The sequence below is a fragment of the Streptomyces sp. 1114.5 genome (genome assembly GCF_003635085.1).
In the GTDB taxonomy this organism is placed as follows: domain Bacteria; phylum Actinomycetota; class Actinomycetes; order Streptomycetales; family Streptomycetaceae; genus Kitasatospora.
Genome location: NZ_RBXE01000001.1, coordinates 2230734 through 2288404, shown reverse-complemented (window position 1 = coordinate 2288404; position 57671 = coordinate 2230734). Strand labels below are relative to the sequence as shown.

Genomic DNA, 57671 nt, shown 5'->3' with positions numbered 1-57671 from the left:
CCGATGCCCTCGGCCCGCTCGGCGGTGCGCGCCCGCGGGCACGACCCGACGCTGCGGCTGGCCGGGGCTGCCGCCCGCTCGCTGCGCCGGGCCGGTCTGGACGTCCGGGCCGCGTCGCTGCTGCGGCACGCCCGCCCGGTCGCCGACCAGACCGGGCTGAACGCGGCGGAGCGGCGCCGCAACCTGCACGGCGCGCTCACCGTACTGCCGCGCGCGGGAGCCGGTCTGGCTGGCCGTCAACCCGTTCTGGTGGACGACCTGGTGACGACCGGGGCCAGCCTGTCCGAGGCCGCCCGGGCGCTGGCCGACGCCGGCCTGCCGGCCCGGGCCGGTGCCTCGGTCGCGGCCACCACGGTGCAGCCCGCCGACTGACCGCCCGCCACCGGGGCCCCGCGCCCCGAAACGGTCCGTCAGCCCGCGTAGAAGAACAGCCGCGGCTTGTCGATCAACGGAGCTTCCCGCCACTGGTTGTTGACCAGGCGGTAGGCCTTGAACTCGCTGGGCTTGCCGTCCGGCTGCTTGACCTCCGCCATCGCGAGCACCGGCGGCGCCTGGGTCAGGCTGTCCCCCCGGGACTCGGAAGCCGCGACGGTGGTCATGCTCTCGGCGCTCTGCAGCTGGGTGTCCGTGCTCTGCGAGCCGTCGGTGCTGATGAAGTAGAGCTGCTGGGTCCGGTCGGCCTCCTTGCCGAGCACCAGCAGTTGGTCGGTCTCCCCCCAGGACACCGAGGCGACGTCGGTGAGCGTGGGGGCCGCCCGGCGCAGCCCGGTGATCTTGACGGTCGGGGCCTGCGGGGTGCCGCCGTGGACCACCAGGCCGAACATCAGCGAGCGGATGGCCAGGCCCGGGGTCTTGACCACCAGGGCGACCCGGACGCCGTCCGAGGAGATCTTCAGCGCCTGCACGGTCTGTCCGGTCAGCCCCTCGACCGGCACGGTGTACGTCTTGTTGCCGCGCACCATGACCACCCGCTGGCCCTGCTGGTTGCGGTCGACCACCCAGAGGTCGCCGTGGCCGTCCCAGCTGGGCGAGGCGAAGCCGTCCTCCTTGTCGCCGGGCTTCGCCGGGGAGGTGAGCACCGGGTCGCCCAGGGTCACCGCGCCGCCCGACAGCGGCACCGAGTAGACCTGGTGGCCGTCGTCGCTGATCGCGGCGGCCTGGGAGCCGTCCCGGCTGACCGCGATGGTGCCCAGTGGCGGCTTGCTGTTGGACTGGGGCTTGCCGAGGATGCCGCGGACCGGGTCGCCGGGGCGCCCCTCGTCGGTCGCCACCAGGGAGCCGTCGGCGCGCTGGTAGTACTGCGTCGCGGGCGTGGGCCCGGCCAGGGCGCCGGGGCCGGTGGCCGGCACGTCGGTGCGGCTGGCGGTGCAGGCCCCGCGCAGTCCCTTCAGCTCCAGCCGCTCGACCTGGCCCTTGCCCTGGTCGGCGAGGGTGTAGAAGAGCTGGCTCGCCATCCGGCGGCAGGCCATCGGCTCGCTGACGTCCGCCCCGCCGAGCTGGACGTGGGCGACCCGGCTGTCGTCGATGGTCACCTTGTCGACCTTGGCGCCGCTCGGGAAGGCCGTCCGGACCACCGGCGAGAGCCAGGTCGACGGCCCGTCGACGAGCGCGCGGGCGGCTGAGGTCAGCGGGTCTATCCGGCGTCGCAGGTAGATCGGGTCGGCGACCAGCACCTCCTGGCCGGCGCTGCCGGAGACCACCCCGGACGGGTCGGGCGCGGTGTAGAAGAATCGTTCCACCTGCCGGAAGCTGTTCCGGAAGTTGGTCTCGTTCATGATCACGCCGGACGGCAGCTTGTCGATCCGCCACTCGCCGCCCTTCTCCCGGACGAAGGTGAACTCGGACGAGACGTTGTTGGCCTGCCCGGCCACCAGTTGGTACGAGTGCTTCTCGTCGACGTTGGCGACCAGCTGCCCGCGCACCGTCGTCGAGACCACGGTGTCCGCGTCGGTGATCTCCGGGCCGGGCAGGATGGTCGTGGACGAGAGCACCTGGATCCCGGCCTCCGGCTTCCAGCCCGCGGCGGCCGTCTCGGTCAGGTACTTGCGCGCGGTCTCGTACCCCTCGTCAGCCGTCACCGCGTCCAGGAACCCGGTCAGCAGCTCGCGCGGCTTGGCGCCCTTGCCGGGCGCCACCGGGTAGATCCTGGCCTGCAGGTTCTTGTCCGCCGAGCCCTGCGACAGCTCCACCTTGGTGATGCCGCCGGAGTCGGGCATGGCCGCGCAGCCGCTCGCCACCAGCGCGCCCAGCAGCGTGCCGGCCACCGCGAGCAGCCGCGGTTCAGTCCTGTTGCTGGTCCTTCGCACGCTGCGACCCCTCCAGGTCCGTCCCACCCGTCACGTCCGGCTCCGCCGTCCGCTGCGCCACCGACGGCCGTCCGGGCGTCGGGTCCACCATGACCTGGGCACCGGTCACCGCGTAACCGGCCCCCGCCGTCCGCACGTCCGAGGGGTCCGAACGCGGCCCCACGGGCATCCGGTTGCGACCGAGGCCGGGGCCGATGTTCAGCACCCCGCCGAGCCCGCTGCCGAGGCCGCTGCCCGCCGCCTCCGGCGTCTCCGCCTGGTCCTCGGCGGCGGTCAGCGCCGTCGAGCCGGTCGGGCTGATCGCCCGCCGGTACGGCGTGCCGTACGTGCCCAGGCCGCGGTTGTTGCGGGAGTCCTCCGGTTCCAGCCGGAACGGCGCCCGGGAGATCTCGCCGCCGCGGGTGCGCGGCAGGGTGAGCCGGAAGTGCGAGCCGCCGCCGGGCTCGCCCCAGGCCTGGAGCCAGCCGCCGTGCAGGTGGGCGTCCTCGACCGCGATGGACAGGCCCAGGCCGGTGCCGCCGGTGGTCCGCACCCGGGACGGGTCGGCCCGCCAGAAGCGGTGGAACACCCGGGACGCCTCGCCCGGCTTGAGGCCGATGCCGTAGTCGCGCACGCCGACCGCGACCGCGCCGTCCGCCGAGCCCAGCCGGACCACCACGTCGCGGCCCTCGCCGTGCTCCAGCGCGTTGACCACCAGGTTGCGCAGGATGCGCTCGATCCGGCGGGAGTCCACCTCGGCCAGCACCGGCTCGCCGTCACCGCGGATCACGATCGCGCTGCCCTTGGCCTCGGCCAGCGGCTCGGCGGCCTCCACCACCCGGCCGACGATCTCCCGCAGGTCGACCGGCTCGGCGTCCAGGATCGCGGCGCCGGCGTCGAAGCGGCTGATCTCCAGCAGGTCGGCGAGCAGCGACTCGAAGCGGTCCAGCTGGCCCTGCAGCAGCTCCGCCGAGCGGGCCGCCATCGGGTCCAGGTCCTCGCGGCTGTCGTAGATCAGGTCGGCGGCCATCCGGACCGTGGTCAGCGGGGTGCGCAGCTCGTGCGAGACGTCCGAGACGAAGCGCCGCTGCACCCGGGACAGCTCCTCCAGCTGGCGGATCTGCGCCTGCAGGGCGTTGGCCATCCGGTTGAACGACTCCCCGAGGCGGGCGATGTCGTCCGTCCCGGTCACCTTCATCCGCTCTTCCAGGTGCCCGTCGGCGAGCCGCTCGGAGATCCCGGCGGCCATCCGGACCGGGGTGACCACCTGGCGCACCACGACCCAGGCGATGCCGCCCATCAGGATCACCACGAACACGCCGGCGGTCGCCAGGGTGCCGGTGATCAGGTTGAGGGTGTCGGTCTCCTGGCCGAAGGAGAACACGTAGAACATCTGGTAGCTGTTCCCGGCCGGGCCGATGAACTGCATGCCGAGGGCCAGCCCGGGCTCGGACTTCCCGCCGCTCTCGGGCGAACGGTGGATCCGGGTGGGCTGGTCGAACATCTGGCCGGGCTCGGCGATGAGCTTGGCCCGCAGGGTGTCCGGGATGCTGCTGGGCTGGATGTCGCCGGAGTAGCGCGGCGCGAAGCCGGCGGTGTCCGGGACGACGGCGCCGGTGCCGGGGGCCATCGCGATCACCGAGTAGACGGTCTGCCCGCTCCCGGCCAGGTCGTTGACCTGCCGCAGCAGCCAGGTGCCGGGCTCGTCGACGGTCGGGTCGGCCGTGCCGCGCAGCTTCTGGTCCCGGGCCTCGTCGATCTTCTTCTGCTCGACCTGGAAACCGATCCTGGCCTGGGCGCGGGCGCCGTCCATCTTGGTGCCGAGCAGGCCGGTGCGCACCTGCGCCACCACGACCACGCCCAGCACCAGGACCACCACGACGGACGCCAGCAGCGACACCGCGACCACGCGCAGCTGGATCGACCGGCGGTACAGCGTGGCCACCCGGTGCGTGGGGCGGCGCAGCTGACGCTTCACCAGCGCGACCAGGCCGGAGGACACGCGCCGACGGCGGGTGGTCGAACTCAGCACGTCCCCGCGCACGGCCCCGGCCCCGTCGGTCGAGGAACCCGACGGGGTGTCGTCAGCCCGCTCCGTCACGTCAGCTGGGTCCGGCCTTGTAGCCGACGCCGCGGACGGTCACCACGATCTCGGGGCGCTCCGGGTCCTTCTCGATCTTGGAGCGGAGACGCTGCACGTGGACGTTGACCAGACGGGTGTCCGCCGCGTGCCGGTAGCCCCAGACCTGCTCCAGCAGCACCTCGCGGGTGAACACCTGCCAGGGCTTGCGGGCCAGCGCGACCAGCAGGTCGAACTCCAGCGGGGTCAGCGGGATGCCCCGGCCGTCCCGCTTCACCGAGTGGCCGGCCACGTCGATCACCAGGTCGCCGATGGTCAGCTGCTCGGGCGTCGGCTCCTCGGCGCGGCGCAGCCGGGCGCGCACCCGGGCCACCAGCTCCTTGGGCTTGAACGGCTTGGTGACGTAGTCGTCCGCACCCGACTCCAGGCCCACCACGACGTCGACCGTGTCGGTCTTCGCGGTCAGCATGACGATCGGGATGCCGGACTCCGCCCGGATCTGCCGACACACGTCGATGCCGTCCCGCCCGGGCAGCATCAGGTCGAGCAGGACCAGGTCCGGCTTGGTCTCCCGGAAGGCGGCTAGTGCCTTGTCCCCATCCGCGACGAAAAACGGCTCAAAACCCTCACCACGCAGCACGATGCCGAGCATCTCGGCCAGTGCGGAGTCGTCATCAACGACGAGGACGCGTCCCTTCATGCGTCCATCCTCTCATTACCGGATTGTGACCTGCCGCACAGCAGTGCCAATGCTCCAGAACGGCCAACTCCCTCCACCGCTCAATTCCGGCCATACCGGGCGAATGAACCCCGCCGAAGCGCCGCCGAACCGTCCGGAAGCCGCCGCCCGACCCTCCGTGACCCCGCGTTGTCGATCAACGACCGGATCGCCATGGGGCCTCCTCCTGCCCCATGGCACGATGGGCGCTGCGCGCGGGCGGAAGATCCGCCCGGAGCCGCGCCCATGCCGCCCCTCCGAGGAGCAGTGATGACCGACACTCCGGGCTGGGCCTCGCCCGGCTCGTCCGAGCAGCCCCGCGACGGCGTCCGGCCCCCGGCCGACGCGCCCGCCGCCGTGCCCGGGCCGTCGGCACCACCGCAGACCACTCCCGGCTGGGACGGCCAGTACGGACAGTCCCAGCACGGCAAGCCCCAGTGGGGGCAGCAGCCCCCCGGCGGCCACCGCCCGTACGGCTGGGGCGCCCCGCAGAGCCCCAGGCCCGGCGTCATCCCGCTGCGCCCGCTCGGCATCGGCGAGCTGCTCGACGGTGCCGTCACCACCGTCCGCCGGCACTGGCGGACGGTGCTGGCGCTCTCCCTCGGCATCGCCGTGGTCGCCCAGGCCGGGACCGTCCTGGTGGACCTCCTGGTCAGGGGCAGGACCGGCGCCGCCACCCAGACCCTGCGGCTGCTGGCCGCCATGCCGCTGCAACTGCTGCTCGACGTGCTCGCCGCCGCCCTGCTCACCATCGTGGTCAGCCGCGCCGTGCTCGGCCGGTCCGCGAGCGCCGGCGAGGCCTGGCGCGACGCCCGGCCCCGACTGCTGCAGCTGCTCGGGCTCACCGTGCTCACCGTCCTGATGGGCCCCGGGGTGGCCCTGCTCGGCTTCGCCCCGCTCGTCGGCTACCGCTTCGGCGGCGCCAACGAGCCCGCGACCGCGGGGCTGCTGTTCCTCGTCGGCCTGCTGACCCTGCCGGTCGCCGCCTGGCTGTGGATCCGCTACAGCCTGGCCGCCCCCGCCCTGATGCTGGAGAAGCAAGGCGTGACGACGGCCCTGTCGCGCTCCCGGCGCCTGGTGCGCGGTTCCTGGTGGCGGGTCTTCGGCATCGTGCTGCTGGGCAAGCTGCTGTCGGTGGTCGTCGCCGTGGTCATCGCGGTCCCGTTCCGCTTCGTCGGCCTGCTGCTGGGCTTCGACAGCCTGAACCGCCAGGGCTTCGCCGACACGACCCAGCAGACCGCCGCAATGGTGGTCGTCATGGCGATCGCCGGGATCATCGCCGGCACCCTGACCACCCCCTTCATGGCCGCCGTCGGCGTGCTGGTCTACGTCGACCAGCGGATCCGCCGCGAGGCCCTGGACATCGAGCTGGCCCGCGCCGCCGGCCTGCCCGAGTACGGTGACGCCGGCTGGGGCGAACAGAGCGACCAGACCCCGGCGAGGCGCTGAACCGGATGCCTACCTGGGGGGACAGGCTCCTCGCCGCGGGCGGCGCCCCGGTCACCGTCCCGCGTGATCCGGCGCGCGACGCCGCCCGCGACGAGCTGCTCAACGCCGAGTACCACAAGCACGACCCGTCGATCGTGCAGCGGGTCACGGACTGGTTCTACGACCGCATCTCCGACGCCCTCGGCAGCATCTCCGGCGAGGGCACCGACGGCACCACCGGCCTGGTGCTCTTCCTGGTCGTCGCGGTGCTGATCGGCGCCGCCCTCTGGTGGCGCCTCGGCGCACCCGCACGCGCGGCCCGCACCACCCTGGACGTGTACGGGACCGACGGCGTGCGCAGCGCCGCGCAGTACCGGGCCGACGCCACCGGGCACGCCGCCGCCGGGCGCTGGGCCGAGGCCGTCCGCGAGCAGATGCGCGCCCTGATCCGGGGCCTGGAGGAGCGCACCCTGCTCGACTCCCGCCCCGGCCGCACCGCCGACGAGGCCGCCGCCGAGGCCGGCCGGGCGCTGCCCGGGCACGCCGCCGCGCTGTCCGCGGCCGCCCGTACCTTCGACGACATCGCGTTCGGCGAGCGCACCGCGGACGAGGCCTCGTACCGGCTGCTGCACGAGCTCGACCGGACGCTGGAGCGGACCCGCCCGGTCCTCGCCGCGGCCCCGACTTCGGCTCCGGCTCCGGCTCCCGGGGCCGGTCCCGCCTCCGGTTCGGCGTCCGGCCCTGCCTCCGGTCCGGCTTCGGGAGGAGCGGCATGACCAGCACCGTCCCCGTACCACCGCCCGTGGCCGAGGCGCCCTCCTCCGCCGCCGGCCCGACCAGCCTCGCCCCCACCGGCCGCGGCTTGTGGCGCCGCGCCCGCTGGTACCTGGCCTTCCTCGCCGCCCTCCTGGTCGCCGCCACCGCCGTGGCCGCCCTCGGCCAGGACCACACCTACCCGCCGCTCGACCCCCGCTCCTACGACCGCGACGGGGCCCACGCCGTCGTCGCCCTGCTCGAAAAGCAGGGCGTCAAGGCCGAGTTCACCACCGACCCGGCCCGGAGCCCGGCCGCCCCCGACACCCTCGTGCTGCCCGAGCCCGACCTGCTCGGCCCCGCCCAGCTGCGCGCCGTCGTGGCCGCCCGGCACCGGCGGCTGATCCTGATCGCCCCCGGCCCGGACGCCCTCAGCGCGCTGGCCCCCGGCATCCGGCTGTCCGAGGACGACGGCGGCCTGCCGTACGCCACCGTCCGCAGCACTCCGGCGGACTGCGCCGTCGCCGAGGCCGTCCGGGCCGGCAGCGCCCACCTGGGCGGCACGCTCTACACCAGCGGCAGCCGCGGCGACGGCTGCTACCCGCGCGGCCACGGCTACCCCCTGGTCCGCACCCCCGTCGGCGACGGCGACGTCATCGTGCTCGGCAGCGGCGCCTTCCTCCGGAACGAGCAGCTCGCCCAGGACGGCGACGCCGCGCTCGCGCTCGGCCTGCTCGGCTCGCAGCCCCGCCTCACCTGGCACCTGCCCGACTACTCCGCCCCGCTCGCCGAGGCCGTCCGTCCCAAGACCTTCACCGACTTCATCCCGAGCGGCTGGCACTGGGCCGGCTACCAACTCGCCGTCGCCGCCGTCCTCGCCGCCCTCTGGCGGGGCCGCCGGCTCGGCCCGGTGGTGGGCGAGGACCTGCCCGTGGTGGTCCGCGCCTCCGAGACCACCGAGGGCCGCGCCCGCCTCTACCGGCGCGCCAAGGCCCGCGGCCGGGCCGCCGAAGCCCTGCGCCGCGCCGCCGCCCACCGGCTCGCCCCCGCCCTCGGCGTCCCGCTCAGGGCCGGCGCGCCCGACCCCGAAGCCCTGTGCGCGGCCGCGGCCGCCCGCCTCCCCGAACAGCCCGCAGGGGACGTCCGGGCCCTGCTGTACGGCCCGCCCCCGACCGACGACGCCGCGCTGCTGCGGCTCGCCGACGACCTCGACGCCCTCGAAAGGCAGGTACGGAACCCGTGACCGACCAGGCAACCGCCCAGCTCCGCTCCGTCCCCGGCACGGCACCCGCTACCCCCGGCACCACCGACCCGCGGGCGGCGCTGACCGCCCTGCGCGCCGAGATCGGCAAGGCCGTGGTCGGCCAGGACGCCGCCGTCACCGGCCTGGTGGTCGCACTCCTCTGCGGCGGCCACGTCCTGCTGGAGGGCGTCCCCGGCGTCGCCAAGACCCTGCTGATCCGCACCCTCTCCACCGCGCTCAGCCTGGAGACCAAGCGCATCCAGTTCACTCCCGACCTGATGCCCGGTGACGTCACCGGCTCGCTCGTCTACGACGCCCGCACCGCCGAGTTCTCCTTCCAGCCCGGCCCGGTCTTCACCAACCTGCTGCTCGCGGACGAGATCAACCGCACCCCGCCGAAGACCCAGGCCGCCCTCCTGGAGGCCATGGAGGAGCACCAGGTCACGGTGGACGGCGAGCCGCGCGCCCTGCCCGTGCCGTTCCTGGTCGCCGCGACGCAGAACCCGGTCGAGTACGAGGGCACCTACCCGCTGCCCGAGGCCCAGCTGGACCGCTTCCTGCTCAAGCTGATCCTGCCGCTGCCCGACCGCGACCAGGAGTTCCAGGTCCTCTCCCGGCACGCCGCCGGCTTCGACCCCCGCGACCTCGCCGCGGCCGGCGTCCGCCCGGTCGCCGGGCCCGAGCACCTCGCCGCCGCCCGCGCGCAGATCGCCAAGCTGACCGTCTCCCCCGAGGTGCTCGCGTACATCGTCGACCTCTGCCGGGCCACCCGGCAGTCCCCGTCGCTGTCCATCGGCGTCTCCCCGCGCGGTGCCACCGCCCTGCTCGCCGCCTCGCGCGCCTGGGCCTGGCTGGCCGGCCGCGACTACGTCACCCCGGACGACGTCAAGGCGCTCGCCCTGCCCACCCTGCGGCACCGGGTCGCGCTGCGCGCCGAGGCCGAGATGGAGGGCGTCACCGCCGACTCCGTCATCCAGGCCGTCCTGGCCCAGACGCCCGCCCCCCGCTGACCCACCGTCCGTCGGCCCCTCATCCGTTCCGGTCGACGAGCCTCCGAAGGAGCGCACCGCATGGCCCTCACCGGGCGAACCGCCCTGCTCGCCGCAATCGGCGCGCTCGTCGTGGGCCTGCTGCTGCCGTCGGCGGCCGGGATCCTGCTGGTCACCGGCGCGGTCCTGCTCGCCGCTGCGGTCGACCTGGCGCTCGCCGCTCCCGTCCGAAGCCTGCGCTTCGGGCGGGGTGGTGACACCACCGTCCGGCTCGGCGAGCCCGCCACCGTCGAACTCACCGTCACCAACCCGTCCGGGCGGCCCCTCCGGGCGCTCATCCGTGACGCCTGGGCCCCGTCCGCCTGGCGCCCCGGCACCGCCGAGGCCGCCTCCCGGCACACCCTGGCCGTCCCCGGCGGCGAACGACGCCGGGCGGTCACCGTGCTCACCCCGACCCGCCGCGGCGACCACCGGTCCCACCGGGTGACGGTCCGTTCGCTCGGCCCGCTCGGCCTGGCCGCCCGCCAGGGCTCCCACCTGGTCCCGTGGACGGTCCGCGCGCTGCCCCCGTTCGCCAGCCGCAAGCACCTGCCCTCCCGGCTCGCCCGACTGCGCGAACTCGACGGCCGCACCTCGGTGTTGACCCGCGGGCAGGGCACCGAGTTCGACTCGCTGCGCGAGTACCTGCCCGGTGACGACGTCCGCTCCATCGACTGGCGCGCCAGCGCCCGCCGCAACACCGTGGCCATCCGTACCTGGCGCCCCGAACGCGACCGGCACATCCTCCTCGTCCTCGACACCGGCCGCACCTCGGCCGGCCGCGTCGGTGACGCCCCCCGCCTGGACGCCTCCCTCGACGCCGCCCTGCTGCTGACCGCCCTGGCCACCCGGGCCGGCGACCGCGTCGACCTGCTCGCCCACGACGCCCGCCAGCGCACCGCCGTGGCCGGCTGCTCGGCCCACGAGGTACTGCCCGCCTTCACCGACGCGATGGCCGACCTGGAGCCCGCGCTGCACGAGACCGACATGCGCTCGCTGGTCTCCACGGCCCTCAGGATGGCGCCGCACCGCTCGCTGATCGTCCTGCTCACCGGCCTCGACGCCGCACCCGTCGAGGACGGCCTGCGCCCGCTGCTGCCGCTGCTCACCAAGCGCCACGAGGTCGTCCTCGCCTCCGTCGCGGACCCGCGGCTGGACGCCCTCGCCGCCGGCCGCGGCACCCTGGACGCCGTCTACGGCGCCGCAGCCGCCGAGCAGACCCGCGCCGACCGCCGCGCCACCGCTGAGCGCCTCACCCGCCACGGCGTCACCGTTCTCGACGCCCCGCCCGCGCAGATCGCGCCGGCCCTGGCCGACACCTACCTCGCCCTGAAGGCAGCCGGCCGCCTCTGACCGGGCGCGCCCCTCGGCGCCGCCAACCGTCAGAACCGCCGACGGGCCTTCAACTCGGCGTTGAGCCGGGCCGCCTGACGCGTCAGATAGTCGCGCTCGGCGAGGTTGGGCGCCCGGTGCGCCGCCTCGGAATACAGCCGCGCCGCCGTCTCCGGGTCGCCGTCACGCTCGTGCAGGTACGCCGCCACCGCGGTACGACGGGGCAGCGCCTCGTCCACTTCGGCGAGCGCCGCCAGCCCGGCGCGCGGCCCGTCCGCCTCCCCGACGGCCACCGCGCGGTTCAGTCGGACGACCGGACTGCCGGTCAGGCGCACGAGTTCGTCGTACCACTCGGCGATCTGCACCCAGTCCGTCTCCTCGGCCGTCGGAGCGTCGGCGTGCAGCGCCGCGATCGCGGCCTGGGCCTGGAACTCGCCCAGCCGGTCCCGGGCGAGGGCAGCCTGCAGGATCTCGACGCCCTCGGCGATCAGCCCGGTGTCCCACGTCCTGCGATCCTGCTCGGCGAGCGGCACCAGGCTGCCGTCGACAGCGGTCCTGCCCGCCCGTCGGGCGTGGTGCAGCAGCATGAGCGCGAGTAGCCCCGCCACCTCGGGGTGGTCGATCACGGCCGCCAGCTGCCGGGTGAGCCGGATGGCCTCGGCGGCGAGGTCGACGTCCCCGGAGTACCCCTCGTTGAAGACCAGGTAGAGGACGCGCAGCACGGTCGCGATGTCGCCCGGCTGGTCGAACCGCACACCGGAGACGGTGCGCTTGGCCCGGCTGATCCGCTGGGCCATGGTCGCCTCGGGGACCAGGTACGCCTCGGCGATCTGGCGGGTGGTCAGCCCTCCCACCGCCCGCAGGGTGAGCGCGACCGCCGACGACGGGGTCAACGACGGGTGGGCACACAGGAAGTAGAGCTGGAGGGTGTCGTCCACCCCGACCGCGGGCCCCGTCACCGGTTCCTGGTCGACGACCTCCTCACGCCGACGGCGGGCGGTGTCCGCCCTGGCCGCGTCGAGGAACTTGCGCCACGCCACGGTGACCAGCCAGCCCTTCGCGTCCCGCGGAGGGTCGGCCGGCCAAACGCGAACCGCCTCCACCAGAGCGTCCTGTACGGCGTCCTCGGCCGCCGCGAAGTCTGCTCCGCGGCGGACGAGGATCCCGAGCACGCCCGGTGTGAGGCTCCGGAGAAGAGCCTCGTTCATCGGGGAGCTCACTCCGTGATGGTGGGCGGCGCGGCCAGGAACGGACGCACCTCCAGCCACTCGTGGATCGGCTTCCCGCCCGCCCCGGGAGCGGCCGACAACTCCCCGGCCAGCTCAAGGGCGCGCTCGCGACTGTCGACGTCGATCACCATCCAGCCGGCGATCAGGTCCTTGGTCTCGGCGAACGGACCGTCGGTGACCGGCGGACGTCCCTCGCCGTCGTAACGCACCCACATCCCCTCGGGGGCCAGCGCCTGGGCGTCGACGAACTCGCCGGTCTTCTCCAGTCGGGCCGCGAAGTCCTGCATGTAGCGGATGTGCGCGGAGATCTCCTCCGGCGTCCACTGGTCCATCGGCACGCAGTTGACCGCGTCCGGGGCGCCTCGGTAGTGCTTGAGCAGCAGGTACTTGGCCATCGTGCTTCTCCCTCGATGCTGGTGCGACCCATTGTGGCCGCGTTCCACCCCGGGGACGGAGCCGGCCACGGGTTCTCGACACCCATCGACCAAGATTTTTTGGAAGACTTCGACCTGGACATACGGCCCCGAAATGCGAAGAACCCCCATCCGGGATCCGGATGGGGGTTCTTCAGAAGAATTGTTCGGCGGCGTCCTACTCTCCCACAGGGTCCCCCCTGCAGTACCATCGGCGCTGTGAGGCTTAGCTTCCGGGTTCGGAATGTAACCGGGCGTTTCCCTCACGCTATGACCACCGAAACACTATGAAACTGTCCGACCCGCCGGCAGGGCGGTCGTTGTTTCAGAACAACACAGTGGACGCGAGCAACTGAGGACAAGCCCTCGGCCTATTAGTACCGGTCAACTCCACCCCTCACAGGGCTTCCATATCCGGCCTATCAACCCAGTCGTCTACTGGGAGCCTTACCCTCTCAAGGAGGTGGGAGTGCTCATCTCGAAGCAGGCTTCCCGCTTAGATGCTTTCAGCGGTTATCCCTCCCGAACGTAGCCAACCAGCCATGCCCTTGGCAGGACAACTGGCACACCAGAGGTTCGTCCGTCCCGGTCCTCTCGTACTAGGGACAGCCCTTCTCAACACTCCTACGCGCACAGCGGATAGGGACCGAACTGTCTCACGACGTTCTAAACCCAGCTCGCGTACCGCTTTAATGGGCGAACAGCCCAACCCTTGGGACCTACTCCAGCCCCAGGATGCGACGAGCCGACATCGAGGTGCCAAACCATCCCGTCGATATGGACTCTTGGGGAAGATCAGCCTGTTATCCCCGGGGTACCTTTTATCCGTTGAGCGACGGCGCTTCCACAAGCCACCGCCGGATCACTAGTCCCTACTTTCGTACCTGCTCGACCCGTCAGTCTCACAGTCAAGCTCCCTTGTGCACTTACACTCAACACCTGATTGCCAACCAGGCTGAGGGAACCTTTGGGCGCCTCCGTTACCCTTTAGGAGGCAACCGCCCCAGTTAAACTACCCACCAGACACTGTCCCTGATCCGGATCACGGACCCAGGTTAGACATCCAGCACGACCAGAGTGGTATTTCAACGACGACTCCACAACAACTGGCGTTGCCGCTTCAAAGTCTCCCACCTATCCTACACAAGCCGAACCGAACACCAATATCAAGCTATAGTAAAGGTCCCGGGGTCTTTCCGTCCTGCTGCGCGAAACGAGCATCTTTACTCGTAATGCAATTTCACCGGGCCTATGGTTGAGACAGTCGAGAAGTCGTTACGCCATTCGTGCAGGTCGGAACTTACCCGACAAGGAATTTCGCTACCTTAGGATGGTTATAGTTACCACCGCCGTTTACTGGCGCTTAAGTTCTCAGCTTCGCCCCACCGAAATGGAGCTAACCGGTCCCCTTAACGTTCCAGCACCGGGCAGGCGTCAGTCCGTATACATCGCCTTACGGCTTCGCACGGACCTGTGTTTTTAGTAAACAGTCGCTTCTCGCTGGTCTCTGCGGCCACCCCCAGCTCAAGGCGCAAGGCCCGTCACCAGGAATGGCCCCCCTTCTCCCGAAGTTACGGGGGCATTTTGCCGAGTTCCTTAACCATAGTTCACCCGAACGCCTCGGTATTCTCTACCTGACCACCTGAGTCGGTTTGGGGTACGGGCCGCCATGAAACTCGCTAGAGGCTTTTCTCGACAGCATAGGATCATCCACTTCACCACAATCGGCTCGGCATCAGGTCTCAGACTATGTGAACGGCGGATTTGCCTACCGTTCGTCCTACACCCTTACCCCGGGACAACCACCGCCCGGGCTGGACTACCTTCCTGCGTCACCCCATCGCTCACCTACTACCCCGTTGGGTCACCGGCTCCACCACGTCCCATTGTCCGAAGACTCCGGGCCGGCTTCACGGGCTTAGCATCAAGAGGTTCAGCGTTGGCGCTTCAAAGCGGGTACGGGAATATCAACCCGTTGTCCATCGACTACGCCTGTCGGCCTCGCCTTAGGTCCCGACTTACCCTGGGCAGATCAGCTTGACCCAGGAACCCTTGGTCAATCGGCGCAAGAGTTTCCCACTCTTGTATCGCTACTCATGCCTGCATTCTCACTCGTATACCGTCCACGACTGGTTTCCACCGCCGCTTCACCCGGCACACGACGCTCCCCTACCCATCACAGCCTCCGTTGGGAGTATTGCTGCAATGACACGACTTCGGTGATGTGCTTGAGCCCCGCTACATTGTCGGCGCGGAATCACTTGACCAGTGAGCTATTACGCACTCTTTCAAGGGTGGCTGCTTCTAAGCCAACCTCCTGGTTGTCTCTGCGACTCCACATCCTTTCCCACTTAGCACACGCTTAGGGACCTTAGTCGGTGTTCTGGGCTGTTTCCCTCTCGACCATGGAGCTTATCCCCCACAGTCTCACTGCCACGCTCTCACTTACCGGCATTCGGAGTTTGGCTAAGGTCAGTAACCCGGTAAGGCCCATCGCCTATCCAGTGCTCTACCTCCGGCAAGAAACACGTGACGCTGCACCTAAATGCATTTCGGGGAGAACCAGCTATCACGGAGTTTGATTGGCCTTTCACCCCTAACCACAGGTCATCCCCCAGGTTTTCAACCCTGGTGGGTTCGGTCCTCCACACGGTCTTACCCGCGCTTCAACCTGCCCATGGCTAGATCACTCCGCTTCGGGTCTTGGGCATGCAACTGGGTCGCCCTATTCGGACTCGCTTTCGCTACGGCTACCCCACACGGGTTAACCTCGCTACACACCGCAAACTCGCAGGCTCATTCTTCAAAAGGCACGCAGTCACGGCCCACCAGCAAGCTGATGAACGACGCTCCCACGGCTTGTAGGCACACGGTTTCAGGTACTATTTCACTCCGCTCCCGCGGTACTTTTCACCATTCCCTCACGGTACTATCCGCTATCGGTCACCAGGGAATATTTAGGCTTAGCGGGTGGTCCCGCCAGATTCACACGGGATTTCTCGGGCCCCGTGCTACTTGGGAGATGAGCAAGCAAGCCGTACAGATTTCGTCTACGGGGGTCTTACCCTCTACGCCGGACCTTTCGCATGTCCTTCGACTACCCATACGGTTTCTGACTCGCCCAGCCGCCGGCAGACGACTGAAGCTCATTCCCACAACCCCGCAATGGCAACCCCTGCCGGGTCTCACACCAAAACGGTTTAGCCTCATCCAGTTTCGCTCGCCACTACTCCCGGAATCACGGTTGTTTTCTCTTCCTGCGGGTACTGAGATGTTTCACTTCCCCGCGTTCCCTCCACACTGCCTATGTGTTCAGCAGCGGGTGACAGCCCATGACGACTGCCGGGTTTCCCCATTCGGAAACCCCCGGATCAAAGCCTGGTTGACGGCTCCCCGGGGACTATCGTGGCCTCCCACGTCCTTCATCGGTTCCTGGTGCCAAGGCATCCACCGTGCGCCCTTAAAAACTTGGCCACAGATGCTCGCGTCCACTGTGCAGTTCTCAAACAACGACCAGTCACACACCCTCAACAACCCGAACCGGGCTGCCTCAAGTGAGGCCGGCAACCACTGAGACAACGGTTACCCGTTCCCTCAGGACCCAACAACGTGCCCGACACAGTCAATCCCGGAAGCGTTCCACGCCGAAGCAGTACTAGCAGTCCGATCTCTTCCTGTGCCGAATAGTCAACGTTCCACCCATGAGCGAGCACTCCGGGACATTCGCCCGAAGCTGCTATGTGCTCCTTAGAAAGGAGGTGATCCAGCCGCACCTTCCGGTACGGCTACCTTGTTACGACTTCGTCCCAATCGCTGGTCCCACCTTCGACGGCTCCTCCCCTTACGGGTTAGGCCACCGGCTTCGGGTGTTACCGACTTTCGTGACGTGACGGGCGGTGTGTACAAGGCCCGGGAACGTATTCACCGCAGCATGCTGATCTGCGATTACTAGCAACTCCAACTTCATGGGGTCGAGTTGCAGACCCCAATCCGAACTGAGGCCGGCTTTTTGGGATTCGCTCCGCCTCACGGCATCGCAGCCCTTTGTACCGACCATTGTAGCACGTGTGCAGCCCAAGACATAAGGGGCATGATGATTTGACGTCGTCCCCACCTTCCTCCGAGTTGACCCCGGCAGTCTCCTGTGAGTCCCCATCACCCCGAAAGGCATGCTGGCAACACAGAACAAGGGTTGCGCTCGTTGCGGGACTTAACCCAACATCTCACGACACGAGCTGACGACAACCATGCACCACCTGTATACCGACCACAAGGGGGCGACTATCTCTAGCCGTTTCCGATATATGTCAAGCCTTGGTAAGGTTCTTCGCGTTGCGTCGAATTAAGCCACATGCTCCGCTGCTTGTGCGGGCCCCCGTCAATTCCTTTGAGTTTTAGCCTTGCGGCCGTACTCCCCAGGCGGGGAACTTAATGCGTTAGCTGCGGCACCGACGACGTGGAATGTCGCCAACACCTAGTTCCCAACGTTTACGGCGTGGACTACCAGGGTATCTAATCCTGTTCGCTCCCCACGCTTTCGCTCCTCAGCGTCAGTAATGGCCCAGAGATCCGCCTTCGCCACCGGTGTTCCTCCTGATATCTGCGCATTTCACCGCTACACCAGGAATTCCGATCTCCCCTACCACACTCTAGCCTGCCCGTATCGAATGCAGACCCGGGGTTAAGCCCCGGGCTTTCACATCCGACGCGACAGGCCGCCTACGAGCTCTTTACGCCCAATAATTCCGGACAACGCTCGCACCCTACGTATTACCGCGGCTGCTGGCACGTAGTTAGCCGGTGCTTCTTCTGCAGGTACCGTCACTTGCGCTTCTTCCCTGCTGAAAGAGGTTTACAACCCGAAGGCCGTCATCCCTCACGCGGCGTCGCTGCATCAGGCTTGCGCCCATTGTGCAATATTCCCCACTGCTGCCTCCCGTAGGAGTCTGGGCCGTGTCTCAGTCCCAGTGTGGCCGGTCGCCCTCTCAGGCCGGCTACCCGTCGTCGCCTTGGTAGGCCATTACCCCACCAACAAGCTGATAGGCCGCGGGCTCATCCTGCACCGCCGGAGCTTTCCACCAACCCCCATGCGGAGGAAGGTCATATCCGGTATTAGACCCCGTTTCCAGGGCTTGTCCCAGAGTGCAGGGCAGATTGCCCACGTGTTACTCACCCGTTCGCCACTGATCCACCCCGAAGGGCTTCACCGTTCGACTTGCATGTGTTAAGCACGCCGCCAGCGTTCGTCCTGAGCCAGGATCAAACTCTCCGTGAATGTCTACCCGTAATCGGGCGGCACTCGCGTTGAGCGGCACGGCAACCACCGGAATAGGGTGATCCCGCGCACTGCGTCCTCGCTAGTGTTATTTCAAAAGGAATCTCCAACCCCAGGAAACCTGAGGCCGGGGATGTCAACATATCTGGCGTTGACTTTTGGCACGCTGTTGAGTTCTCAAGGAACGGACGCTTCCTTCGGACCGCCTTCCAGCGGACCCTCCGGGCTTCGTTCTTTCGTGTTCCCAGCTTATCAGATCTTCTCGGCCGTTCTTACCGGCTTCGTTTTTCCGAATTCCCGCTGGGGGGATTTCCTGCAAACTTCGCTCCGAAGCTTATCAAAGCTTTCGGTGTGCTCAGTTCGCGGGATTTGCTTCGTCGGAGGGCACGCATTTCGTGAAACGCGCTCGCCTCGATTTCGGCGGTGCCGTAGACACTAACGCCCGGGCCCGACCGTTGTCCAGTCAGTCCCAACCGTTCAAACCTACTAGCCCACCCCCACCAAGTCAATGGTTCGGCTGGGATGAGGGAAGACTAGCAGGTCAGAGGGCTGTTGATCTCATCGGCTCAGGCCGCGACGGGCTGCAGGTCCGCCTGGTCGGCCGCGTCCACATCGCCGAACTCGCCGCCCTCCGCGGCCTTTCGGCCCAACACCAGGGCGTAAAGAAGGAAGGCGACCTCCGCCAACACGCCGATGGCGATGCGGGCCCAGGTCGGCAGGCCGGACGGGGTCACGAAGGCTTCGAGGACGCCGGAGACCGCCAGCACCGTCGTCAGCCCGATGGACATGCCGATGATCGAGCGGCCCTGTTCCGCCAGGGCCACCGCGCGGGTGCGCGGCCCCGGGTCGATGACGGTCCAGCCGAGGCGCAGGCCGAAGCCGCCGGCCACGAAGACCGCGGTCAGCTCCAGCAGGCCGTGCGGGATGAGCAGGCCGAGGAAGGTGTCGAGGCGCCCGGCGGAGGCCATCAGCCCGACGCCGATGCCGAGGTTCACCACGTTGGTCCACATCACGTAGAGCACCGGGATGCCGAGCGCGATCCCGAACAGCAGGCACTGCACGGCGATCCACGCGTTGTTCGTCCAGACCTGCGCGGCGAAGGAGCTGGCCGGCCGGTCCGAGTAGTACGCCTCGTACTGTCCGCCGGGGCGGGTCAGCTCCCGCAGGCGGTCGGGGGCGACGAGGCTGTTGCGGACCTCCGGGTGGCTGACCATCCACCACGCGAGCAGCGCGGTGGCGAGCAGCGAGACGATCGCGACCGGCAGCCACCAGCGGCGCGCGCGGTACAGCGCGGCCGGGAAGCTCACCGTGTAGTAGCGGGCGACGTCCTGCCAGCCGTTGGTCCGGGCGCCGGTCACCGCGCTGCGCGAGCGCGACACCAGGCTGGTCAGCCGGCTCAGCAGGCCCGGGTCCGGAGCCGCGGCCTGGACCTTGGCGAGATGGCCGGTGGCGCGCTGGTAGAGGGTGACGAGTTCGTCCGCCTCTTCTCCGTTGAGCCGGCGCCTGCGGGCGAGGGCGTCCAGCCGGGCCCACTCCCCCTGGTGGGTGGCGACGAAGACGTCCAGGTCCATTCGGCGGCTCCATGATCAGCGGTGGTCGCGGACGTGCGTGCGCGGGTGGGCGGGCAGGTACGGACGGACAGACGTACAGACGGACGGACACGTGCGGACGGACACGTGCGGCCCAGCATGCCAGCAGCCGTCACCGCCCCGACCTCCGGGGATCTCACTTCCCGTGTGCCCACCGGGAGTCGTATGTTGGCGGCTGCGGATCAGACTGCGGAGAGCGGATCCTGGGGGCCGATCCGAACCGGATCCCTCCCCCCGGCGCTGCCGCTCTCGATGGTCCCGGATCTCCATGGGCGAGCCGTACGGGCTCCAAGAGCGTGAACGGACAGGTGTCTTGAGCGACCTGGTGACGGGTGAGGCGGTCGTCCTCGGCCTGCAGACGGCGAAGCTTCCGAGCCGGGCGCTGGCGATCGTGCTCGACCTGCTCGTGGAGTTCGCCGCCATGCTGGTGTTCACGCTGCTGCTGAGCGTCGCCCTGGTCGACGTCGACGGCGCGGCGCTGGCGGCCACCATGATCGGCCTGATGGTGTTCTTCCTGGTCGCCGTCCCGGTGATGGTGGAGACCCTCAGCCACGGACGCTCCCTCGGCAAGGCCGCGCTCGGCCTGCGCGTGGTGCGCGTCGACGGCGGCCCGGTGCGGTTCCGGCACTCGCTGGTGCGCGGGCTGGTCGGCTTCTTCGAACTGATCGCCCTGACCGGCTCCCCCGCCGTGATCACCTCGGCGGTGCACGCCGAGGGCAAGCGGCTCGGCGACATCTTCGCCGGGACGGTGGTCGTCCGCGAGCGCACCCCGGGTGGCTCCGGCGCCCCGTTGCCGCCGGTGCACCCGCACCTGCTGCAGGTGATGGGGCACGAGCTGGTCGCGATGGACCTGTCTGCCGTGCCGGAGCCACTCTGGCTCGCCGTCCGCCAACTGCTCGGCCGGATCGGCCAGTTGGACCCGTCGGTGATGAACCGGATGACTGCCCGGCTGGCCGAGGACCTGTCCGCACGGATCGGCCGTCCGGTCGCACCGGGGCTGCACCCGGCGGCATACCTGGGCGCGGTGCTGACCGAGCGCCAGCGGCGGGAGTGGGAGCGCGCCCAGCAGCAGCTGCGAGCGGCCGGGCCGATACCCGTGCAGATGCCGGTACCCGTACCACCCACCCCCGCCCCGGTGGCCCCCGCGGTCCCTGTCCCCACGGCTCCTGCCCGCGCAACGCCGTCCCTCGACAAGCCCGCCCCCGGCGCCGGCTTCGCCCCGCCCTCCTGAGCCCGCCCCCGCAGCACCCGCCCCGCAGCACCCGGCCCTCAGTCCCCGGTCCCCGCTACTCCTCGCCCCCTACCCGCCAGGCGTTCGGCGGCGACTCCAGCTCCTCCAGCTCTATCCCCTCCGCCGCCAGCACCACGTCCCCCGCCAGGTGCACGACCTGCTGCTCCCCCGTCTCCAGGTCCGCGACCTGGTACCGCTCGACCAGCAGCGGCCCCGAATCGGTCTGGTGCGTGTCGACGCCCTCCAGCAGCCACCCCTGGTCGAGGGTGCGCGGCGCGAGCACCGGCTCGGCGAACGCCACCAGCCGCACCCGCGCGCTCGCCCCCTCCCGCAGCCGCAGCAGCCGGGCGGTGGCGACCAGGAAGCCCGGCGAGCGGCCGGTGAAGGCGTGCGCCCGGTCGTGGCCCTCCGTCGTGTGCTCGCCGCCGGGGTCGGCCGCGTCGGTCCGGACCCAGGCCACCCCGTCCACCGCCCCGCCACGCACCTGCCAGCCCCCGGCCCGCAGTTCCATCCGCAGCGGCCGGGCGCGCGAGTCCAGGGTGAGGTCGACGCTGCCGAGCACCCGGCCGTCCGGCGCGTAGGTCTTGGAGACGTACCGCCACCCGGCCGCCCCGGGGGCGCAGCTGAAGCGCTCCTCCCCGAGCAGGACGTGGTCGTGGGTGTCGTGGAGCGAGTACCGGCCGTTGGGCATGCCCGAAGCCTACGTGCGCCCGCCCGTGCAACGTTCCCGGGTGGTCCGCGCATTAGGGGGGTGGACGGCGCCGGGACCGGTGCCGCCACCATGACGAGAGGGGGTGCAGATGGCGAAGCAGACGCGCGACGAGGGGTTCACGGACTACGTGGCCTCCAGGAGCGGCTGGCTGCGGAAGGTCGCCTATCTGCTGTGCGGGGACTGGCACCGGGCCGACGACCTGGTCCAGGAGACGATCACCAAGCTGTACGTGAACTGGGCGAGGGCCCGGCGGGTGGAGAACCTGGACGGCTACGCCCGCCGGGTGCTGGTCAACACCTTCCTGGGCGAGCAGCGCACCGCGTGGTGGCGCCGCACCGTACGGACCGACGGCGAACCGGAGACCGTCGCCGTGGCGCTCGACCTGGACACCTCCCTGGACCTGCGCCGGGCGCTGGCCGCCCTGCCGCCCCGCCAGCGGGCCACGGTGGTCCTGCGGTACTACTGCGACCTGTCGATCGATCAGGCCGCCGAGGCCATGGCTTGTTCGCCGGGCAACGTGAAGAGCCAGAGCTCCCGCGCGCTGGAGGCCCTGCGCAGGGCCCTCGTTCCCCTCCCCTCCGTCCCAGAGAGGACGTCATGACCATCGGACCGGACGAGCTGACCGACCGCCTGACGGCTCTGGCCGAGGAACCGGCCCCGCCGCCCACCTTCGACCCGGCCGCGTCCATCGCCCGCGGGCGGTCCCGGCTGCGCCGGCGCCGTGCAGCCCTGCTCGGCGCGGTGGCCGCGGTCACCGCCGCCGTGGTCACCACCACCCTGCTGCTGCCCTCCGGCGGCGGCGCACCGGCCACCACCCGCCTGGTACCGGCGGGCCGGGGCGAGGCCGGCACGCCGGCGCCGCCCGCCGCGCCCGCGGTGCCGGTCGGCAGCGCGACCGACCCCCTGGTCGTCCGGGCCACCTTCGGCTGGCTCCCCGAGTGGCTGGACCCCGTGACCGGCATCAGCCACACCGCGACCGGCACCGACGTCGTCACCTCCGCCGCCCAGCCCGGCCCCTCCGGCCGCCGGATCGAGCTGCTCGTCTTCCAGGACGCGGCCGAGCCCTCGCTCAGCCAGTCGGCGACGCAGAAGCAGGAGAAGCAGCCGGCCCCCCAGGTGAACGGCCGGACCGCGTACTGGGTCGTCGACCCGACGCATCCGACGTACGACGGGCGGCGCCTGCTGCGCTGGCAGACCTCCTCCGGCCGGTGGGCGCAGCTCCTGTCGAACCGCAGCAGCACCGAGGTCCCCGACGAGGTGCTGCTGCGGGTCGCGGCCGACGTCAAGGTGGGTGAGAAGCCGGTCCCGCTCCCGTTCTGGCTGTCCGGACTGCCCGAGGGCGTCCGCCCGACCGAGGCCGTGCTGAGCCGTCCCGGCAACGGGCAGCCCTGGTCCGCCGGCCTCGCGTTCTCCGGCGGCGGCATGACCGCAGGAATCATCGTGGCCCCGGCGGGCCCGCTGTCCTACGGGAAGTACGCGACGAAGTGCCGGGAGGAGCAGGGCCTTCAGGTCTGTGCGACGGCCGAGTCCGACAGCGTGCCGCTGGTCGAGCGGTTCGGGGGCCTGGAGGCCATGACCGGGCTGGTGCACCTCACGGGTGCCGCCGAGAGCACCTGGACCACGAACGTCCTGCGCTGACCCGAGGGCCCGACGGCCCGCTGACCCGGCTGACCCGGCTGACCCGGACACGCCGGTGGCCGGCACCCCCGCCCAGGGGTGCCGGCCACCGGCCGTACGGGCGTCACCGCATCAGTAGCGGTACTGCTCCGCCTTGTACGGGCCCTCGACCGGAACGCCGATGTAGTCGGCCTGCTCCTGGGTCAGGGTGGTCAGCTTCACGCCCAGCGCGTCGAGGTGCAGGCGGGCGACCTTCTCGTCCAGGTGCTTCGGCAGCACGTAGACGCCGATCGGGTACTGCTCGGTCTTCGTGAACAGCTCGATCTGGGCGATCGTCTGGTTGGCGAAGGAGTTGGACATCACGAAGGACGGGTGGCCGGTCGCGTTGCCCAGGTTCAGCAGGCGGCCCTCGGAGAGGACGATGATGGTGCGGCCGTCGGCCTTGCGCCACTCGTGGACCTGCGGCTTGACCTCGGTCTTCACGATGCCGGGCAGCTGCGCCAGGCCGGCCATGTCGATCTCGTTGTCGAAGTGGCCGATGTTGCCGACGATGGCCTGGTGCTTCATCCGGGCCATGTGCGAGGCCATGATGATGTCCTTGTTGCCCGTGGTCGTGATGAAGATGTCGGCGGTCTCGACGACGTCATCGAGGGTGGCGACCTGGTAGCCGTCCATCGCCGCCTGGAGCGCGCAGATCGGGTCGATCTCGGTGACGATGACGCGGGCGCCCTGGCCGCGCAGCGACTCGGCGCAGCCCTTGCCGACGTCGCCGTAGCCGCAGACGACCGCGACCTTGCCGCCGATCAGGACGTCGGTGGCGCGGTTGATGCCGTCGATGAGCGAGTGGCGGCAGCCGTACTTGTTGTCGAACTTCGACTTGGTGACCGAGTCGTTGACGTTGATGGCCGGGAACAGCAGCTGGCCGTCACGGTGCATCTCGTACAGGCGGTGGACACCGGTGGTGGTCTCCTCGGTCACGCCCTTGATGGTGGCGGCGACCTCGGTCCACTTGTTCGGGGTGTCCTTGAGGGTGCGGTTGAGCAGCTCCAGGATGATCCGGAACTCGTCGTTGTCCGCGGTGGACGGGTCCGGCGCGGCGCCGGCCTTCTCGAACTCGACGCCCTTGTGGATCAGCAGGGTGGCGTCGCCGCCGTCGTCCAGGATCATGTTCGGGGTCTTGCCGTCAGGCCAGGTCAGGGCCTGCTCGGTGCACCACCAGTACTCCTCCAGCGTCTCGCCCTTCCAGGCGAAGACCGGCACGCCCTGCGGGTTCTCCGGGGTGCCCTCCGGGCCGACGGCGATGGCGGCGGCCGCGTGGTCCTGGGTGGAGAAGATGTTGCAGGAGCACCAGCGGACCTCGGCGCCGAGGGCGGTGAGGGTCTCGATCAGCACGGCGGTCTGGACCGTCATGTGCAGCGAGCCGGTGATGCGGGCGCCGGCCAGCGGCTGCGAGGCGGCGTACTCGGCGCGGATGGACATCAGACCGGGCATCTCGTGCTCGGCCAGCTGGATCTCCTTGCGGCCGAACGGCGCCAGGGAAAGGTCGGCGACCTTGAAGTCACCGGTGATGTCGGTCGACATGCGTCTGCTCCTCGCTGATGGGGGTGGGGCCGAAGGTCCGGGTGTTGTGTCGCGCTCGACGGACCGTACGGGTGTACGGCCGCGCCCGGGCGGCCGGATCCCCGCGGTGGCGGACCGGCTCCCTGCGCAGCACAAACCGTCGGAGGACCTCTCTCCCTCGACCGGCGCACACCCTACGGGTGCGGGCCGCCGATCGACCGCCATCAGCAGCGACGTTCTGGCTCTGGGGACGAATCTACACCGATGGCCCCATCGGCCGTCTGCCGATGACCGATTTCGACCGCCGCCGGGGAGCGGGCCCGCTCCGCGGAGTCACGCGCCCGCGGGCCCCGGGCCGCCCGGCGTGGCGGCCGGGTCCTCGCCCGCCGCGGCCTTCTCGGCGCTGTAGACGTCGGGCTCCAGGTAGATCGCCCGGGCGATCGGGACGGCCGACCGGACCCGCTCCTCGGCCGCGTCGATGGCCGCAGCCACCCGCGCCGCGCTGTCCTCCGCGTTGACCGCGATCTTGGCGGCGACCAGCAGCTCCTCCGGGCCCAGGTGCATGGTCCGCATGTGGATCACCCCGGTGACCGAGCGGCCGTCCACCAGCGCCTCGCGGATCCGCCGCACCGAGTCCTTGTCGGCGGACTCGCCGAGCAGCAGCGACTTGGTCTCCAGGGCGAGCACCACGGCGATCACCACCAGCAGGACGCCGATGCACAGGGTGCCGATGCCGTCCCAGACGCCGTCCCCGGTGATCACCGTGAGCGAGACGCCGAACAGCGCGAGCACCAGGCCGATCAGCGCGCCGGTGTCCTCCAGCAGCACCACCGGCAGCTCCGGAGCCTTGGCGGTGCGGATGAACTGCGGCCAGCTCTGCCCGCCCTTGATCTTCGCCGACTCGCGCACCGCGGTGAGGAAGGACCAGCCCTCCGTCGCGATGGCGAAGACCAGCACGCCGACCGCCCAGCCCCAGGAGTCCAGCGCCTCCGGGTGGTTGACCTTGTGCCAGCCCTCGTAGACCGCGAACAGGCCACCGACGCTGAACAGCACGATGGCCACCAGGAAGCCGTACACGTAGCGCTCGCGGCCGTACCCGAACGGGTGCTCCTCGTCCGCCGCCCGGCGCGCCCGCTTGCCGCCGACCAGCAGCAGCACCTGGTTGCCGGAGTCGGCCACCGAGTGCACGCCCTCGGCCAGCATCGAGGAGGAGCCGGTGAAGCCGAAGGCGGTGAACTTGGCCGCCGCGATCGCCAGATTCGCGGACAGCGCCGCCACCAGTGCCTTGGTGCCGCCTTCGGTACTCATGCGAAGAAGTCCTCACGGTTCGGTCAAGCGTCGTCGAGCGTCGAGCGCTTACCGTACCGGCCGGAGCTTGCCCGGCGGCCGACCGTCTCAGGCCTGTGCCGCGGCGAGCCCCAGGTAGACGGCGGCGAAGTCGGCCAGCGCGACCAGGTCGACCAGCGCGTGCAGCGCCTCCGGCCGGGTGCTCGCGTACTCGGTCAGCCGGACGTCGTGCCCGGCGGCCAGCCGGTGCGCCCTGCTCACGCCGAAGCTGCGCGGGCCGGCGTCCTCCTCCGGCACCTCGGCCGGGCCGTCCTGCTCCTCCGGCGATCCGGCCGTCCCCGGCGCGTGCCGCAGCAGCAGCACCTGGAGGTGCAGCGGGTCCGGCTCCTCGACCCGGTCGCGGAAGAAGTCGTCCGGGTCCGCGCCCGCGCCCAACTGCCCGGTGAACATGCCCCGGTGGGCGGTGAGCACCTGCGGCAGCTCCCCGGCCAGCGCCGGCCGCCCGGCCCGGTCGGCCAGCTGGGCGGCGAAGCGGGCGGCGGCCGCCCCGGCGATCGGGCCCTCGGCCCACAGCAGCGGGACGGTCCCGGCCAGCCGCGCGGCCAGGCCCTTCGCCGGGTTGGTGTACGCGGCCGCGTCCGGGCGGCAGCGCACCGCGGTGGCGTCCAGCAGGTCGGCGACGCCCGGCAGCGCGTCGTACGGCAGCTGGGTGAGGCCGATCTTCTGGGCCAGCGCCAGCAGCGGGGTGAGGTGGGACCAGAGCGCGGCCGGGTCCTCGGGCGGCAGGTCCGGCTCGGCGGCCGCGACGGGCGGGCCGCCCTCGGGCAGCATCGAGGTCACGTACGGCAGCGGCAGCGCGCGCACCTGCAGCGCGGCCTCGGCCAGCGCGGTGCCCGTGGGGGCGGTGACGACGATGGCGCAGCCGCGCGCGTAGGCCTGCTCGGCGAGGCCGACCAGGCCCTGCTCGCCGCCGTCGGCGGAGCTGATCACCAGCAGGTCGAGCGGGCCGGCCCAGCCCGGCAGCTGCCAGCCGAGCCCGGCGGTGAACGCGGGCGGGGCACCGGCCCGGTCGGCGCGCGGGGCGGCCGCCTCGGACGGCGGCAGCGGGACGACCAGGCTGGCGGTGCCGGCCAGCGCGGCCAGCATCCCGGCGGCGGTCAGCGCACTGCCGTGCCCGGCGACCAGCACGGCGCGCGGACGTCCGTCCGGGCTCAGCCGGTCGAGGCCGGCCGCGTCGGCCTGCCGCAGCGCGGTGCGGACCCGGGCGCCGGCCCCGGCCAGGGCGAGCAGCGCGCGGTCCTGGTCGGCGCGCTGGAGGGCGGCCGGATCGTCGAGCAGGGTGTCGTCGAGCATGCGGCGGGCCTCCGGCTGCGGTCCTGGACGGCTGGCGGGGTGGGGCTTCGCCCCGGGGCGTCAGACACGCCCAAGCATCAGGCCGGGCGGCGGGCCTCGTCCACCAGGAGCACCGGAATGCCGTCGCGGACCGGGTACGCGAGGCCGCAGTCCGCGCCGGTGCAGACCAGCTCGGGCTGCTCCTCGGTGCCGCCCTCGGCGAGCGCGGCCCGGCACTGCGGGCAGACCAGGATCTCCAGCAGGAAGGATTCGAGCTTCATGGGGGCTCTCCAAAGATCGGTGGTGGCACGGAGGTGCCCCGGCCGATAGGCAACCCTACCGGCCGGGGCATCACGCGCTGAGCTCAGGCGCGTCGCCCGGGCGGGCCGTGGTCAGCCGCGGACGATGGCCAGCACGCCGTCGCGCAGCTCGGCCATCTTCGCCGGGTCCTTGGCCTCGACGTTCAGGCGCAGCAGCGGCTCGGTGTTGGAGGCGCGCAGGTTGAACCACCAGTCCGGGCCGGCCACGGTCAGGCCGTCCAGCTCGTCCACGCTGGTGCCCTCCAGCCCGGCGTAGGCGGCGCGGACGGCGGCGGTGCTGGCGGCCTGGTCGGCGACGGTGCTGTTGATCTCGCCGGAGGCGGCGTAGCGGTCGTACTCGGCGGTCAGCGCGGAGAGCGTGCCGGGCTGCCCGCCGAGCGCGGCCAGCACGTGCAGCGCGGCCAGCATGCCGGTGTCGGCGCGCCAGAAGTCGCGGAAGTAGTAGTGGGCGGAGTGCTCGCCGCCGAAGACGGCGTCGGTGACGGCCATCTCCTGCTTGATGAAGGAGTGGCCGACCCTGGTGCGCACCGGCTTCCCGCCGAGCTCGCGGACCACCTCGGGGACGGTCCAGGAGGTGATCAGGTTGTGGATGATCGTCGGCTCGGCCTCGCCGGCGGCCTTGGCGCGGGCGATCTCGCGGGCGGCGACCAGGGCGGTGATCGCGGACGGGGAGACCGGCTCGCCGCGCTCGTCCACGACGAAGCAGCGGTCGGCGTCGCCGTCGAAGGCCAGGCCCACGTCGGCGCCGACCTCGCGGACCTTGGCCTGCAGGTCGACCAGGTTCTTCGGGTCGAGCGGGTTGGCCTCGTGGTTGGGGAAGGTGCCGTCCAGCTCGAAGTACATCGGGACGAGCTCGATCGGCAGGCCGTCGAAGACGGTCGGCACGGTGTGGCCGCCCATGCCGTTGCCGGCGTCCACCGCGACCTTGAGCGGGCGGATCGCGGTGAGGTCGACCAGGCCCAGCAGGTGGTCGGCGTAGCCGCGCAGGGTGTCCTGCTCGGAGAGCACGCCGGGCTTCACGTCCCGGGCCGGGACCGTGACGGTGTCGTCCTCGGCCGTCCAGGACTCGACCAGCTCGCGGATCTCGGACAGGCCGGTGTCCTGGCCGACCGGGGCGGCGCCGGCCCGGCACAGCTTGATGCCGTTGTACTGGGCCGGGTTGTGGCTGGCGGTGAACATCGCGCCGGGCAGGTCGAGCTTGCCGCTGGCGTAGTAGAGCTGGTCGGTCGAGCAGAGCCCGATCTGCACCACGTCGGCGCCGTAGGCGGCGGCGCCCTCGGCGAAGGCCAGGCTCAGCGCCGGGGAGGAGGGGCGCATGTCGTGGCCGACCACGATCGCGGTCGCGCCGGTGACCTGCACGAACGCGGCACCGAAAGCCCGGGACAGGCTTTCGTCCCACTGGTCCGGGACGACGCCTCGGACGTCGTACGCCTTCACGAGCTGCTTGAGGTCGCGCACTGCGGCTCCACCTGGTCTCTGTACTGAACACGTCGGTGCCACCGCCCGTCCGGTCGACGGGTGCGGTGGCGGTAGACGGGCAGCGTACCTGTGCCGGACGAACGCGCGGTGCGCGTACGGCGTCAGTTCTCCGGTGAGCGAAGGACCCGGAGGTGGCCCCGGCGGCTGCCCTCGGTGGACTCGCCCTCGGGCGACCGGGCCTGACGGGGGGTCTGCGGGCGGGCGGCCTCGCGGACGGCGTTGGCGAGCGCTTCCAGGTCGTCGCTGCTGCGGCGCAGCGGCCCGGCCTCGGCGGCGAGCCGGACGACCTCCCAGCCGCGCGGGGCGGTGAGGCGCTCGGCGTGCTCGGCGCACAGGTCGTAGCAGTGCGGCTCGGCGTAGGTGGCGAGCGGGCCCAGAACGGCGGTGGAGTCCGCGTAGACGTACGTCAGCGTTGCGACGGCCGGCCGGCCGCACGCGGTCCGCGAACAACGACGTACAGAGCTCACGAGGGTGGACGGTACAGCACTCCCCGCCGGGGAGCGAAGACCGCCTGCCAGGAGGGTGTGCCGTGTCGCCTCCGAGCGCCGGGGGCGCGTCCCGACCGCCCCGGGCGATTCCCCGCCGGAGTGGTCCACTTCCGACCGTCCAAGGACTACTCTCGGCAGTGATATGGACAGCTCCGCACCGCAGTCATCGACAGGCCCAGCGCGCCGCCCCCGGCACCGGGACCGGCACGGCAGGGGGCTGCGCGGCCCCCTGGCGCCGCCGCAGGTGCCGATCTCGCTCACCCGCTCCGAACTGTTCGACGACTACGTGCGCGAGTCGGTGGAGCGGCTGGAGCGGCGTTGGCCGCAGCTGATCGAGGTCGAGTTCGCCGTCCAGGAGGTGCCGCTGCACGAGCCGGACGGCGCGGACACCGAGGACGGCGTTCCGCTGGGGCGGGTGTCGCCGGGCAAGCAGGGGCACAAGAGCCAGATCGTGGTGTACCGGCGGCCGGTGGAGATCCGGGCGAAGACCCGGGAGGACCGGGCGGCGCTGGTGCACGAGATCCTGATCGAGCAGGTCGCCGAGCTGCTGGGGCTCTCCCCGGACGCCATCGACCCGCGCTACGACGAGGACTGACACCGCAGGACGAGCGGTCGGGCGGTCGGGGGCGGCACCCGGGAGGTGCCGCCCCCGACGGCTGCTCAGCGCAGGACGACGCCAGGGTCCTGGGCGGCCTGCGGGACCTTGACGGTGCTGCGGTCGTCGCGCAGCGCCTGGATGGTGAACATCGGCACGTCCTTGGCGGGGATGGAGAGCATCCGGGCGGCGACCACCGGGCCGCCGGAGACGGTCTCCACGGTGAGCGCGAAGACGCCGTTCAGCCCGGCGGGCTCGGGCGCCGGGAGGGCGACCGTGCCGCCGGCCGGGAGCTGGACCTCCTTGGTGGCCGGGGTGCCGCCGCCGCTGCCGGCCGAGGCGGTGACCCGGACGGTGGCGGCGTCGCCGGTGGAGGTCAGGTAGAGCGTGGAGGCGCCGGCCCGGTTGTCGGCGACGGTGGCCCGCGCGCCGACCGGGACGGTGCCGGTGAGCCAGGCCGCGTCGCTCTTGCCGTTGCCCGCCGCGCGGTCGACCCGCAGCCCGGCCACGATCGGCGTGGGGTGCTTGTCGTCGCTGGGCGACAACCGCAGCCCGGCGACCTCGTCCCGGGTGACCTTGCCGAGGTCGACGGCGGCCACCATGCCCGCCTTGACGTGGATCGACTCGTTGCCGGCCGGGGTGAACCAGCCGTTCTTGCCGGAGAGCTGGATCTTCAGGTCGGCGTCGTCCTCCGGCGGCGCCCAGACCACCAGGCGGGCGGTGGTGGTGTCGGCCGGCAGGCCGGGCAGCACCTGGGTGGCGGCCGGGGCGGCGGAGGCCGGGATCCAGTCCGCGCCCTTGTTGCCGTCGGCGGCGTGCAGCGCGGCGCCGACCCGGCCGGCGCGGACCACCACGTGGACGGCGAGGTCGGTGACGGCGCCCTTGGTGAGGGTCGACAGCAGGACGGACTGCGAGCTGCCGGGGGCGACGGTGAGGCCGTTGGCGGCGTCGTTGTCGATCAGGCCCTTGTCGCCGTACAGCTTGATGTCGACCACGGCGGCGGAGGACTCGGTGTTGACCAGGCTCAGGTAGTCGACCCGGTCGCCGGCGGTGCTGGCCCCGGCGAACCAGAACCCGGTGCCGGCCGGGGTGCAGGTGAGGCCGGACAGGCCGAGGCCCCGCTGCTCGGTGACCACGGTGGTCTGGGTGACGGTGAAGCCGGGGGCGAGGGTGCCGGTGGCGAGGGCCCCGGTGCCGGGTGCGGCGTCCCCGTTGGCGGCCGGGCCGGTGGCCGGGGTGCCGGGCTTGGCGAGGGCCAGCCGGGCGTCCGCGGGCGCGGCGTTCTTGTCCGGGACGGGGGCGGCCGGGCCGGTCGGGGCCGGGGTCGCGGCCGGGGTGGCCGGGGCCGAGGGCGCGCCGGAGGGCGGCGCGGCGGGCGTGGCGGGCGCGGCCTCGTCGGAGAGCCAGCCGGCCCCGCCGGTGGCGGAGCCCGTCCCCGGCGGGGTGTAGGCGCTGAGCGTGGTCGAGCCGGTCAGGCCCTGCAGCGGCTGCGGGCAGACCGCCGCCGTCCGCTCGACCTGCGCGGTGGTCGGCGCCGCCGCCGCGGCCGCCGTGGCCGGGGCGGCCGGAGGGCGCACCTCGGCGATGCCGAACACCGCGGCGAGCACCACCGCGGCGGCGAGCAGGGACGGGGTGGTCTTCGCCCCGCCGCCCTTCCCGGCGAACCGGCCGGGCCCGGCGGCCGGAGCCGGTGCGGACGCGGGCGCGGGCGCGGGCGCGGACGCCGACGACGCAGCCTCGACGGAGGGCTCGACCGGCTCGGCGGCCCCGTCGGCGCCGGACTTCTTCCTGAATGCGGGCTTCTTCATCGCGGGTCAGCTCCCCGATCCGTGCTGGTGCGGGTACCGGCGGCTGCCGTCCGGGTCGTTCGGGTCGTAGTAGGGGTCGGTCTGCTGCTGCCCGGGCATCCAGGGCTGCTGGTGCTCCGGCTGCCCGTACGGGTCGTAGCCGTACTGCTGCTGCTCCGGCTGGTACGGCTGTTCGAAGCCCTGCTGCTCGTAGCCCTGCTGGGGGTGGCCCTGCTGGGGGTAGGCCTCCTGCTGGTGGCCGTCGTACCCGGCAGCGTCGTAGCCCTGGCCGCCGTACGGCGCGGCCACCGGCTGCTGGGCCGCGTACTGGTCGTAGCTGTACGGGTCGGCCTGCTGGTACGTCTGGTACGGGTCGGTGTACGGCTCGGCCTCCTGGACGGCGGCGGCCGCCTGGACCGCCTCGGTCACCGGCTCGCCGGTCGGCTGCGCCGGGACCGCGCCCGGCCGGCCCTCGTACACCCCGGGCTCACCGGCCCCGGGCTCGCCGCCCTCCCCGCCTTCGCCGCGCTCGGCCATCCGGCGGGCCCGGCGGCTGCCGGGGGCGGGGGCCTGCGCCTGGGCGGCGGCGGCCAGCGCGGCGGCGGCCACCACCTCCTCGGGCAGGTCGTCGTCCTTGTGGCTGCGGCGCCCGGGCAGGGCCAGCACCAGGACGGTCAGGCCGAGCAGCACCTGGGCCCAGATCCAGCCGGTGTGGGCAAGGCTGCCCTCGCGGGTGACGCTCAGCTTGCCGCCGCCGGCCGGGAGCTTGAAGCCCTGCGCCCAGCCGTCCACCGTGACGGGCTCCAGGGCGGTGCCGTCCAGGGTGGCCTTCCACTCGGGGGCGGCGGACTCGGCGAGCCGCAGCACCCGGCCGTCCGCCCCGGCCGGGACGGTGGTCGAGAGGTCGCGGACGCCGGAGGGCACGACCACCGGGTTGGCGCCCGGGGCGGTGATCACGGCGCGGACCGCGGGGGCGCCGTTGACCTGCCAGAGCGCGGTGCCGTTGTCCTGGTTGGCCTTGACCAGGCCGGGGGTGGTGTCCAGGACGTCCTTGAAGGTGTCGATCACCGGCTGGCGGACCAGCACGTAGGCGATGCCGTAGCCGGCCAGGGCGTTCGCCTGGTCGGCGCCGGAGCCGGCCAGCAGGCTGCCGACCATCCTGTCCAGGCCGGCCTGGGTGCCGGTCGCCGGGTCGACGGTGGACTCGGCCTGGCCGAGCGTCAGGCCGGCGCCGCGCAGCACGGTGTAGCGGACGGCGCCGCCGGCCTTCTCGCCGGTGACGACGAGGGTGCGGGCCCGGTCGGTGGTGCCGGCCTCCTCGGCGATGAAGGCGGGGACCTGGCCGGACGCAGCGCGGTCGAGCGGCTTGCCGGCGCCGGTCAGCGCCCACCACAGGCCGGTGCCCAGCGGGGCCAGCACGGCCGCGGCCACCACCAGGGCGGCCACCGGCTGGCGCCAGCCGAAGGCGATCCCGGCCACGCGGGCGTTGGCGCCGTCGGCGCCGATCGCGGCGGCGGCCAGCAGGGCGATCCCGGCGATCAGGGTGGCCGGGCCGGCCCAGGCGGGCACTGCCGGGCCGCCGGAGGCAGGGGTGACGGAGGTGCCCGCGACGGCGGCCGCGAAGACCAGGCCGGCGCCGGCCGCGCCCCACGCGGCGAGCACCGCCCGGCGGCGGTCGGCGCGCAGCAGCGCGGCGAGCGCCGCGAGGACGACGCCCGCCGACAGCCAGGTCGGCGGCACGCCGGCGCCGCCGGGGTTGACCAGCAGCAGGCCGGCCGCGCTCGCGCCGGTGCCGTGCAGGCCGGGCAGCCCGGCCTCCAGCAGCAGCGACTGCGGGTGCGCGAGGACCTTGAGCGACCACGGGGCGAGGAGGCCGACCGGGACGCCGAGGATCAGCAGGACGCGCAGGCCGAGCAGCCGCAGGGCCGTACCGCCGGAACCGAAGGCGCCGCCGCGCACCACCGCGACCACCAGCGTCGCCAGGCAGAGCGGCACCGCGAGCGCCCAGGTCAGCGGGACGAAGGCGGTGGCCAGGGTGAGCAGCAGGACGGCCATCCAGACCGGGCGCCAGCCCGGGCGGGCGCCCTTGGCGGCGCTCTCGTCCCGGATGCCGAGGCCGGCCGCGATCGCGGCGGCGCGGGCCAGCGGCGGCAGCAGCACGGCGAGGACGGCGGTGCCGATCCGGCCCTGGGCGAGCGCGCCGGTCGCGGCGGGCAGCAGCGCGTAGGTGGCGCTGGCCCAGGCGCGGACCAGCTTGGAGTCCAGCAGCGGCCGGGACACCAGGTAGGCGCTGACCGCGGACAGCGGGACGGTGAGCACCACGAGCAGGGTGAGTGCGAGGTCGGCGTGGCCGAACAGCAGCCAGGAGAGCACCGCGAGCGCCCCGAGGTACGGCGGTGCGGCGGCGGTGGAGCCGGTGCCGACGGGGTGCCAGGCGTCCGCGTACATCGACCAGAGGCCGCCGGCGCCGTCGGAGGCGGGCAGCAGGGCGCCGCCGAAGAGCTCGCCGCTGCCGAGCAGGCCGCGGCAGGCGACCAGGGCGAACACCAGCAGGGCGGCGAAGAGCACCGGCGCCGGGCGCCGGGCGAGCTTCTTGATCAGCGCGAACTGCTCGACGACCAGGTCCTCGGAGTCCTCGTCGCCGCCGGCCTCGACCGAGCCGTGCCGGCCGCCGGAGTCGTCGCCGCCCCCTATCCCGAGCGAGCCGATGACGCCCTCGACGGCCAGCCGGGTGGTGGCGCCGGGCGCCGGGAAGAGGGTGCGGTCGTCCAGGGCGTCCGCCGACCTGGTCTGGGCGCGTCGTTTGCGCGCGGCCAGCAGCCGGGGGAACCGGACGAGTTCGTGGCCGAGGCCGGCGAGCTCGTCGAAGGCCTGGCGCGGGTCCTTGCCGAGCAGGTTGGTGACGGCCCGCAGCAGGGTGCCGAGCACCAGCCGCAGCAGGACGTAGGGGAAGAGCGCGCCCCGGCAGTTGGCGAGCAGGGTGTAGACGGCGCCGGCCTTGTCCACCCGGTGCGGGTGGGAGGCGCCGCAGTCGATGGCGCGGCGCTCGCGGCCGGCCGCCTCGGCGTGCCGCAGCACGGCCTCGGGGGCGACCACGACGCGGTGGCCGGCGGCGTTGACCCGCCAGCAGAAGTCGGTGTCGTCCCGCATCAGCGGGAGGGCCTTGTCGAAGCCGCCGAGCTGCTCGAAGACGTCGCGGCGCACCAGCATGCCGGCGCTGGAGACGGCGAGCACCGGGCGGACCTGGTCGTGCTGGCCCTGGTCCTGCTCGCGGCGGTCAAGGCCGGTCCAGCGCCGCCCGGAGCGGGCGATGGTGACGCCGACCTCCAGCAGCTGGCGGCGGTCGTACCAGCTGCGCAGCTTGGGGCCGACCACGGCGGCGCTGGGGGTGGAGTCGGCGACCTGGAGCAGTCGGCGCAGCGCGTCGGTCTGCGGTTCGCAGTCGTCGTGCAGCAGCCAGAGCCACTCGACCGGCTGGGTCTCGCGCGGGCCGCCGCGGCCGAGGTCGTCCTCCTGGGCGAGCGGGTCGCCGAAATCGTCCCAGCCGCCGGTGACCGGGTCGTAGCCGGAGGGGTCGAGCCGGTACGGCAGGTCCTCGGGGCGCAGCGGGGGGCTGTTGAAGACGGCCTCGGCGACGGCCGTGCCGAAGCCGGCCCGGCGGCCGAGGACGAGCGGGCCGCTCTCGGGCAGCCACTCGGCGAGGGTGTCCGCGAGCAGCTGCGGGGAGTTGTCGGTGGATCCGGTGTCGACCGCGAGGACGCGCTGGACCTGACGGTCCTGGCCGAGCAGGCCGGCCAGCGCCTGTGGGAGCCAGCGGGCGCCGTCGTGCGAGACGATCACCGCGGTGACCAGGTGGCGCGGATAGGCGGGCGGCCTGGAAGCGGTGAAGCCGCTCTGGTGGCTGTAGACGGTCATCGAGTGCGCGGGCCCCAGTTCTCGGTGGACACAGCCGGTGAACGGCAACCGGATGGCGCACCACACTAACGGCTCCGGGTGGCCGGTTCGTCCGGGGTGCCGGTGCGGAGACGGTGAAGGAGGGGCCGGGCGGCCGGCGATGCCCAGGCCGTCGGCCGGGAGAGGGGCCGGGAACACGAAAGCGCCCCACCACCGCGGTGAGGCGCCCGTACAGCTGTGCGATTGTCCGTCGTTGGCGACGGGTCAGCGGGGCGGCGCCCCAGTCAGACCGCGCTCTTCTTGAGCCGACGGCGCTCGCGCTCGGAGAGACCGCCCCAGATGCCGAAGCGCTCGTCGTTGGCGAGCGCGTACTCCAGGCATTCCGAACGGACCTCGCAGGCGAGGCAGACCTTCTTGGCCTCGCGGGTCGAGCCGCCCTTCTCGGGGAAGAAGGACTCGGGGTCGGTCTGGGCGCACAACGCGCGCTCCTGCCAACCGAGTTCCTCCTCATCCTCCGCGATGCCGTCCCCGATCAACAGCTCAAAGAGCTCGCTCATGTGGCGCGCCTCCTCTGCCCCTACTTGGCGTCCCCGTGGTTGCCGTTGCCTCGTGCGGCTGACGACACGAGTGAAATTACAGTTGCGTCACTCTGGCCCAGTCAAGCCGAGCTCTGGTATTGAGGCCAGGATTCACTCCCCGGCACCAAGCCGTTACGAATAGTGTACATATTCGGACACATCGGACCTTTTGGCCCAAAGTCCTGAACGATGCCGAACCATCCGCAACCAATCGCCAGGTGACGCACGGTCACCGGCGCGGGCCGGTCATCGGGCTGCCTTCCCGGCGATCTTCCCATCGAAACATAGAGAGTGATGAATCACCCCATCAGGGAAAGATCCGGACCTAATCCACTCGAATGCCGCATCCGTCGGTTTGACACCCGCCCCGCGGATGCGGTCTCCTTTCCCCTATGTCAGAGTTCGCCAGCCCCCGGAGCGGTTCCACGCTCCGCCGTGCCGTGAACTTCTGTTGTCGCCTCTGCTCCTGCTGTATCTAGGCGCCCGCGTCCCACCGCGCGCCGCCACCAGGAAGCACAGAGGCCGCCCGCGATTCCCGTCCCAGGACATCCCGGATCCGGCTGATCCCGACGAACCAGCCGACTCTTCCGAGGACGATCCCGTGCGCATGATCCGCATCCGCAAGCGGAACCGCGACCGCAACAAGCTCGCCCGGCGCGGCCCCGCCACCGTCACCGCCCGCACCGCTGCCACCGCCGGTACCGGCGCCGCCCGCTGGGCCGACGGCCTCAGCGACGTCTCCATCGCCGGTGACCCGCTCGCCTTCCCGCACCTGGCCCGCACCGACCTGCCCGAGCACCCCACCACCGTCGCCGAGTACGCCCGGCTGGTCCGCGAGATCGCCGCCGACCGCGCCCGCTGGGAGCCGCTGGTCCGCTACGACGCGCTGACCCGCTGGTACGCCCGGCTGGAGACCGGCCCCGGCTACGAGGTCTGGCTGCTCAGCTGGCTGCCCGGCCAGAGCAGCGGCTTCCACGACCACGGCGAGTCCTCCGGCGTGATGACCGTCGTCCGGGGCGAGCTCATCGAGCGCTCCCTCACGCACGCCGGCGAGGGCGCCCGCACCCTGCGGCCCGGCGGCCACCGGGTCTTCTCCTCCGGCTACCTGCACGAGGTGGTCAACGGCGCGCTGGAACCCGCCGTCTCCATCCACCTGTACACCCCGGGCCTCACCGAGATGAACCAGTACGGCGCGGCCGCCGTCCCCGAGCAGCACCCGGAGCCGCACCGGCCGGCGCAGGCCGAGACGCACTGAGACGGGGCTGACGGGCAGTCGGGCCGTGGCAGGATGAACCCCATGCGCATCGTGGCACTGGCAGGCGGAATCGGCGGAGCGCGCTTCCTGCGCGGGCTCCTCGCGGCGGTCGGACCGCAGGACGAGATCACCGTCATCGGCAACACCGGCGACGACATCCACCTCTACGGCCTCAAGGTCTGTCCCGACCTCGACACCGTGATGTACACCCTCGGCGGCGGCATCCACGAGGAGCAGGGCTGGGGCCGGACCGACGAAACCTGGTCGATCAAGGCCGAGATGAAGGAGTACGGCGTCGGGCCCGAGTGGTTCGGGCTCGGCGACCGGGACTTCGCCACCCACCTCGTCCGCAGCCAGATGCTCACCGCCGGGTACACCCTCAGCCAGGTCACCGAGGCGCTGTGCGTGCGCTGGAAGCCCGGCGTCCGGCTGCTGCCGATGAGCGACGACCGGGTCGAGACGCACGTGCGGATCACCGACGAGCAGGGCTCCCGGGCGGTCCACTTCCAGGAGTACTGGGTCCGGCTGCACGCCGCCGTGGACGCCGAGGCGATCATCCCGGTCGGCGCGGACACCGCCAAGCCCGCGCCCGGCGTGCTGGAGGCGATCGCCGACGCCGACGTCATCCTCTTCCCGCCGTCCAACCCGGTCGTCTCGATCGGCACCATCCTCGCCGTCCCCGGCATCCGGGAGGCCGTCGCCGCCGCCCCGGCGCCGGTCGTCGGGCTCTCGCCGATCATCGGCGGGGCGCCGGTGCGCGGCATGGCCGACAAGGTGCTCGCCGCGGTCGGCGTCGAGGCGACGGCGGAGGCCGTCGCGCTGAACTACGGCGCGGAGCTCGTCGACGGCTGGCTGGTCGACACCGCCGACGAGGGCGCGGTCGCCGCGGTCGAGGCCGGCGGGATCGCCTGCCGGGCCGTCCCGCTGCTGATGACCGACGTCGAGGCCACCGCCGAGATGGCCCGGGCGGCGCTGGCACTGGCGGAGCAGGTACGGAAGTGACGCTGCACGTCCTGAGGGTCGAGGGGATTCCCGAGGTCGAGGCCGGGGCCGACCTCGGCGCGCTCATCGCCAAGGCCGGCACCTTCCTGGACGGCGACATCCTGCTCGTCACCTCGAAGATCGTCAGCAAGGCCGAGGGCCGGCTGCTGCACGCCGCCGACCGCGAGGCCGCGATCGACGCCGAGACCGTCCGGGTGGTCGCCCGGCGCGGGCCGGCCCGGATCGTGGAGAACCGCAACGGCTTCGTCATGGCCGCCGCCGGCGTCGACGCCTCGAACACCGCCCCCGGCACCGTCCTGCTGCTGCCCGAGGACCCGGACGCCTCGGCCCGCGCGCTGCGGGCCCGGCTGCAGCAGCTCACCGGCCGCCGGCTCGCCGTCGTCGTCACCGACACCTTCGGCCGGCCCTGGCGCAACGGGCTCACCGACGTGGCGATCGGCGCCGCCGGCCTCGCCGTCCTGGAGAACCACCGCGGGCGCACCGACACCCACGGCAACGAGCTGGCGCTGACCGTCACCGCCACCGCCGACGAACTCGCCGCCGCCGCCGACCTGGTGAAGGGCAAGGCCACCGGCGTCCCGGTGGCGGTGGTGCGCGGGCTCGGACACCTCGTCACCCCCGAGGACGGCGAGGGCACCCGGCCGCTGGTCCGGCCCGCCGCGGACGACATGTTCCGGCTCGGCACCTCCGAGGCGCTGCGCCAGGCCGTCACCCTGCGGCGCACCGTCCGCTCGTTCACCGCCGAACCGGTCGACCCGGCAGCCGTCCGCCGCGCGGTCGCGGCCGCCGTCACCGCGCCCGCACCGCACCACACCACGCCGTGGCGGTTCGTCCTGCTGGAGTCGGCCGACACCCGCACCCGGCTGCTCGACGCCATGCTCGCCGCCTGGCAGCGCGACCTGCGCGACCTCGACGGCTGGGACGAGGCGCGGATCGCCCGCCGCACCGCCCGCGGCGACGTCCTGCGCGACGCGCCGTACCTGGTGGTGCCCTGTCTGGTCATGGACGGCTCGCACGACTACCCCGACGCCCGGCGCGCCACCGCCGAGCGGGAGATGTTCACCGTCGCCGCCGGCGCCGCCGTGCAGAACCTGCTGGTCGCCCTCACCGGTGAGGGCTACGGCTCCGCCTGGGTCTCCTCCACCATGTTCTGCCGCGACACCGTCCGCGCCGCCCTGGACCTCCCGGACGGCTGGGACCCGATGGGTGCCGTCGCCGTCGGCCGCCCCGCCGAAGCCCCGCGCGAACGGCCGGCCCGCAGCGCCGACGCCTTCATCGAGGTGCGGTAGTCCTCTGCACCGGAGGCTCAGCGGCGGCGGTGGTCGTTGGGGGCGAGACGGGGGCCGTAGCGGGGGGCGCGGGCGCCGACGGCCAGGAGGAGGCGGCAGACCCGGTAACGGTGCGGGCGGTAGGGCTCCAGCAGGGCGAGCATCTGTGCGTCGTCGCTGCGGGGCCGGCCGGCCAGGGCCCAGCCGACCAGGTTGGGCAGGTGGAAGTCGCCGACCGAGACCGCGTCCGGGTCGCCGTTGCTGCGCTGCAGGGTCTCGGCGGCCGTCCAGACGCCGATGCCCGGGACGGTGGTCAGCCGGGCGAAGGCCTCCTCGTGGCCCATCGCGGAGGCCTCCTCCAGCCGAGGCGCCAGCCGGACGGCGCGCATCACGGTCGCCGAGCGCTTCGGGTCCACGCCCGCCCGGTGCCACTCCCAGCTCGGTATCCCCGCCCACTCCCGGGCCGAGGGCGCCACCCGCATGCCCTCGGCCGGGCCCGGCGCCGGGCTGCCGAAGTCCCGGAGCAGGGTGCGCCAGGCCCGGTAGGCCTCGTCGGTGGTGACCTTCTGCTCCAGGATCGCCGGGACGAGCGACTCCAGCACCAGGCCGGTCCGGGTCAGCCGCACCGCCGCGGTACGGCGCTGGGCGTCGCGCAGCGGGCCGGGCGGCAGCACCAGCGCCTCCGGCTCGTCCTCGGCGCCCAGCAGTGCGGGCAGCCGGTCCAGCAGCCAGTCCGCGCCCGGGCCCCAGGCCGTCGCCTCGATCTCGCCCGCGCCCGGGTGCGGCAGCACCCGCAGGGTGCCGATGCCCGCCGGGGTGCGGGAGGCCCGCCAGACCGCGCCGTCACCGGTGGTGCGGTACGCCGGGTCGGCGGGACCGCGGCGCAGCGGCAGCAGGGTCCGGGCAGTGTCCAGCGGGAAGCCCGGCCGCCAGCGCCGTACCGACTCGCCGCCCGTCACCGCTGTCGCCTCCTGTGCCTGCCGGGCGGCCCGTGCCCGCCCGGGATAGGAACGATACGCGGCTGCCGGAGCTGCCCTCCGGGGACGGGGCGGGGAACGAGGGCACCCCCGGGGCCGGACCGGACGGTCCGGCCCCGGGGGTGCCGACGGGGCTCAGCGGCCCTGGAGGTGGGAGGCCCAGGAGCGGATGTCGCCGAGCCGGGCGTAGAGGCCGTCGCCGGGGCACTCGGTGGCGAAGGCGTCCCGGTGGCCGGAGATGGTGTCGAAGGAGACGACGGTGCCCTTGGGGTAGCGGCTCTGCGAGGAGCCGGAGGTCAGGTCGGTCCGGCCGCCCGCGTCCTGGCCGGTCAGGCCGAGCTTCCAGGCCGCGATCTTGCTGACACCGTCCACCAGCTCCTGCGGCGGGCCGTTCGTGGTGAAGGTGCCGAGCGCGGCGACGCCGGTCGAGTCGGTGTTGAAGCCGAGGGTGTGCGCGCCGAGGACGGGCTGCGCGACACCGCCGGCCCGGCCCTCGTAGATGGTGCCGCAGCGGTCGACCAGGAAGTTGTAGCCGATGTCCCGCCAGCCGTTGCTCTGGACGTGGTACTGGTAGATCGCGCGGATCATCTGCGGCGCGTCACTGCAGGCGTAGTCGGTGGCGGTGTCGGTGTGGTGGACGAACACCGCCTTGACCGTCCCGGTGTAGACGAAGCCCGGGTCGCGCAGCGATTCGTCGGCACCCCAGCCCGCCCGGGTGACGATGCCCGGGCGCGGGGCCTCGTGGTCCTGCGGCGCCCGGCCGGTCGCGGCCTCGCCCGGGAGGGTGCGCGGGGCGGACTGCGGGGCGCCCTTGCCCGGGTCGACCAGTTCGGCACGCAGCCCGGAGGGCAGCCCGCGCGGCCCGGGGGTGACCTCGATGGCCACGCCGTCGCTGGGGCCGGTCCACAGCGGCGCCGTGGAGCCGCGGATGCCGGCCCGGCCGTCCCGCTCGTCGGGGGCGTCCTCGCCCTCGACGGCGAGCCCTCGCCACTCGGTCCAGGCGCCGGTGGAGACGCGGTGGGTGCGGACCCGGACCGAGGCGCCGTCGAGGGACTGCCGGGGGTCGTCCCAGCTCACCCCGATGAGCGAGAAGGGCGCGGTGGCGCGTTGTGTGACGCGGTGTTCGGCGGTGGTCAGCGACAGGCTCGTGACGGTGCCGCCACCGGCGGAGGTCCGTTCGACCGGCACCGGGGTGGCGACGGCGGAGACGGCGGTCGACGGGAACAACAGGACGGCGACGCAGCTCGTGGCCGCGCCGGCAAGAAGTGAGATACGCATAAAACGGATATTGACGACAAATCACTGATGCCGCCACGTCGGTCTGCGCCACTCGCGCGTGCCTCCGGCCACCCCTCCCGGCCTCCCACTCGAAGGCCGTAGGCTGGGGCGCACCATGACTGCGCCTTTCGCTGCCGATGCCCGCACCCCCGTCGAGCTGCTGCACGCATTCCTGCGCGGCGGCACCCCTTCGGTCGATCCCGCGGCCCCGCTGGTCACCTTCTACGACGACGCCACCGGCGAACGGGTGGAGCTGTCCGCCCGGACCTTCGACAACTGGGTGGCCAAGACCGCCAACCTCCTGCAGGACGAGCTGAACGCCGGCCCGGACGACCGGGCGGCCCTGCTGCTGCCCGCCCACTGGCAGAGCGCCGTCTGGCTGCTCGCCTGCTGGTCGGTCGGGGTGACGGCGGTGCCGGCCGGAGACCCTGCCGACGCCGACCTGGTGGTCAGCGGCCCGGACGGCCTGGAGGCCGCGCAGGCCTGCGACGGCGAGCGGGTCGCGCTCGCCCTGCGCCCGCTCGGCGGCCGCTTCCCGCAGCGCCCGGACGGCTTCCTCGACTACGCCGCCGAGGTGCCCGGCCAGGGCGACCGCTTCGCGCCGTACTCCCCCGTCGCCCCGGACGGGCAGGCGCTGGAGACCTCGGTGGACGGGCTGCCGCTGAAGCTGACGGGCGAACAGACCGTCGCGCTGGCCCGGGAGGGGGCGGCCCGCCTCGGGCTGAAGCCCGGCGACCGGGTGCTGTCCACCCTCTCCTTCGACGACTGGACGGGCCTGGAGGCCGGTCTGCTGGCGCCGCTGGCGGCCGGCGCCTCGGTGGTGCTGTGCCGCAACTCGCAGGGGCTGGACGCCGCGCAGTGGGAGAAGCGGATCGAATCCGAACGGGTGACACTGCGCCTCGGGTAACCCCCGGCCCGGGCCCGGCGGGTAGGGATCGCTGCCATGGCCGAGGACGACACCGAGCACCCCCCGACCGCCCCTCCCCCGCCGGACGACGCTCCGGCGAACGACCCCCCGACGAACCGTCCCCCGCCGGACGATCCTCCGGGCGGGACCGGACGCCCGCGCAGGCGCCGGCGGTGGCTGATGGTCACCGCCGGCGTCGTCGCGTTCCTGCTGGTCGCCGGCGGGGTGCTGCTCTGGATCGCCTACCGCAAGCTGGACGGCAACATCCGGACCGACTCGGCCACCGACCGGCTGCTCGCCAAGCTGGAGGCCGAGCGGCCCAGCCGCACCGCCGGCGCGCAGGGCGCCGAGAACATCCTGCTGATCGGCAGCGACGACCGCTCCGGCGCGAACGGCTCCTACGGCGGCGAGTCCGGCACCCAGCGCTCGGACACCACGATCCTGCTGCACCTGTCGGCCGACCGGAAGCACGCGACGGCGGTCTCCGTCCCGCGCGACGTCATGGTCTCCGTCCCCGCCTGCGAGAAGCCGGACGGCACCCGCAGCAAGCCGGGGCTGATGCAGTTCAACTGGGCCTTCGAGACCGGCGGCCCGGCCTGCTCGATCCGCACCGTGGAGCAGCTGAGCGGGATCCGGATCGACCACTACGTGATCCTCGACTTCAGCGGCTTCAAGACGATGGTGGACGCGATCGGCGGGGTCGAGGTGTGCGTGCCGCAGCCGATCCACGACAAGGACGCCAAGCTCGACCTGCCCGCCGGCCGGCAGACCCTGCACGGCGAGCAGGCGCTCGGCTACGTCCGGGCCCGGGAGAGCCTGGGCGACGGCAGCGACACCCAGCGGGTGGGCCGTCAGCAGCAGTTCCTGGCCGCGCTGGTCCGCAAGGTGGAGTCGCAGGGGGTGCTGCTGAACCCGGCGCGGCTGTGGCCGGTGCTGGACGCGGCGACCTCCTCGGTCCGGGCCGACGGCGGGCTGTCCTCTCTCGGCGCGCTGTACGACCTCACCCAGGACCTGCGGGGCATCCCCAGCTCCGACGTGGTCCTCCTGACCGTGCCGCGCCGCCCGTACCGCTACGACTCGGACCGGGACGAGTTCGTGCAGCCGCAGACCACCCAGCTGTTCACGGCGCTGCGGGACGACCGGCCGGTCGCGGTCCGCCCGCCCGGGTCGACGCCCTCGCCGAGTGCGGGCCCGGACACGGGGCAGGGCACCGATCCGAGCCCGGGCGCCGGCTCGGCCGAGGCGGCGTTCGCGCGGGCGACGGCGACGGCGTCACCCTCGGCGGGCGTCTCTCCCACCTTCGAGGGACGCACCGCCGACGTGGACGCCTGCGTGCAGCACTGAGGAATCGCACCGGCCGGCCTCCGGTCGCACCGCAGGTCGGGAGCGGGCTCTCCGGGAATTACCCACTGCTGAACGGATTTTGCCTGCGCATTGTTCAAACATGATGCAAGTCACAGCCGGAACGATTCCCCCATTCGGCTCGTCTACTGTGTCCGGATCGGCTCGTCAGAACGGGCGGGCCGGAGCCGTGACCGGTCGAAGCTAGGGAGCCCCGTGCACGAGGAACAGCCGGAAACCGGCCGGTACCGCGTGGACCCGACTCCGGATGTCCCCCGGCAGCGCCGCCGTCGGGCCGCCGAGGCGCCCGCGGCACCGGCAGCCGCATCGGCGGCGGCCGGGGAGGGCCGCCGGGACAACCGGCGGCGGGCGGCCGCCGTCGCCAAGCGCAACCGGCGCCGACGGGTGCTCAAGTGGACGGCCGGGACGGGCGCCCTGGTCATGGTCGCGGGCTGCGGCGGGGCGTACTACCTGTACAAGCACTTCAACGACAACCTGACCTCGGTCAAGGTGCAGCTGGGCGACGAGGCGGAGCGCCCCAAGGCCGCCGGGGACGCGCTGAACGTCCTGGTGATCGGCACCGACAGCCGGGAGGGCCTGGGGCGCGAGTACGGCGACGAGGGCAGCACCGGGCACGCCGACACGACGCTGCTGTTCCACATCGCCAAGGACCGCTCCAACGCGACGGTGGTCAGCTTCCCGCGCGACCTGATGGTGCCGATACCGGAGTGCCAGAGCGCCAAGGGCAAGAAGGTCCCGGGCTCGGCGCGGGACATGTTCAACAACAGCCTCGGCCAGGAGGGGCGGGACGCGGGCTGCACCTGGAAGACCGTCGAGAAGCTCACCGGGATCCGGGTCGACCACTTCGTGCAGGTCAACTTCGAGGCGGTGAAGACGCTCTCCACCGCGGTCGGCGGGGTCGAGGTCTGCGCCGCCAAGGACATCAACGACTCGGGCTCCCACCTCAAGATGACCAAGGGCCGGCACGTGGTCCAGGGCGAGGAGGCGCTGGCCTTCGTCCGCACCCGGCACGCCGTCGGCTTCGGCGGCGACCTCTCCCGGATCCCGCTGCAGCAGCAGTTCATCAGCTCGATGATCCGCAAGATCAAGAGCGACGACACCCTGACCAGCCCGACCAAGCTCTACAAGCTCGCGGACGCCGCCACCAAGGCGCTCACCGTGGACTCCGGCATCGGCAGCGTGGACAAGCTCAAGGACCTCGCGCTGGACATCAGCAAGGTGGACACCAAGAACATCACCTTCGCCACCGTGCCCGTCGTGGAAGACCCCGCGGACAAGGACCGGGTGATCTTCAAGCAGCCGGACGCCCAGCAGGTGTTCGCGATGATCGCGGGCGACCGCTCGCTGACCGAGACGGCCGCGCCGCCGCCCGCCGAGACCGGCGCCCCGGCTGCCACGGGTGCACCCGCCGCACCGGCGGCTCCGGCTGCCACCACCCCGGCGGTGGACCCCAAGGCCGTCCAGGTGACGGTGCGCAACGGCAGCGGCAAGCGCGGACAGTCCGGGCCGACCGTGGACAAGCTCAAGGCGAAGGGCTTCGCCCTGGCCGCCGTCGGCAGCGACGCGCCGGTGGCCGCGGGCACCACGGTCTCCTACCCGGTCGGCCAGGAGGCCGCCGCCACCGCCCTGGCCACCGCCCTCGGGCTGCCGGGCGAGGCCGTCCGGCCGGCCGCGAAGTCGGACCCGAAGGGCGGGCTGCTGCTGGTGCTCGGCAAGGACGTGCTGGCCGCGCCCGGTGCGCCGGCGGCGGTGCCGACCGCGGCGCCGGAGGACCTGCAGCGGGTGCAGGCGGACGACGTGGACGTCTGCGCCAAGTAGCGGCGCCACCGGCCCTGCAGCCGTACGAGGGCGCCGGCCGCGGCCGGAGGGCCCGGCGGCCGGCCGTCGCCCTCCGCTCAGCCGGCCTTGGAGAGCATGTCCTTCGAGGACGGGCCGACGCTGCCGATCACCCGGCGCGCCAGCGAGCGCGGTGAGGTGAGGAAGCCGAAGCCCCAGCTGAGGTGCATGGTCGCGAACGCGACCGGCAGCAGCGCCCGCGACTTGAACGACAGGCCGCGGCCCTCGACCGCGGCACCGCCGACGATGCCCAGCAGGTAGGCGCCGGGCACCGCGAGGAACGCCGGGTGGACGGCCACGCCGAGCACCAGACCGAGGGTGAACGCCACCAGCGCGGCCGGCGGGGCGAGGTAGCGCAGGTTGACCGAGCCGCGGTGGTAGCGGGTGACGACCCGGCGCCAGCGGCCGTAGTCCTTGTACTGCTTGGCCAGCGCCCGCACCGAGGGCCGGGGCCGGTAGGTCACCTTGAGCTGCGGGGTGAACCAGACCAGGCCGCCGTGCTGGCGGATCCGGTAGTTCAGCTCCCAGTCCTGGGCACGGATGAACTCCTCGTTGTAGCCGCCGAGCCGCTCCAGCACCTCGCGCCGGAACACCCCGAGGTAGACGGTGTCCGCCGGGCCGGCCAGTCCGCCGGTGTGGAAGGCCGCGTTGCCGACGCCGATCTTGGAGGTCATCGCGGCGGCGACCGCGTTCTCCCACTCGGTCTCGCCCTCGGCGTGCATGATGCCGCCGACGTTGGCCGCCTCCATCTCGCCGAGCAGCCGGACCGCGGTGGTGATGTAGCCGGGGGTGAGCAGGCCGTGGCCGTCCACGCGCACCACTATCGGGTGTCTGGAGCCCCGGATCGCGGCGTTCAGCCCGGCGGGCGTCCGCCCGGTGGGGTTCTCCACCGTCCGCACCCGCGGGTCCTCGGCCACCAGCTCGGCCGCGATCTCGTCGGTGCGGTCGGTCGAGGGGCCGAGGGCGATCACCACTTCCATCGGCCCGGGGTACTCCTGATCCAGGATGCGCCGGACCGCCGTGCGCAGGTGACGTTCCTCGTTGAGCACCGGCATGATCACGGAAACAGCCGGCAGCTCCTCAGCAGCCTTGGTGTTCATCGGGGCCAACCGTACCGGTGAGGACGGGCCCCCGTCTTGTCCCGGTCTGGGCGCCTGCGCGCACCTCGCGGCGCGGCACCGGCACTGTGATCAAGGACACCGTACTCCGCCGGTGGCGAGGGCCCGAATCGGGGTGGATCCGGTGCGGATCCGGGGTGGATTCAGAGTGCGTAGTGGGCCACGGTGAACACGGCGTAGCCGATCAGTGCGAGCCGGTTCACCAGGTGCTGCGGGCCGCCCAGCCGGTCCGGGAGGGTTCGGTCGGGGCGCAGGTCGGGGCGGTGGGCGGCGGTGGCGACCGTCCGGGCCAGCGCCACCGGGTCGTACCGGTCGCCGAAGCGGCCGGCCAGCCAGACCGCCGGGCGGCTGGCGAAGGAGTACTCCCGGCCGCTGCGCAGCCGGATGGTGAGCAGCTCGCGGTGCACCGCTGCCGCGCTGATCTCGGCCCACCGGAAGCTGCGGGTGCGCAGCGCGGTGGCCACCCGCAGGCCGTTGCGGTCGGCCACGATCTGCCAGGACAGCGTGTGGGCGCAGGCGAGGATCGCCATCGAGCCGATCCAGAGCGGGCGCAGCAGCCCCTCCCACCAGCCGTCGTCGCCGAGCAGGACGACGGCGGTGCCGACCAGCAGCGCCGCCAGCGGCCCGGCCGCCACCCGCAGCGGCGTCGGCATCTCCCAGCGGCGGGCGGCCACCGGCTCGGTGTCCGGCCCGGCCTCGGGGGCGGCGGCCACCGTCTCGGCGGTCAGTGCGGCGACGGCGAGTTCGCGCTCGCGGTAGCGCTGGGTGCGCCGGCCGAGCCGCGGGGCCCGGGCGGCGGGGGCGACCACGGCCGCCACCCAGTCCGGGTCGCCGTCCAACAGGCCGGGGCGGACGAGGAGTTGGCGGTCGTGGCCGTCGGGGCCGCGGTACAGCACGGCGGGCACGCTGCGGCCGGCGCGGGCCAGCCGGGCGGCGGCCTGGTCGGGGCCGGTGCGGTCGAGGGGCTTCTCGTACGCGCCCTGGTAGTCCTCGTACTCCTCCGCGTAGTCCTCGTGCTCGTCGTGCTCGTCGTGCTCGTCGTACTCGTCGTGCTCGTCGTGGTGGAGCGCCGGTCCGGGGAGGCGGGTGGGCGGCCGGCCGACGTCCAGGGGCTCGGGCACCCAGCCCGGGCCTGCGCCGCCCGGGCCGCCGTCGCGGGCCCAGCGGTAGCGGTCGTGCTCGACCAGGCGCCAGAGCCCGGGGCCGTCCGGCGGGCCGTCCAGCGGCTGGACCAGCAGGTCCCCGCGGATGTCGGCGCGGACCCGGACGGCGAGCGCGGGGGCGTGGCCTTCGAAGGCGGGCCGGGTGCGGCGGGCGCTCGCGGTGGCGGCCGAGCCGAGCAGGATCAGGCCGAGCAGGGCGATCAGGCCGCCGGCGGTCAGCTGGCCGGAGACGTCGTACTCGTCGCCCAGGGCGTGCACGGAGTCGCCGTCGACCAGCAGCGGGACGGGCTCGCCGGGCTGGGGGCGCCGCTGCCACCAGAGGTCCAGGGCGGCGGTGCGCTCGGGGCCGCCGCCGGGCGGCGGGAAGCGGACGGTCAGCACGCCGTCCTGGTCGCTCGCGCCGGCGGTGCCGGTGACCCGGGTGGCCTGCTCGGCGGCGGCGTCCGCCTGGGCCTGCGCCCAGAGCCCGTACAGCGGGACGGCCACGGCGGCGACGAGCAGCAGGGCGCCGAGGGTGCGGCGCAGGACGGGCGGGCCGTCGCGGTGGACGGGCGAGGGCGCTCCGGCGGCCGTCCACGGGAAGGGGACGGGCGGGGCCATCAGCTCGTCCAGCTGCTGGCGGGCCCGGCGCCGACCGGCCTCGGCGGCCAGCAGGACGGCGGTGAGCAGCAGCTGGAGCAGCACGGCCGACCAGCGGGCGAGCGGGGTGACCAGGCCCTGCGGGAGGTACCAGAGCAGCACCAGGACGACGGGCGGCACCAGCGCCCGGACCCGTACCTTGGCGGCCAGCAGGACGATCTCGGCCAGCACCGACCAGGCGGCCAGGGCCGAGCCCCAGGTGTCCCGGCAGATGGCCTGGGCGCTGCACCGGCCGGTGTCGGGCTCCACGGCGGTGGCCAGGACCACGAACGCGACCGGTGCCAGCGCGAGCCAGCGGCTGTCCAGCCGCCAGGCCGTACGGGCGGTGCGCCAGCGGATGGCGGCCGCGGCGGTGAGGGGCGCGGCGCTGGGCAACGGCGGGGCGTCCGAGGGGAACATCGGACGATCATCTCAGCCCTCCTGGGGCTGAAACCGAGCCAGGGGCCGGGTGCTGTGCGCACCCGGCCCCCGCATCCGTTCCGCCGTCCTTCCGCGTCCTTTCGCGTCCTTCCGCCGTCCGACGCCCCCCGGCGCCGGTCAGTCCGTCGCGATGGCCGCGAGGACGTTCATCCGTCCGGCCCGGAAGGCCGGGACGAGGGCGGCGACCAGGCCGATCGCCACCGAGGAGACCAGGGTGATCGCGATCGTGGTGGTCGGGACGGAGAGCGTCCCGAGGCCCTGGTCCCGCAGGACCCGCTGCGCGGTGACGCCCCAGGCCAGGCCCAGCCCGGTGCCGAGGACGGCGCCGAACACCGCGATCACCACCGACTCCAGCCGGATCATCCGGCGCAGCTGGCGGCGGGAGAGCCCGATCGCCCGCAGCAGGCCGATCTCCCGGGTCCGCTCGACCACCGACAGCGCCAGGGTGTTGACCACGCCGAGCACGGCGACGGTGATGGAGAGGCCGACCAGCCCGTAGATCAGGTAGAGCAGGGTGTTGACCTGGGACTGCACCAGCTCCTTGTAGCCCGCCTGGTCCTTGACCGACAGCTGCGGGTACTCCTTGAGCGCGTCCTCCAGGGCGGTCAGCGTCTTGCCGGCGTCGGCGCCGGAGGAGGCCTTGGCGAAGAAGGTCCGGGGTTCCGGCACCTCGGCGGCCGGTACGGCCTTGGCCATGGTGGCGACGTCGACGAAGGAGGCGTCCCCGTAGAGCGAGCTCTTCGCGAACACGACCCCGACCTGCAGCACCTGGGTGCGGCCCTTGAGGTAGGTGACGGTGACGCTGTCGCCGACCTTCAGGTTGTGGTCCTTGGCGAAGTTCTCGCCGATGCCCAGCGAGCCGCTTCCGATCGAGTCGACCGCGCCGGAGGCGACCGGGAGGCGGAAGTCCGTGCCGAAGAAGGTCGGCGGCACGGCGGCCAGGCCGGTCCGCCCGGTCCGGCCGTCCGACAGCTGGACCTTGGCGTCGAAGTCCCTCTCGGCGGTGACGTGGTCGACCCCCGGGGTCCTGCGGACCGCGTCCAGCATCTCGGCGGTGACCGCGGTACGACCGCCGCTGATGATGTAGTCCACGCCCACCGACCGGTCGATCTGCTCACTGGCCGAGGTGACCGCCGAGGAGCTGAACACCGAGGAGGCGATCACCAGCGCCAGGCCGATCATCAGCGCGGCGGCGGTGGCGCCGGTGCGGCGCGGGTTGCGCATCGCGTTGCGCTGGGCGAGCTTGCCGGACGGGCCGAACAGGGCCGGCAGCAGCGCGCCGAGCACCCGGATGACCGCGGTGGCCAGCAGCGGGCCGAGCACCACGAAGCCGATCAGGGTGAGCAGCACGCCCAGGCCGAGGTACTGGCCGCCGGTGGCCGCCTTCTCCGCCTTCGCGGCGAGCACCAGCAGACCGCCGCCGCCCGCCGTCAGGACCAGCCCGAGGACCGTACGGACCACGTTGGCGCGGGCCTCGGCCGGGGTGCCGTGGTCGCGCAGGGCGGCCATCGGCGCGATCCGGCTCGCCCGGCGGGCCGGGATCCAGGCCGCCACGACGGTGATCAGGATGCCCACCGCGTACCCGGTGACGAACACGTCGGGCCCGATCTGCAGGTCGCTCGCCCGCAGGTCCATGCCGATCGCGTTCATCAGCGCGATCAGGCCGACCGCGATGCCCAGGCCCGCCGCGATCCCGAGGGTCGAACCGAGCACGCCCAGGATCAGCGCCTCGACCAGCACCGAGCGGTTGACCTGCCGGCGGCTGCCGCCGATGGCGCGCAGCAGGCCGATCTCCCGGGTGCGCTGGGCGACCAGCATCGAGAAGGTGTTGATGATCAGGAAGCCGCCGACGATCAGCGAGACGCCGGCGAAGCCGAGCATCGCGTACTTCATGAATTCCAGGCCGCTGCCGACGCTCTTGTTGTTCTCGTCCTTCTGCTCGGCCGCGGTCTTGACCTGGTAGCCGCCACCGACCTTGGCCAGGGCGTCGGCCTTGAGGCTGTCGTCGCTGCGGCTGCCGTCGCCGAAGGCCTCGATCGAGGTGAACGCCGGCTCGCCGAGCAGCACCTGCTGCGAGGTCGCGGTGTCCAGGAAGGCCAGTGCCGCGCCCGGGTTGGTGGTGGTGAAGGTGGCGATGCCCGCGATGGTGAACTCGTGCTTTCCGCCGGCGTTGTCGACCCGCAGCTTGTCGCCGAGGCCGAGCTTGGCCTTCTTCGCGGTGTCGGCGTCCAGCACCAGCTCGCCCGCGCCCTGCGGCGCGTGGCCGGAGGTGATGGTGACCGGGTTGCGCGGGGTGTCGGTCCAGTTGCCGACCAGGGTGGGCGCGCCGCTGGTCGGACCGACCAGCTTGTTGGTGGCCGGGTTGACCAGGGTCGCGTTGTGGACCATGACCTGGCCGACGGCGGTCTTGATCCCGGGCACCGCGGCGACCTGCCCGGCGAGCGCAGCCGGGACGGTGGCCGGCTTGTCCGCGAACTGCGGGTCCTCGTCGTCGGCCGGCTTGGGCGGCTGGACCGAGACGTCGGAGGCGGTGGCGGCGAAGAGCTTGTCGAAGGTGCTGGTGGCGGTGTTGGAGAACACCAGGGTGCCGGAGACGAAGGCCACCGACAGCACGACGGCGATGAGCGAGAGCACCATCCGGCCCTTGTGGGCGAGGAAGCTCCGCAGTGAGGTCTTGAGCAGCATGGTCGAGTCGTCCCGCCGATCAGCTGGTGCGCTTGCCGTCGAAACGGCGCATGCGTTCGAGGACGGAGTCGGCGGTGGGCGCGTGCATCTCGTCGACGATCACGCCGTCGGCGAGGAAGAGCACGCGGTCCGCGTAGCCGGCGGCGACCGGGTCGTGGGTGACCATCACCATGGTCTGGCCCAGCTCGTCCACCGAGCGGCGCAGGAAGGTCAGCACCTCGGCGCCGGCCCGGGAGTCCAGGTTCCCGGTGGGCTCGTCGCCGAAGATGATCTCGGGGCGGGCGGCCAGCGCCCGGGCCACCGCGACGCGCTGCTGCTGGCCGCCGGAGAGCTGGGTCGGGCGGTGCTTGAGCCGGTCGGCCAGGCCGACGGTCTCCACCACCTGGTCCAGCCAGGCCCGGTCGGGCTTGCGGCCCGCGATGTCCATCGGGAGCGTGATGTTCTCCAGCGCATTCAGGGTCGGCAGCAGGTTGAACGCCTGGAAGATGAAGCCGATCTTGTCCCGGCGCAGTCTGGTGAGCTGCTTGTCCTTGAGGCCGGTGATCTCGGTGTCGCCGATCCAGATCCGGCCGCCGCTGACCGTGTCGAGCCCGGCCAGGCAGTGCATCAGGGTGGACTTGCCGGAGCCCGAGGGGCCCATGATCGCGGTGAACCGGCCGCGCTGGATGTCGACGTCGACCGCGTCGAGCGCGGTGACCCTGGTCTCGCCCGACCCGTACGCCTTGGTGACCTGACGGGCCGACGCTGCGACGGCGGAGGCTCCGCCCGGAAGCTGGGGGTCGTACACGGCTGCTGCCGTCGTCACTGGACTCTCCTAAAGGAAGATGCGCACACCCGTTGGTCCCCAGCCTCGCGGGCCCGACCGCCTCGCGACATGGCGCTGGCAGGAGTCCTCGACCGGGAGTCAGCCCCACCCTCCCGGTGGGCCTGGCCACCGGACCCGATCGAGTCGGGCCGCTTCCTGGCGGGTGGGGATGTGTGAACCACGTTAGGAGTGGACGGCGGACGGCTCGTCATCCGCCGGAATGAAGCCCTTCAACCAAGGTTCTACGGGACGCGGCGCGTCTCCCCCTAGGGGTCGCCCCGGCCCGTCTCGGGGACGCCCCGTACGGGCCGCGGCCACCGGTCCTCAGCCGGTCAGCACCGGTGCGGCCAGCCGCTCCAGGGCCGTGGCGAAGCCCGCCACCACCGGGGCCAGCAGGGTCTCGGTCTCACGCTCCAGCAGGGTCGTGCCGTCCTCCCTGGCGGTGACGTGGCGGTCGAGCACGAACCAGCCCTGGGTGATGTGGCCGGCGCCCATCGAGCTGAGCACCGGGCGCAGTGCGTAGTCCACCGCGAGGACGTGCGCGGCCGAGCCGCCGGTGGCCAGCGGCAGCACGGCCTTGCCGGTGAGCGCGTACTGCGGGAGCACGTCCAGCAGGGCCTTCAGCAGGCCCGAGTAGGCGGCCTTGTAGACGGGGGTGCCGATGACGATGCCGTCGGCGCGGGCGAACAGGTCGGTGACGGCGACGATCTCGGGGTGGTCGAAGTCGCCCGACAGCAGCGCGTGCGCGGGCAGGCTGCGGGCCTCGAAGGGGATGACGCGGTGGCCGCGCTGCACCAGCTGCGCGTCGACGTGGCGCAGCAGGCGGGTGGTGCGGGAGGTGGCGGACGGGGAGCCGGAAACGGACAGGACGACGGCCATGGGTTCACCTCTGGCTGGAAGCGGGCGGCGCTGCGCAGCGGGGGAAGGCGCTGCGGTGGGGGCTACCGGTGTGGGGTCCGGTACCGGGGGCGCTGCGTCCGCGGGCGTACGGGCGTACGGGCGTACGGGCAGCTACGGGCGTACGGGGGCCTGCGGACGGGCGGGGACTTCGACGGGGCGCTGCGTCAGCCGCGACAGAGCGAACAGGCCACACCGCGCCGCAGGTCGACGTGCCGCCGACGCGTGAGTGCCCAACGCTGATCCATGTCCGGAATGCAAACACGCGCTCTTCGGGCCGGTCAAGAAACGTTTCAGCCGCTGGAACGCCCGGTGTCCGGACGTTGCGGCGGAACGATCCGGGGCGTGCATCAAAACTGCTACAAGAGGCCTGGTGGCACCCCCGGGGGGAGTCAGCGCCACCGGGGTCGGGCATCCTCGACGGCATGAACACGTGGCAGGAGGGCCGCCCGGGGGGCGGCGGGAACCCGTACGGCGGCAACGGCGGAGGCAGCGGGAACCCGTACGGCGGCGCGGGCGGAGGCGGCGCGGCGGGCGAGCCGCCGCTGCCGGCCTCCCTGAACCCGCGCGGGCCGGGGGCACCCACGCCACGGCACCCGGGGCAGCCCGGACAGCCGGGACAGCCGGGGCCGTCGCGGCTCGGCGGTGTTCCGCCGCAGGGGGCCGGCGCTCCCGGCGTCCGCCCCGGCGGCCCGAGCGGCCCCGGCCGTCCGGGCGGGCCCGGTGGCCCCGGTGGCCCCGGTGGCCCGGGCCGGCCCGGCGGTGCCCGGCCGGCCGGTGCGCAGGCCCGGCGCTGGCCGCGGCGGCGGATCGTCAAGTGGTCCGTCTTCGGCCTGCTGATCGCCGTCATGGTGACCGCCGTCTCCACCTGGTTCTGGGCGGACTCCAAGCTCAACCACGAGAACGTGCTCGCCGACTACCCCGGCCGCCCGGCCGCGGGCAAGGGCACCAACTGGCTGATCGTCGGCTCCGACAGCCGCCAGGGCCTCACCGACTCCGAGCAGGACGACCTGCACACCGGGCACGACACCGAGGGCAAGCGCAGCGACTCGATGATGATCCTGCACGTCGGGGACAACGGGAACACCCTGATGAGCATCCCGCGCGACTCCTGGGTGCCCATCCCCGAGCACCCGGGCGGCAACGGCAAGCCGGTCAAGGCCACCACCGCGAAGATCAACTCCGCCTTCGGCACCGGCGGCGGCCGCCTGCTCGTCCAGACCGTCGAGCAGAGCACCGGCATCCGCATCGACCACTACGCCGAGATCGGCTTCGCCGGTTTCGTCGGCATCGTCGACTCCATCGGCGGCGTCGAGATGCACATCGACCAGGACGTCAAGGACAAGGACTCCGGCCTCGACCTCAAGGCCGGCGACCAGACCCTCACCGGCAAGCAGGCCCTGGCCTTCGTCCGCCAGCGCCACCAGATGGCCGACCAGGACCTCGGCCGGATGCGCAACCAGCAGAAGTTCCTCGGCGCCCTCGCCCACCAGGCCGCTTCCCCGGGCAACCTGGTCGACCCGTTCACCTTCTACCCGCTGGTCGACTCGGCGCTCGGCACCCTGATCGTGGACGAGGACTGCGGGCTGACCGACCTCGGCTCGCTCTTCCTCGCCATGAAGGACGTCAACGGCGGCAGCGGCAAGACGCTGACCGTGCCGATCGGCAACCCGGACTTCCGGACCAAGACCGGCGAGTCCGCCGTGCTGTGGGACGCCAACAAGTCCAAGCAGGTCTTCGACGCCTTCAAGAACGACACCGCCGTCCCCGACGTCAAGTGACCGAAGGGCGCCCGCCGCGAGCGGTCGTGACTTCACGTGACCACGGCGACACAATGGGTGGATGTCCCTCGTCACCGCACTGATCTACCGCCGCCGCCACCGCCTCCTGGGCCGCCTGGTGCAGGAGGCGCTCGCGTGCTACGGGATGGAGGTGCCGGCCGCCTGCGAGATCGGGCCCGGCCTCACCGTCTTCCACCGCGGCTTCGGCACCGTCCTGCACCCGTACACCACGCTCGGCGCCGACGTGACGCTCTACAACGGCGTGACCATCGGCCGGGCCGACCCGTGGGTGCCGCAGGAGCGGAGCGCGATGCGGCGGGTGGTGGTCGAGGACGGCGCGGTGCTGTGCGCGGGCGCCAAGGTGGTGTGCAAGGACGGCGTGCTGACCGTCGGCGCCGGCACCATCGTGGGCGCCAACGCCGTCCTCACCCGCTCGACCGGGCCCGGCGAGATCTGGGCCGGTGTGCCCGCACGCAAGGTGGGTGTACGGGAAGGGAGTCGGGGCATCCCCCGGCCGGGCGAACCGGCTTCCGGCCCGGACACGTCCTACCCCGCCTCGGCCTGACCGGCCGACGGCAGCAGGCCGTTGCCGCACTCCGGGAAGCGGACCAGCCACTCCCCCTCGCCGCCCTCGGACTCGGTCGCACCCGAGTAGCCGTAGTGGATCGGCTGCCGCTCGTCGCCCAGCCAGCGGGCGTGCGCCAACTGCACCGACAGCGCGACCGGGTGGCCCGGGACGGCCGGGGCGTGCGCGGCCGTCCGGCGGCCCCGGGCGGCCCGGCCCGGCGGGGCGGCCTGCTCCAGCACCAGCTCGTGCTCGGTCTCGCCGGGCCGGAAGGTCACCACCGTCTCGGTGCCGGGGCGACGCGGGAAGGTGCCGGTGCCGTCCCCCCAGTAGGCGGCGACCGTCACCGCGAGCGTGCCGTCCGGACTGCCGGTGCCCGGCCGGACGTACTCCTCCTCGGGGACCCAGCGCGCATGGTGGCGGACCTCCTCCCCGTCCCACCGCTCGTCCCAGCGCACCCAGTAGCCCGCCACCCGCTTGACGGTCATGCCCTCGCGGACGACCCGGACCGCGAACCGCGCCGGACCGACCGGCCCGCAGGCGGCCAGGGAGACCACCGTCACCTGCTCGTACGTCACCTCGCCGTCATCGGCGCCCTGCTCGATCATCGGTGAACCACCTTGCCGGGTAGTCGAGTTCGAAGCCCCGATGCTACGGCCGGACCGGCCGGGAGGGCGGCGGTTGCCCGGTTCCGGCCCGGCGGGCCGCGCGCCCGGCTACCCTGCCCCGCCCGCGGCCCGGCCGGGCAGCCGGTCGAGGGCGATCCCGAAGTGCTCGCGGTAGGCGGCCGGCGTCTCGGCCTCGGTGAGCTCGCGCTCGGTGCGGGTTCCGTCGGGGGCGGTGCGGATGAGCCGGGTGCCGCTGAGCGTGATCCGGCCGCCGTCCCCCGTGAGCAGCGAGCAGGTGGTCGAGCGGGTGAAGTGCGAGTCCGGCGAGGTGCTCTGCCACCAGCAGGTCGGGGCGAAGTCGGCGAGCGGGTACGGGCGCGGGTCGAGGCGGTACTGCGGGGCACCGTCCAGCAGCACGTCCAGCTCGCCGTGGGGGCCGTACGGGACGACGGTGAACGCGCCGTGCGGGTCGGGCTGCGGGCCGCGCTCGTCCAGCCGCAGCGGGTGCAGGCTGAACCGGCCGAAGCCGACGTCGACCAACCAGGGCTCGTCCAGGTCGACCCGCAGCGCGAGGTGGTCGAACGGCGGGCCGGGGCGCTCCCCGTCGAAGACCCGGCCGGACAGCAGGCTCACCCGGTAGCCCAGGGAACGCAGCAACTCGGCGAAGGCGCCGTTCAGTTCGTAGCAGAACCCGCCGCGCCGGCGGTCCACCACCTTGGCCACCAGGGCCTGCGGGTCGAGCACGACGGGCTCGCCGAGGTGGATGCTCAGGTTCTCGAAGGGGACGACCCGCAGGTGGGCCCGCTGCAGCCGGGCCAGCGCCGGGGCCGAGGGCTCCCCCGGGTCCGGCAC

43 protein-coding genes and 3 rRNA genes (2 of these 46 cut by a window edge) are annotated in these 57671 nt (G+C 72.6%); 18 read left to right on the top strand and 28 right to left on the bottom strand.

The window, feature by feature from the left end; all coding sequences use genetic code 11:
• Nucleotides 1-372, top strand: the 3' portion of a protein-coding gene (locus tag BX285_RS10100) for a ComF family protein (protein WP_097237675.1). 351 nt of this gene lie to the left of the window's left edge; the window shows 372 of its 723 coding nt (coding positions 352-723); the start codon falls outside the window, past its left edge; its stop codon occupies nt 370-372.
• 38 nt (nt 373-410) lie between these two features.
• Here BX285_RS10100 and BX285_RS10095 read toward each other — a convergent pair whose 3' ends face one another.
• The 3 genes from BX285_RS10095 to mtrA are packed head-to-tail and all read right to left on the bottom strand — an operon-like array spanning nt 411 to nt 5065.
• A complete protein-coding gene (locus BX285_RS10095; RefSeq protein WP_143685788.1) occupies nt 411-2306 on the bottom strand; it encodes an LpqB family beta-propeller domain-containing protein in 1896 nt (631 codons plus the stop codon).
• Nucleotides 2281-4386: an MtrAB system histidine kinase MtrB gene (gene mtrB, locus BX285_RS10090; RefSeq protein WP_218893104.1), complete on the bottom strand. Its 2106-nt coding sequence runs from the start codon at nt 4384-4386 to the stop codon at nt 2281-2283. Before mtrB ends, BX285_RS10095 begins: the two co-directional genes overlap by 26 nt.
• Before the next feature lies 1 nt (nt 4387).
• Nucleotides 4388-5065: an MtrAB system response regulator MtrA gene (gene mtrA, locus BX285_RS10085; protein WP_030061806.1), complete on the bottom strand. Its 678-nt coding sequence runs from the start codon at nt 5063-5065 to the stop codon at nt 4388-4390.
• A 288-nt stretch (nt 5066-5353) separates the two neighbouring features.
• On the opposite strand from mtrA, the gene BX285_RS10080 reads away from it, so the two are divergent.
• From BX285_RS10080 to BX285_RS10060, 5 genes are read left to right on the top strand one after another with little or no spacing between them, the layout of a single operon-like run.
• Nucleotides 5354-6532 carry a glycerophosphoryl diester phosphodiesterase membrane domain-containing protein gene (locus tag BX285_RS10080; protein ID WP_121174946.1) on the top strand — a complete coding sequence of 393 codons (1179 nt, stop codon included), beginning with the start codon at nt 5354-5356 and terminating at the stop codon, nt 6530-6532.
• 5 nt (nt 6533-6537) lie between these two features.
• Complete coding sequence (locus BX285_RS10075; protein WP_121174945.1) at nt 6538-7287, top strand: DUF4129 domain-containing protein; 750 nt, start codon at nt 6538-6540, stop codon at nt 7285-7287.
• Nucleotides 7284-8507 carry a DUF4350 domain-containing protein gene (locus BX285_RS10070; protein WP_097237671.1) on the top strand — a complete coding sequence of 408 codons (1224 nt, stop codon included), beginning with the start codon at nt 7284-7286 and terminating at the stop codon, nt 8505-8507. Before BX285_RS10075 ends, BX285_RS10070 begins: the two co-directional genes overlap by 4 nt.
• On the top strand, nt 8504-9517 hold the full coding sequence (locus BX285_RS10065; protein ID WP_373560506.1) for a MoxR family ATPase: 1014 nt from the start codon (nt 8504-8506) through the stop codon (nt 9515-9517). Before BX285_RS10070 ends, BX285_RS10065 begins: the two co-directional genes overlap by 4 nt.
• Nucleotides 9518-9577: 60 nt before the next feature.
• The gene (locus BX285_RS10060) at nt 9578-10888 is read left to right on the top strand and encodes a DUF58 domain-containing protein (RefSeq protein ID WP_121174944.1); all 1311 of its coding nucleotides are present in this window, start codon (nt 9578-9580) and stop codon (nt 10886-10888) included.
• 29 nt (nt 10889-10917) lie between these two features.
• On the opposite strand, the gene BX285_RS10055 is transcribed toward BX285_RS10060, so the two are convergent.
• The 6 genes from BX285_RS10055 to BX285_RS10025 all read right to left on the bottom strand — a co-directional run bounded on the left by BX285_RS10055 (nt 10918) and on the right by BX285_RS10025 (nt 19355).
• Nucleotides 10918-12075, bottom strand: coding sequence for an RNA polymerase sigma factor (locus tag BX285_RS10055; protein WP_121174943.1), 1158 nt, complete (start codon nt 12073-12075; stop codon nt 10918-10920).
• A gap of 8 nt (nt 12076-12083) precedes the next feature.
• Nucleotides 12084-12491, bottom strand: a complete 408-nt coding sequence (locus BX285_RS10050; protein WP_097237668.1) for a YciI family protein — start codon at nt 12489-12491, stop codon at nt 12084-12086.
• A gap of 183 nt (nt 12492-12674) precedes the next feature.
• Nucleotides 12675-12791, bottom strand: a 5S ribosomal RNA gene (rrf, locus tag BX285_RS10045).
• Between the two features lie 72 nt (nt 12792-12863).
• Nucleotides 12864-15983 (bottom strand): 23S ribosomal RNA (locus tag BX285_RS10040).
• A 277-nt stretch (nt 15984-16260) separates the two neighbouring features.
• Nucleotides 16261-17784 (bottom strand): 16S ribosomal RNA (locus BX285_RS10035).
• The 16S, 23S and 5S rRNA genes sit together here, the layout of an rRNA operon.
• A 566-nt stretch (nt 17785-18350) precedes the next feature.
• The gene (locus BX285_RS10025; protein WP_121174941.1) at nt 18351-19355 is read right to left on the bottom strand and encodes a stage II sporulation protein M; all 1005 of its coding nucleotides are present in this window, start codon (nt 19353-19355) and stop codon (nt 18351-18353) included.
• Between the two features lie 331 nt (nt 19356-19686).
• On the opposite strand from BX285_RS10025, the gene BX285_RS10020 reads away from it, so the two are divergent.
• Nucleotides 19687-20604 (top strand): RDD family protein, encoded by a 918-nt coding sequence (locus BX285_RS10020; protein ID WP_183107041.1) that lies wholly within the window; start codon nt 19687-19689, stop codon nt 20602-20604.
• A 55-nt stretch (nt 20605-20659) separates the two neighbouring features.
• Here the strand turns inward: BX285_RS10020 and BX285_RS38265 are convergent, their stop codons facing one another.
• Nucleotides 20660-21295, bottom strand: a complete 636-nt coding sequence (locus tag BX285_RS38265) for a hypothetical protein (RefSeq protein WP_121174939.1) — start codon at nt 21293-21295, stop codon at nt 20660-20662.
• Between the two features lie 109 nt (nt 21296-21404).
• On the opposite strand from BX285_RS38265, the gene BX285_RS10010 reads away from it, so the two are divergent.
• The gene (locus BX285_RS10010) at nt 21405-21917 is read left to right on the top strand and encodes a SigE family RNA polymerase sigma factor (protein ID WP_097240208.1); all 513 of its coding nucleotides are present in this window, start codon (nt 21405-21407) and stop codon (nt 21915-21917) included.
• Complete coding sequence (locus tag BX285_RS10005) at nt 21914-22954, top strand: hypothetical protein (protein ID WP_097237664.1); 1041 nt, start codon at nt 21914-21916, stop codon at nt 22952-22954. The genes BX285_RS10010 and BX285_RS10005 overlap by 4 nt, the downstream gene beginning before the upstream one ends.
• Nucleotides 22955-23065: 111 nt before the next feature.
• Here the strand turns inward: BX285_RS10005 and ahcY are convergent, their stop codons facing one another.
• The 6 genes from ahcY to BX285_RS09975 all read right to left on the bottom strand — a co-directional run bounded on the left by ahcY (nt 23066) and on the right by BX285_RS09975 (nt 29429).
• Nucleotides 23066-24514, bottom strand: a complete 1449-nt coding sequence (ahcY, locus tag BX285_RS10000) for an adenosylhomocysteinase (protein ID WP_097237663.1) — start codon at nt 24512-24514, stop codon at nt 23066-23068.
• Between the two features lie 312 nt (nt 24515-24826).
• Nucleotides 24827-25801 carry a cation diffusion facilitator family transporter gene (locus BX285_RS09995; RefSeq protein WP_121174938.1) on the bottom strand — a complete coding sequence of 325 codons (975 nt, stop codon included), beginning with the start codon at nt 25799-25801 and terminating at the stop codon, nt 24827-24829.
• Between the two features lie 87 nt (nt 25802-25888).
• Nucleotides 25889-27133: an SIS domain-containing protein gene (locus tag BX285_RS09990; protein ID WP_121174937.1), complete on the bottom strand. Its 1245-nt coding sequence runs from the start codon at nt 27131-27133 to the stop codon at nt 25889-25891.
• 77 nt (nt 27134-27210) lie between these two features.
• Nucleotides 27211-27393, bottom strand: coding sequence for a Trm112 family protein (locus BX285_RS09985; protein ID WP_097237660.1), 183 nt, complete (start codon nt 27391-27393; stop codon nt 27211-27213).
• Nucleotides 27394-27504: 111 nt separating this feature from the next.
• Entirely contained in the window at nt 27505-28890 is a 1386-nt protein-coding gene (locus BX285_RS09980; RefSeq protein ID WP_097237659.1) for a phosphomannomutase/phosphoglucomutase, read from the bottom strand.
• A gap of 122 nt (nt 28891-29012) precedes the next feature.
• Entirely contained in the window at nt 29013-29429 is a 417-nt protein-coding gene (locus BX285_RS09975; protein WP_097240207.1) for a DUF3499 domain-containing protein, read from the bottom strand.
• 112 nt (nt 29430-29541) lie between these two features.
• Here BX285_RS09975 and BX285_RS09970 point away from each other — a divergent pair, with 112 nt between their 5' ends.
• Complete coding sequence (locus tag BX285_RS09970) at nt 29542-29994, top strand: metallopeptidase family protein (protein WP_097237658.1); 453 nt, start codon at nt 29542-29544, stop codon at nt 29992-29994.
• A gap of 65 nt (nt 29995-30059) precedes the next feature.
• On the opposite strand, the gene BX285_RS09965 is transcribed toward BX285_RS09970, so the two are convergent.
• From BX285_RS09965 to BX285_RS09955, 3 genes are all read right to left on the bottom strand, one after another.
• Nucleotides 30060-31802 (bottom strand): DUF5719 family protein, encoded by a 1743-nt coding sequence (locus BX285_RS09965; protein WP_220783905.1) that lies wholly within the window; start codon nt 31800-31802, stop codon nt 30060-30062.
• Nucleotides 31803-31808: 6 nt separating this feature from the next.
• Nucleotides 31809-35696 (bottom strand): glycosyltransferase family 2 protein, encoded by a 3888-nt coding sequence (locus BX285_RS39170; RefSeq protein ID WP_121174936.1) that lies wholly within the window; start codon nt 35694-35696, stop codon nt 31809-31811.
• 263 nt (nt 35697-35959) lie between these two features.
• Nucleotides 35960-36232: a WhiB family transcriptional regulator gene (locus BX285_RS09955; protein ID WP_030062195.1), complete on the bottom strand. Its 273-nt coding sequence runs from the start codon at nt 36230-36232 to the stop codon at nt 35960-35962.
• 622 nt (nt 36233-36854) lie between these two features.
• Here BX285_RS09955 and BX285_RS09950 point away from each other — a divergent pair.
• Genes BX285_RS09950 through BX285_RS09940 form a run of 3 tightly spaced genes read left to right on the top strand, consistent with a single transcriptional unit; the run spans nt 36855 to nt 39799 of the window.
• Nucleotides 36855-37508: a cysteine dioxygenase family protein gene (locus BX285_RS09950; RefSeq protein WP_257032686.1), complete on the top strand. Its 654-nt coding sequence runs from the start codon at nt 36855-36857 to the stop codon at nt 37506-37508.
• A gap of 42 nt (nt 37509-37550) precedes the next feature.
• Entirely contained in the window at nt 37551-38510 is a 960-nt protein-coding gene (cofD, locus tag BX285_RS09945) for a 2-phospho-L-lactate transferase (RefSeq protein ID WP_121174935.1), read from the top strand.
• Nucleotides 38507-39799: a coenzyme F420-0:L-glutamate ligase gene (locus tag BX285_RS09940; RefSeq protein WP_121174934.1), complete on the top strand. Its 1293-nt coding sequence runs from the start codon at nt 38507-38509 to the stop codon at nt 39797-39799. Before cofD ends, BX285_RS09940 begins: the two co-directional genes overlap by 4 nt.
• 17 nt (nt 39800-39816) lie before the next feature.
• On the opposite strand, the gene BX285_RS09935 is transcribed toward BX285_RS09940, so the two are convergent.
• Both BX285_RS09935 and BX285_RS09930 read right to left on the bottom strand, forming a co-directional pair.
• Nucleotides 39817-40737, bottom strand: a complete 921-nt coding sequence (locus tag BX285_RS09935) for a DNA-3-methyladenine glycosylase (RefSeq protein WP_121174933.1) — start codon at nt 40735-40737, stop codon at nt 39817-39819.
• Between the two features lie 153 nt (nt 40738-40890).
• Nucleotides 40891-42033, bottom strand: a complete 1143-nt coding sequence (locus BX285_RS09930; protein ID WP_097237652.1) for an N-acetylmuramoyl-L-alanine amidase — start codon at nt 42031-42033, stop codon at nt 40891-40893.
• 115 nt (nt 42034-42148) lie between these two features.
• Between BX285_RS09930 and BX285_RS09925 the strand changes: the two genes are divergently transcribed.
• The 3 genes from BX285_RS09925 to BX285_RS09915 all read left to right on the top strand — a co-directional run bounded on the left by BX285_RS09925 (nt 42149) and on the right by BX285_RS09915 (nt 46120).
• A complete protein-coding gene (locus BX285_RS09925) occupies nt 42149-42940 on the top strand; it encodes a TIGR03089 family protein (protein WP_097237651.1) in 792 nt (263 codons plus the stop codon).
• Between the two features lie 180 nt (nt 42941-43120).
• Nucleotides 43121-44284 carry an LCP family protein gene (locus tag BX285_RS09920; protein ID WP_310794194.1) on the top strand — a complete coding sequence of 388 codons (1164 nt, stop codon included), beginning with the start codon at nt 43121-43123 and terminating at the stop codon, nt 44282-44284.
• 213 nt (nt 44285-44497) lie between these two features.
• Nucleotides 44498-46120, top strand: a complete 1623-nt coding sequence (locus BX285_RS09915) for an LCP family protein (protein ID WP_257032684.1) — start codon at nt 44498-44500, stop codon at nt 46118-46120.
• A 77-nt stretch (nt 46121-46197) separates the two neighbouring features.
• Here the strand turns inward: BX285_RS09915 and BX285_RS09910 are convergent, their stop codons facing one another.
• The 5 genes from BX285_RS09910 to ssuE form a co-directional block, all read right to left on the bottom strand.
• Entirely contained in the window at nt 46198-47238 is a 1041-nt protein-coding gene (locus BX285_RS09910; RefSeq protein ID WP_097237649.1) for a glycosyltransferase family 2 protein, read from the bottom strand.
• Nucleotides 47239-47399: 161 nt separating this feature from the next.
• The gene (locus BX285_RS09905) at nt 47400-49457 is read right to left on the bottom strand and encodes a hypothetical protein (RefSeq protein ID WP_121174931.1); all 2058 of its coding nucleotides are present in this window, start codon (nt 49455-49457) and stop codon (nt 47400-47402) included.
• 138 nt (nt 49458-49595) lie between these two features.
• Entirely contained in the window at nt 49596-52163 is a 2568-nt protein-coding gene (locus BX285_RS09900; protein ID WP_121174930.1) for an ABC transporter permease, read from the bottom strand.
• Between the two features lie 19 nt (nt 52164-52182).
• Nucleotides 52183-52968: an ABC transporter ATP-binding protein gene (locus tag BX285_RS09895; protein ID WP_097237646.1), complete on the bottom strand. Its 786-nt coding sequence runs from the start codon at nt 52966-52968 to the stop codon at nt 52183-52185.
• A 324-nt stretch (nt 52969-53292) separates the two neighbouring features.
• Nucleotides 53293-53847 (bottom strand): NADPH-dependent FMN reductase, encoded by a 555-nt coding sequence (gene ssuE / locus BX285_RS09890; protein WP_097237645.1) that lies wholly within the window; start codon nt 53845-53847, stop codon nt 53293-53295.
• Nucleotides 53848-54290: 443 nt separating this feature from the next.
• Here ssuE and BX285_RS09885 point away from each other — a divergent pair, with 443 nt between their 5' ends.
• Both BX285_RS09885 and BX285_RS09880 read left to right on the top strand, forming a co-directional pair.
• Nucleotides 54291-55646 (top strand): LCP family protein, encoded by a 1356-nt coding sequence (locus BX285_RS09885; protein WP_121174929.1) that lies wholly within the window; start codon nt 54291-54293, stop codon nt 55644-55646.
• A gap of 61 nt (nt 55647-55707) precedes the next feature.
• The gene (locus BX285_RS09880) at nt 55708-56211 is read left to right on the top strand and encodes a hypothetical protein (protein WP_097237643.1); all 504 of its coding nucleotides are present in this window, start codon (nt 55708-55710) and stop codon (nt 56209-56211) included.
• Here BX285_RS09880 and BX285_RS09875 read toward each other — a convergent pair.
• Together BX285_RS09875 and BX285_RS09870 are read right to left on the bottom strand one after the other, a co-directional pair.
• Nucleotides 56193-56819: a hypothetical protein gene (locus tag BX285_RS09875; protein ID WP_121174928.1), complete on the bottom strand. Its 627-nt coding sequence runs from the start codon at nt 56817-56819 to the stop codon at nt 56193-56195. The genes BX285_RS09880 and BX285_RS09875 overlap by 19 nt on opposite strands.
• A 108-nt stretch (nt 56820-56927) precedes the next feature.
• Nucleotides 56928-57671 carry the 3' portion of an arylamine N-acetyltransferase gene (locus BX285_RS09870; protein ID WP_121174927.1) on the bottom strand. Its footprint extends 78 nt past the window's final position, so only the last 744 of its 822 coding nucleotides appear in the window; its start codon lies beyond the right edge, outside the window; the stop codon is at nt 56928-56930.

What these genes read in the sequence shown, in the direction of transcription:
- BX285_RS09905 (WP_121174931.1), bottom strand. Translation starts at nt 49,457, where the DNA reads ATGTTCCCCTCGGACGCCCCGCCGTTGCCCAGCGCCGCGCCCCTCACC.
- BX285_RS10055 (WP_121174943.1), bottom strand. Translation starts at nt 12,075, where the DNA reads ATGAACGAGGCTCTTCTCCGGAGCCTCACACCGGGCGTGCTCGGGATC.
- ahcY (WP_097237663.1), bottom strand. Translation starts at nt 24,514, where the DNA reads ATGTCGACCGACATCACCGGTGACTTCAAGGTCGCCGACCTTTCCCTG.
- BX285_RS10075 (WP_121174945.1), top strand. Translation starts at nt 6,538, where the DNA reads ATGCCTACCTGGGGGGACAGGCTCCTCGCCGCGGGCGGCGCCCCGGTC.
- BX285_RS10005 (WP_097237664.1), top strand. Translation starts at nt 21,914, where the DNA reads ATGACCATCGGACCGGACGAGCTGACCGACCGCCTGACGGCTCTGGCC.
- BX285_RS10025 (WP_121174941.1), bottom strand. Translation starts at nt 19,355, where the DNA reads ATGGACCTGGACGTCTTCGTCGCCACCCACCAGGGGGAGTGGGCCCGG.
- cofD (WP_121174935.1), top strand. Translation starts at nt 37,551, where the DNA reads ATGCGCATCGTGGCACTGGCAGGCGGAATCGGCGGAGCGCGCTTCCTG.
- BX285_RS09925 (WP_097237651.1), top strand. Translation starts at nt 42,149, where the DNA reads ATGACTGCGCCTTTCGCTGCCGATGCCCGCACCCCCGTCGAGCTGCTG.
- ssuE (WP_097237645.1), bottom strand. Translation starts at nt 53,847, where the DNA reads ATGGCCGTCGTCCTGTCCGTTTCCGGCTCCCCGTCCGCCACCTCCCGC.
- BX285_RS09970 (WP_097237658.1), top strand. Translation starts at nt 29,542, where the DNA reads ATGGACAGCTCCGCACCGCAGTCATCGACAGGCCCAGCGCGCCGCCCC.
- BX285_RS09965 (WP_220783905.1), bottom strand. Translation starts at nt 31,802, where the DNA reads ATGAAGAAGCCCGCATTCAGGAAGAAGTCCGGCGCCGACGGGGCCGCC.
- BX285_RS10080 (WP_121174946.1), top strand. Translation starts at nt 5,354, where the DNA reads ATGACCGACACTCCGGGCTGGGCCTCGCCCGGCTCGTCCGAGCAGCCC.
- BX285_RS09985 (WP_097237660.1), bottom strand. Translation starts at nt 27,393, where the DNA reads ATGAAGCTCGAATCCTTCCTGCTGGAGATCCTGGTCTGCCCGCAGTGC.
- BX285_RS09885 (WP_121174929.1), top strand. Translation starts at nt 54,291, where the DNA reads ATGAACACGTGGCAGGAGGGCCGCCCGGGGGGCGGCGGGAACCCGTAC.
- BX285_RS10010 (WP_097240208.1), top strand. Translation starts at nt 21,405, where the DNA reads ATGGCGAAGCAGACGCGCGACGAGGGGTTCACGGACTACGTGGCCTCC.
- BX285_RS10050 (WP_097237668.1), bottom strand. Translation starts at nt 12,491, where the DNA reads ATGGCCAAGTACCTGCTGCTCAAGCACTACCGAGGCGCCCCGGACGCG.
- BX285_RS09875 (WP_121174928.1), bottom strand. Translation starts at nt 56,819, where the DNA reads ATGATCGAGCAGGGCGCCGATGACGGCGAGGTGACGTACGAGCAGGTG.
- BX285_RS09990 (WP_121174937.1), bottom strand. Translation starts at nt 27,133, where the DNA reads ATGCTCGACGACACCCTGCTCGACGATCCGGCCGCCCTCCAGCGCGCC.
- BX285_RS09900 (WP_121174930.1), bottom strand. Translation starts at nt 52,163, where the DNA reads ATGCTGCTCAAGACCTCACTGCGGAGCTTCCTCGCCCACAAGGGCCGG.
- BX285_RS09920 (WP_310794194.1), top strand. Translation starts at nt 43,121, where the DNA reads ATGGTCACCGCCGGCGTCGTCGCGTTCCTGCTGGTCGCCGGCGGGGTG.
- BX285_RS09930 (WP_097237652.1), bottom strand. Translation starts at nt 42,033, where the DNA reads ATGCGTATCTCACTTCTTGCCGGCGCGGCCACGAGCTGCGTCGCCGTC.
- BX285_RS09880 (WP_097237643.1), top strand. Translation starts at nt 55,708, where the DNA reads ATGTCCCTCGTCACCGCACTGATCTACCGCCGCCGCCACCGCCTCCTG.
- BX285_RS38265 (WP_121174939.1), bottom strand. Translation starts at nt 21,295, where the DNA reads ATGCCCAACGGCCGGTACTCGCTCCACGACACCCACGACCACGTCCTG.
- BX285_RS09910 (WP_097237649.1), bottom strand. Translation starts at nt 47,238, where the DNA reads ATGAACACCAAGGCTGCTGAGGAGCTGCCGGCTGTTTCCGTGATCATG.
- BX285_RS39170 (WP_121174936.1), bottom strand. Translation starts at nt 35,696, where the DNA reads ATGACCGTCTACAGCCACCAGAGCGGCTTCACCGCTTCCAGGCCGCCC.
- mtrA (WP_030061806.1), bottom strand. Translation starts at nt 5,065, where the DNA reads ATGAAGGGACGCGTCCTCGTCGTTGATGACGACTCCGCACTGGCCGAG.
- BX285_RS09995 (WP_121174938.1), bottom strand. Translation starts at nt 25,801, where the DNA reads ATGAGTACCGAAGGCGGCACCAAGGCACTGGTGGCGGCGCTGTCCGCG.
- BX285_RS10070 (WP_097237671.1), top strand. Translation starts at nt 7,284, where the DNA reads ATGACCAGCACCGTCCCCGTACCACCGCCCGTGGCCGAGGCGCCCTCC.
- BX285_RS09955 (WP_030062195.1), bottom strand. Translation starts at nt 36,232, where the DNA reads ATGAGCGAGCTCTTTGAGCTGTTGATCGGGGACGGCATCGCGGAGGAT.
- BX285_RS10060 (WP_121174944.1), top strand. Translation starts at nt 9,578, where the DNA reads ATGGCCCTCACCGGGCGAACCGCCCTGCTCGCCGCAATCGGCGCGCTC.